This window comes from Paenibacillus ginsengarvi, from assembly GCF_003626695.1.
Lineage (GTDB): Bacteria > Bacillota > Bacilli > Paenibacillales > NBRC-103111 > Paenibacillus_AB > Paenibacillus_AB ginsengarvi.
The window spans coordinates 57,672-115,342 of sequence record NZ_RBAH01000028.1 but is presented as its reverse complement, the minus strand read 5'-3'; the positions used below and the strand labels follow the sequence as shown (position 1 = coordinate 115,342).

General features: G+C 55.0%; 54 protein-coding genes (2 of these 54 cut by a window edge). 38 read left to right on the top strand and 16 right to left on the bottom strand.

All coding sequences use genetic code 11. From position 1 onward, the window contains the following. Positions 1–872 carry the 3' portion of a GTP-binding protein gene (locus tag D7M11_RS29210; RefSeq protein WP_120750806.1) on the top strand. 331 nt of this gene lie to the left of the window's left edge, so the window shows 872 of its 1,203 coding nt (coding positions 332–1,203); its start codon lies beyond the left edge, outside the window; its stop codon occupies positions 870–872. 480 nt (positions 873–1,352) lie between these two features. Here the strand turns inward: D7M11_RS29210 and D7M11_RS29205 are convergent, their stop codons facing one another. Beyond that, positions 1,353–1,967 carry a TVP38/TMEM64 family protein gene (locus D7M11_RS29205; protein ID WP_120750805.1) on the bottom strand — a complete coding sequence of 205 codons (615 nt, stop codon included), beginning with the start codon at positions 1,965–1,967 and terminating at the stop codon, positions 1,353–1,355. Positions 1,968–2,175: 208 nt separating this feature from the next. On the opposite strand from D7M11_RS29205, the gene D7M11_RS29200 reads away from it, so the two are divergent. The 8 genes from D7M11_RS29200 (at position 2,176) to D7M11_RS29165 (ending at position 7,941) form a co-directional block, all read left to right on the top strand. After that, entirely contained in the window at positions 2,176–3,258 is a 1,083-nt protein-coding gene (locus tag D7M11_RS29200; RefSeq protein ID WP_120750804.1) for a hypothetical protein, read from the top strand. A 146-nt stretch (positions 3,259–3,404) separates the two neighbouring features. Then, positions 3,405–3,815 (top strand): VOC family protein, encoded by a 411-nt coding sequence (locus D7M11_RS29195; RefSeq protein ID WP_120750803.1) that lies wholly within the window; start codon positions 3,405–3,407, stop codon positions 3,813–3,815. A 47-nt stretch (positions 3,816–3,862) separates the two neighbouring features. Next, positions 3,863–4,300, top strand: coding sequence for a VOC family protein (locus D7M11_RS29190; protein ID WP_120750802.1), 438 nt, complete (start codon positions 3,863–3,865; stop codon positions 4,298–4,300). A 4-nt stretch (positions 4,301–4,304) separates the two neighbouring features. After that, on the top strand, positions 4,305–5,498 hold the full coding sequence (locus D7M11_RS29185; protein ID WP_120750801.1) for a VOC family protein: 1,194 nt from the start codon (positions 4,305–4,307) through the stop codon (positions 5,496–5,498). Between the two features lie 16 nt (positions 5,499–5,514). Next, entirely contained in the window at positions 5,515–6,312 is a 798-nt protein-coding gene (locus D7M11_RS29180) for a VOC family protein (protein ID WP_120750800.1), read from the top strand. Between the two features lie 18 nt (positions 6,313–6,330). Beyond that, positions 6,331–6,657, top strand: a complete 327-nt coding sequence (locus tag D7M11_RS29175; RefSeq protein WP_120750799.1) for a hypothetical protein — start codon at positions 6,331–6,333, stop codon at positions 6,655–6,657. Next, positions 6,654–6,845: a hypothetical protein gene (locus D7M11_RS29170; protein ID WP_120750798.1), complete on the top strand. Its 192-nt coding sequence runs from the start codon at positions 6,654–6,656 to the stop codon at positions 6,843–6,845. Before D7M11_RS29175 ends, D7M11_RS29170 begins: the two co-directional genes overlap by 4 nt. Before the next feature lie 199 nt (positions 6,846–7,044). Then, on the top strand, positions 7,045–7,941 hold the full coding sequence (locus D7M11_RS29165) for a hypothetical protein (RefSeq protein ID WP_120750817.1): 897 nt from the start codon (positions 7,045–7,047) through the stop codon (positions 7,939–7,941). 59 nt (positions 7,942–8,000) lie between these two features. Here the strand turns inward: D7M11_RS29165 and D7M11_RS29160 are convergent, their stop codons facing one another. Further along, positions 8,001–8,894 carry an AraC family transcriptional regulator gene (locus tag D7M11_RS29160; RefSeq protein ID WP_120750797.1) on the bottom strand — a complete coding sequence of 298 codons (894 nt, stop codon included), beginning with the start codon at positions 8,892–8,894 and terminating at the stop codon, positions 8,001–8,003. Between the two features lie 189 nt (positions 8,895–9,083). On the opposite strand from D7M11_RS29160, the gene D7M11_RS29155 reads away from it, so the two are divergent. Then, positions 9,084–10,427, top strand: a complete 1,344-nt coding sequence (locus D7M11_RS29155; protein WP_120750796.1) for an ABC transporter substrate-binding protein — start codon at positions 9,084–9,086, stop codon at positions 10,425–10,427. 181 nt (positions 10,428–10,608) lie between these two features. Continuing rightward, positions 10,609–11,325, top strand: coding sequence for an HAD family hydrolase (locus D7M11_RS29150; protein ID WP_120750795.1), 717 nt, complete (start codon positions 10,609–10,611; stop codon positions 11,323–11,325). On the opposite strand, the gene D7M11_RS29145 is transcribed toward D7M11_RS29150, so the two are convergent. The 3 genes from D7M11_RS29145 to D7M11_RS29135 all read right to left on the bottom strand — a co-directional run bounded on the left by D7M11_RS29145 (position 11,312) and on the right by D7M11_RS29135 (position 13,656). Further along, a complete protein-coding gene (locus D7M11_RS29145; RefSeq protein ID WP_120750794.1) occupies positions 11,312–11,971 on the bottom strand; it encodes a DedA family protein in 660 nt (219 codons plus the stop codon). The genes D7M11_RS29150 and D7M11_RS29145 overlap by 14 nt on opposite strands. Continuing rightward, positions 11,961–12,608 (bottom strand): class I SAM-dependent methyltransferase, encoded by a 648-nt coding sequence (locus D7M11_RS29140; protein WP_120750793.1) that lies wholly within the window; start codon positions 12,606–12,608, stop codon positions 11,961–11,963. Before D7M11_RS29140 ends, D7M11_RS29145 begins: the two co-directional genes overlap by 11 nt. A gap of 115 nt (positions 12,609–12,723) precedes the next feature. Next, a complete protein-coding gene (locus D7M11_RS29135) occupies positions 12,724–13,656 on the bottom strand; it encodes an RluA family pseudouridine synthase (RefSeq protein ID WP_120750792.1) in 933 nt (310 codons plus the stop codon). A gap of 189 nt (positions 13,657–13,845) precedes the next feature. Here D7M11_RS29135 and D7M11_RS29130 point away from each other — a divergent pair, with 189 nt between their 5' ends. Then, positions 13,846–14,841: an ABC transporter ATP-binding protein gene (locus tag D7M11_RS29130; RefSeq protein ID WP_120750791.1), complete on the top strand. Its 996-nt coding sequence runs from the start codon at positions 13,846–13,848 to the stop codon at positions 14,839–14,841. Beyond that, complete coding sequence (locus tag D7M11_RS29125; protein ID WP_120750790.1) at positions 14,838–15,971, top strand: ABC transporter permease; 1,134 nt, start codon at positions 14,838–14,840, stop codon at positions 15,969–15,971. The genes D7M11_RS29130 and D7M11_RS29125 overlap by 4 nt, the downstream gene beginning before the upstream one ends. Positions 15,972–16,075: 104 nt before the next feature. Here the strand turns inward: D7M11_RS29125 and D7M11_RS29120 are convergent, their stop codons facing one another. Next, complete coding sequence (locus D7M11_RS29120; RefSeq protein ID WP_420818449.1) at positions 16,076–17,146, bottom strand: glucuronyl esterase domain-containing protein; 1,071 nt, start codon at positions 17,144–17,146, stop codon at positions 16,076–16,078. A 356-nt stretch (positions 17,147–17,502) separates the two neighbouring features. Here D7M11_RS29120 and D7M11_RS29115 point away from each other — a divergent pair, with 356 nt between their 5' ends. Together D7M11_RS29115 and D7M11_RS29110 are read left to right on the top strand one after the other, a co-directional pair. Then, positions 17,503–18,549 (top strand): LacI family DNA-binding transcriptional regulator, encoded by a 1,047-nt coding sequence (locus D7M11_RS29115; RefSeq protein WP_158606889.1) that lies wholly within the window; start codon positions 17,503–17,505, stop codon positions 18,547–18,549. Positions 18,550–18,727: 178 nt separating this feature from the next. After that, positions 18,728–19,144, top strand: a complete 417-nt coding sequence (locus D7M11_RS29110; RefSeq protein WP_120750787.1) for a hypothetical protein — start codon at positions 18,728–18,730, stop codon at positions 19,142–19,144. A 57-nt stretch (positions 19,145–19,201) separates the two neighbouring features. On the opposite strand, the gene D7M11_RS29105 is transcribed toward D7M11_RS29110, so the two are convergent. Further along, positions 19,202–19,969: a sugar phosphate isomerase/epimerase family protein gene (locus tag D7M11_RS29105; RefSeq protein WP_120750786.1), complete on the bottom strand. Its 768-nt coding sequence runs from the start codon at positions 19,967–19,969 to the stop codon at positions 19,202–19,204. A gap of 191 nt (positions 19,970–20,160) precedes the next feature. Next, entirely contained in the window at positions 20,161–21,399 is a 1,239-nt protein-coding gene (locus D7M11_RS29100) for an aminopeptidase (RefSeq protein WP_120750785.1), read from the bottom strand. Between the two features lie 178 nt (positions 21,400–21,577). Between D7M11_RS29100 and D7M11_RS29095 the strand changes: the two genes are divergently transcribed. The 7 genes from D7M11_RS29095 to D7M11_RS29065 all read left to right on the top strand — a co-directional run bounded on the left by D7M11_RS29095 (position 21,578) and on the right by D7M11_RS29065 (position 35,259). Continuing rightward, complete coding sequence (locus tag D7M11_RS29095; RefSeq protein ID WP_120750784.1) at positions 21,578–22,651, top strand: substrate-binding domain-containing protein; 1,074 nt, start codon at positions 21,578–21,580, stop codon at positions 22,649–22,651. Positions 22,652–22,759: 108 nt separating this feature from the next. After that, entirely contained in the window at positions 22,760–27,208 is a 4,449-nt protein-coding gene (locus D7M11_RS29090) for a family 16 glycoside hydrolase (protein ID WP_120750783.1), read from the top strand. A gap of 343 nt (positions 27,209–27,551) precedes the next feature. Beyond that, complete coding sequence (locus D7M11_RS29085) at positions 27,552–29,579, top strand: hypothetical protein (RefSeq protein ID WP_120750782.1); 2,028 nt, start codon at positions 27,552–27,554, stop codon at positions 29,577–29,579. A 56-nt stretch (positions 29,580–29,635) separates the two neighbouring features. Further along, positions 29,636–30,958 (top strand): ABC transporter substrate-binding protein, encoded by a 1,323-nt coding sequence (locus D7M11_RS29080; RefSeq protein ID WP_120750781.1) that lies wholly within the window; start codon positions 29,636–29,638, stop codon positions 30,956–30,958. 158 nt (positions 30,959–31,116) lie between these two features. Next, on the top strand, positions 31,117–32,883 hold the full coding sequence (locus tag D7M11_RS29075) for a B12-binding domain-containing radical SAM protein (RefSeq protein ID WP_120750780.1): 1,767 nt from the start codon (positions 31,117–31,119) through the stop codon (positions 32,881–32,883). Between the two features lie 53 nt (positions 32,884–32,936). Further along, the gene (locus tag D7M11_RS29070) at positions 32,937–33,563 is read left to right on the top strand and encodes an NUDIX hydrolase (protein ID WP_120750779.1); all 627 of its coding nucleotides are present in this window, start codon (positions 32,937–32,939) and stop codon (positions 33,561–33,563) included. 34 nt (positions 33,564–33,597) lie between these two features. After that, entirely contained in the window at positions 33,598–35,259 is a 1,662-nt protein-coding gene (locus tag D7M11_RS29065) for a sensor domain-containing diguanylate cyclase (RefSeq protein ID WP_120750778.1), read from the top strand. Positions 35,260–35,261: 2 nt separating this feature from the next. On the opposite strand, the gene hxlB is transcribed toward D7M11_RS29065, so the two are convergent. The 3 genes from hxlB to D7M11_RS29050 form a co-directional block, all read right to left on the bottom strand. Continuing rightward, entirely contained in the window at positions 35,262–35,819 is a 558-nt protein-coding gene (gene hxlB, locus D7M11_RS29060; RefSeq protein WP_120750777.1) for a 6-phospho-3-hexuloisomerase, read from the bottom strand. Beyond that, the gene (gene hxlA, locus D7M11_RS29055; protein WP_120750776.1) at positions 35,816–36,460 is read right to left on the bottom strand and encodes a 3-hexulose-6-phosphate synthase; all 645 of its coding nucleotides are present in this window, start codon (positions 36,458–36,460) and stop codon (positions 35,816–35,818) included. The genes hxlB and hxlA overlap by 4 nt, the downstream gene beginning before the upstream one ends. A 169-nt stretch (positions 36,461–36,629) precedes the next feature. Beyond that, positions 36,630–36,956 (bottom strand): winged helix-turn-helix transcriptional regulator, encoded by a 327-nt coding sequence (locus D7M11_RS29050; protein ID WP_120750816.1) that lies wholly within the window; start codon positions 36,954–36,956, stop codon positions 36,630–36,632. Between D7M11_RS29050 and hisC the strand changes: the two genes are divergently transcribed. The 4 genes from hisC (at position 36,945) to D7M11_RS29030 (ending at position 41,619) form a co-directional block, all read left to right on the top strand. Further along, the gene (gene hisC, locus D7M11_RS29045) at positions 36,945–38,039 is read left to right on the top strand and encodes a histidinol-phosphate transaminase (protein ID WP_240041354.1); all 1,095 of its coding nucleotides are present in this window, start codon (positions 36,945–36,947) and stop codon (positions 38,037–38,039) included. The two genes, D7M11_RS29050 and hisC, sit on opposite strands and share 12 nt — an antisense overlap. Positions 38,040–38,557: 518 nt before the next feature. Continuing rightward, entirely contained in the window at positions 38,558–39,943 is a 1,386-nt protein-coding gene (locus tag D7M11_RS29040; RefSeq protein WP_120750775.1) for a protoporphyrinogen oxidase, read from the top strand. A gap of 49 nt (positions 39,944–39,992) precedes the next feature. After that, positions 39,993–40,934: a phosphotransferase gene (locus tag D7M11_RS29035; RefSeq protein ID WP_240041353.1), complete on the top strand. Its 942-nt coding sequence runs from the start codon at positions 39,993–39,995 to the stop codon at positions 40,932–40,934. Then, entirely contained in the window at positions 40,927–41,619 is a 693-nt protein-coding gene (locus tag D7M11_RS29030) for an NAD(P)H-binding protein (protein ID WP_120750774.1), read from the top strand. The genes D7M11_RS29035 and D7M11_RS29030 overlap by 8 nt, the downstream gene beginning before the upstream one ends. A 140-nt stretch (positions 41,620–41,759) precedes the next feature. Here D7M11_RS29030 and D7M11_RS29025 read toward each other — a convergent pair whose 3' ends face one another. After that, the gene (locus D7M11_RS29025) at positions 41,760–42,086 is read right to left on the bottom strand and encodes a dehydrogenase (RefSeq protein ID WP_120750773.1); all 327 of its coding nucleotides are present in this window, start codon (positions 42,084–42,086) and stop codon (positions 41,760–41,762) included. A 98-nt stretch (positions 42,087–42,184) separates the two neighbouring features. Next, the gene (locus D7M11_RS37540) at positions 42,185–42,559 is read right to left on the bottom strand and encodes a cupredoxin domain-containing protein (protein WP_240041355.1); all 375 of its coding nucleotides are present in this window, start codon (positions 42,557–42,559) and stop codon (positions 42,185–42,187) included. Between the two features lie 404 nt (positions 42,560–42,963). Here D7M11_RS37540 and uptA point away from each other — a divergent pair, with 404 nt between their 5' ends. From uptA to D7M11_RS28995, 5 genes are all read left to right on the top strand, one after another. Then, positions 42,964–43,584 carry an undecaprenyl phosphate transporter UptA gene (gene uptA / locus D7M11_RS29015; protein WP_120750771.1) on the top strand — a complete coding sequence of 207 codons (621 nt, stop codon included), beginning with the start codon at positions 42,964–42,966 and terminating at the stop codon, positions 43,582–43,584. 178 nt (positions 43,585–43,762) lie between these two features. Then, complete coding sequence (locus tag D7M11_RS29010) at positions 43,763–44,329, top strand: thioredoxin family protein (protein ID WP_120750770.1); 567 nt, start codon at positions 43,763–43,765, stop codon at positions 44,327–44,329. Positions 44,330–44,353: 24 nt separating this feature from the next. Beyond that, positions 44,354–44,980, top strand: a complete 627-nt coding sequence (locus tag D7M11_RS29005; RefSeq protein ID WP_120750769.1) for an MBL fold metallo-hydrolase — start codon at positions 44,354–44,356, stop codon at positions 44,978–44,980. A gap of 125 nt (positions 44,981–45,105) precedes the next feature. Beyond that, entirely contained in the window at positions 45,106–45,339 is a 234-nt protein-coding gene (locus D7M11_RS29000; RefSeq protein ID WP_193556312.1) for a hypothetical protein, read from the top strand. 65 nt (positions 45,340–45,404) lie between these two features. After that, positions 45,405–46,472, top strand: coding sequence for a sialidase family protein (locus D7M11_RS28995; protein ID WP_158606888.1), 1,068 nt, complete (start codon positions 45,405–45,407; stop codon positions 46,470–46,472). A gap of 118 nt (positions 46,473–46,590) precedes the next feature. Here the strand turns inward: D7M11_RS28995 and D7M11_RS28990 are convergent, their stop codons facing one another. Continuing rightward, complete coding sequence (locus D7M11_RS28990; protein WP_120750766.1) at positions 46,591–47,376, bottom strand: helix-turn-helix domain-containing protein; 786 nt, start codon at positions 47,374–47,376, stop codon at positions 46,591–46,593. A gap of 140 nt (positions 47,377–47,516) precedes the next feature. On the opposite strand from D7M11_RS28990, the gene pyk reads away from it, so the two are divergent. Then, entirely contained in the window at positions 47,517–48,938 is a 1,422-nt protein-coding gene (gene pyk, locus D7M11_RS28985; protein WP_120750765.1) for a pyruvate kinase, read from the top strand. 4 nt (positions 48,939–48,942) lie between these two features. Here the strand turns inward: pyk and D7M11_RS28980 are convergent, their stop codons facing one another. Beyond that, positions 48,943–49,677 (bottom strand): helix-turn-helix transcriptional regulator, encoded by a 735-nt coding sequence (locus D7M11_RS28980; RefSeq protein ID WP_158606887.1) that lies wholly within the window; start codon positions 49,675–49,677, stop codon positions 48,943–48,945. Next, positions 49,668–49,892 carry a hypothetical protein gene (locus tag D7M11_RS36575; protein ID WP_193556310.1) on the bottom strand — a complete coding sequence of 75 codons (225 nt, stop codon included), beginning with the start codon at positions 49,890–49,892 and terminating at the stop codon, positions 49,668–49,670. The genes D7M11_RS28980 and D7M11_RS36575 overlap by 10 nt, the downstream gene beginning before the upstream one ends. A 187-nt stretch (positions 49,893–50,079) precedes the next feature. On the opposite strand from D7M11_RS36575, the gene D7M11_RS28975 reads away from it, so the two are divergent. The 6 genes from D7M11_RS28975 to D7M11_RS28950 form a co-directional block, all read left to right on the top strand. Beyond that, positions 50,080–51,387, top strand: coding sequence for an ABC transporter substrate-binding protein (locus D7M11_RS28975; RefSeq protein ID WP_120750763.1), 1,308 nt, complete (start codon positions 50,080–50,082; stop codon positions 51,385–51,387). A gap of 49 nt (positions 51,388–51,436) precedes the next feature. Next, positions 51,437–53,053, top strand: a complete 1,617-nt coding sequence (locus tag D7M11_RS28970; RefSeq protein WP_193556309.1) for a right-handed parallel beta-helix repeat-containing protein — start codon at positions 51,437–51,439, stop codon at positions 53,051–53,053. An 88-nt stretch (positions 53,054–53,141) separates the two neighbouring features. Continuing rightward, positions 53,142–53,660, top strand: a complete 519-nt coding sequence (locus tag D7M11_RS28965; protein ID WP_158606885.1) for an NUDIX domain-containing protein — start codon at positions 53,142–53,144, stop codon at positions 53,658–53,660. A gap of 45 nt (positions 53,661–53,705) precedes the next feature. Then, on the top strand, positions 53,706–54,233 hold the full coding sequence (locus D7M11_RS28960) for an MFS transporter (protein ID WP_120750760.1): 528 nt from the start codon (positions 53,706–53,708) through the stop codon (positions 54,231–54,233). Between the two features lie 40 nt (positions 54,234–54,273). After that, the gene (locus D7M11_RS37170; protein ID WP_205127128.1) at positions 54,274–55,446 is read left to right on the top strand and encodes a GGDEF domain-containing protein; all 1,173 of its coding nucleotides are present in this window, start codon (positions 54,274–54,276) and stop codon (positions 55,444–55,446) included. Between the two features lie 368 nt (positions 55,447–55,814). Next, a protein-coding gene (locus D7M11_RS28950) for a DNRLRE domain-containing protein (RefSeq protein ID WP_158606884.1) crosses the window boundary here: on the top strand, positions 55,815–57,671 show its 5' portion. The gene runs 981 nt beyond the window's last position; the window shows 1,857 of its 2,838 coding nt (coding positions 1–1,857); the start codon lies at positions 55,815–55,817; its stop codon lies beyond the right edge, outside the window.

The following is a 57,671-nucleotide window of genomic DNA, read 5'->3' as shown; positions in this document are numbered from 1 at the left end:
CGCAGACGTTTACGTACGTCGACGAAGAGCTCGGAATCGATTTGTCCCGCTTTTGCCGGCTCGACTGCATGGTTACGGTTGTCGACGCCTACCGGTTTTGGCACGACTTCGCATCCGGCGAAACGCTGCTGGATCGCGGCGAGGCCGCAGGGGAGGACGATACGAGAGATGTCGTCGATCTGCTGGTCGATCAAATCGAATTTTGCGATGTGCTTATTATGAACAAGTGCGATCTGGTTGACGAGCCGGACCTGCAAAGGCTGGAGGCGGTGCTCCGCAAGCTTCAGCCCCGGGCGAAGCTGATCCGTGCGTCGCACGGGAAGGTGGACCCGGCGGCGATACTCGAAACCGGCTTGTTCGACTTCGACGAGGCGAGCGTGTCCGCCGGATGGATCAAGGAGCTGGAGAAGCCGGCCCATACGCCGGAGACGGAGGAATACGGCATATCCTCCTTCGTGTACGAAAGGAAAAGGCCGTTTCATCCCGGGCGACTGATGGCGTGGATGGCCGATTGGCCGGAGGAGATCGTTCGGGCGAAAGGCATCGTTTGGCTCGCAACCCGGAATGAGATGGCGCAAAGCCTCAGTCAGGCGGGCCCTTCGGTCCAGTTCGGTCCGGCCGGTTACTGGATTGCCGCGCTTCCGGCCGAGGAGAAAGCCGGGCTCAAGGAAGAAGCCGCCGTAGGTTGGGACCCCGTATACGGCGACCGGATCAACAAATTCGTGCTTATCGGGATCGGCATAGACCGCGCGAAGCTGACTGCGGAGCTTGACGATTGCCTGCTGACCGTTGATGAGATGGGGCACGACTGGACGCGGTTTGCCGATCCGTTTCCGGCGGCGATGGCGGAGGAAGGGGCGGCTGCGTTTTGAGGAGAATGTCCTCGCTCAAGCGGCAGAGAAGATGGCAAGAGACAGATTGAGGCTGTAGTGTAGGCCGCTTGAAGAGTATGCGAAGGTCGCCGCTGGCGGCCTTTTTGGTTTAAACCAGGTAAAGCAATAAGCGTAACAAGCAGGACATGCAACCCGAGAAGGCTTCGATTGGGCGAGCAGTTTGAGGCAGCGTTACTGGAAAAAGTCCCGTTAAATATCGGTTATATGCCGGTTACGCGGGTGTAAAAGGAAAATCCCCAGTTAATTTCCTGCTGATCTGGAAAATTCGGTATTTCTGCAACGTTTAGCTGGAGAAAATCCAGTTATAGAACCTCATTCCGCAAAAAGGCACTAAACAACAAGATTTTTTCCATTTGTCTGCTCCTGAAGGAAGGTTGTAAATCTGCGAGTGTATAAAGAAAAACTCACACTGGCTTTGAGATTCCCACAAGTTGTTTTGCTCCACGGAGTTTCGTTTAATTACGGAGCGCTGCGCGTCCAAATCCGATAGCCGATAGCGGCGCACGCCAGAAGCAGGCCATAAACGGAGGCGACGATCAGGGCATTTCGGGCGTTTGCGAACAGTTCGTTGCCCAAATAGGCGAACAACAGCATACTCGGTATTTTTCCGAGGGCCGAAGCCGTTACGTACGTAGATAGCCGTATCGATAAGAAGGCCGGATAAATGTTGACGAGCGTTTGCGGCAAAACCGGAATCAGGCGCGCGACCAGGATGGCGGCAAACGGCTTCCGTTCCATGAACCGGGCCAGCTTCTCCATTCTTTCGAACCGGGCAATATACGCCCGGCCTTTAGCCTGAAGCGAAGATCGCACAAGCAGATAGAGGATCGCGGAGGCGATCGTGGCCGCCGACCAACTGACCAGAAAGCCGAGGAGCGGACCGTAGAGGAAGCCGAGCATGCCGATGATAATTTTATAAGGAAGCACGGGAAACAACACGAAGATGAGGGCAATGCCGAACGCGGCGATCAGCGGCGGCTCATAATGCTGCATCCATCCGGCCAGCTCGTCCTTGTACAGAAATACGATAACGATGGCCGCCGCATAGACAAGGCCGAAGTGCCAAATTTTCATAGCAGACTCCTGAGCGACTGATTTCTTTTCCTATAGCATAATCGTTTGGCGGTCGGCAAGCAAAGTAAAACCGGCTCCGGTTCGATAGATCCGAAGCGAATTCGTGAAAAAAGACATATTGACAATAGAACGTATGTTCTGTATGGTAATAGATGTAAATGATGTTAGTACTCGGATTGATTCAAATCATTTGGAGAGTGGTGCCCCTTTGTCCGCAACCGTCTGGAGCTTGACCACCGACTTGCATGAGTTCGAATTGAACGAATCCGGAGCGATCTGCAGCGAATGGCACGGCCGTGAAGCGCTCTATATGGAGAACAGACTCGGGCATCCCGTTCTGCTTAAGAATGGCCCGAGCTGCGACCGTTTCCGCTTAAAGGCGGAAATCGCTTGCCCGAGTGCGCCGGGTTTTATCGGCCTTGTCTTCGGCGCCCGCGACTCGCGCAATTATGAACTCATCTATGTGTCGCCGGCCTCGGACGACTATCCGGGCGAGATTCAGTACGACCCTATTATGAACGGCTCGTCGACATGGCAAATCTACAATGGCCCGAAATATCAGGCTCCGGCCCCTTTTCAGGCTGGAAAATGGACCAAGCTGTGCCTGGATGTGGGGCCTCGCGAAGTGTCTGTAAAGGTCGGTGACGTTGCGGAACCGCAGCTCGTCATCTCCAAACTCCAGCTTGGCCGGTGTGAGGGCACGATCGGAGTATGGTCCTACTTGCCCGGCTACATCCGCTACCTTTCGTTGGAGCCACTCGATTCGGATGGTGGCGAAGACGGCGACGGAGGCGAAAGCGGGGATGAGAGACTCCGGTGTCTTGCGGCGGAGACGTTTATTACGGAATGGAATGTATCTGCCCCGTATGCCGCAGGGAGCGAGTCTGCCGCTGACAAGGGAATGCCAACCCGCGCTTCCGTCGAGGAGAACGGTACGCTTAATCTGAACCGGCTGTTCGCCTCCGCTCAAGGGATGGCTGTGGAGGCTTCATGCACATTCGCCATCGCCGAGGAGCGGGTAACCGTGCTGACTTGCGGCTTCAGCGACCGTTTGCGGCTGTGGGTGAACGGGGAAGAAATATACGGTGGAGAGTGGAAGTGGGCTCCTCCGGGGAGCGATGGGCGGATTCGGTCCGATTTCGCTGAAGCAAGGATTCGCTGGCAAGCCGGCCTGAATACGATCCAGGCCGAGATCGTGAGCACGGAAGTCATTTTTGGATGGGGACTGGCCGTGAAAACGGGTCTTGTCGATATGAAGCTTGTTGCAGGTGCGCAGGATTCCGTAAGATAGGCGGATAAGCGTTACGGATTAACCTGCGTCCGCAGTTATTCCGGATGAGACTCAAGTATGCAGCTTTAACGGAATTGCAGCCCTAACTGACGACAGAGACACATTACGTCGTTAAAGCTCTTATGCAGACATGGAGGTCCGATGATATGGCGATTAAAAGGCTTGGGAGCATCTTTATTCCGGTCGGCCGTTTGGAGGCGTCGATCGAATTTTACGCAGGCAGCTTGGGACTAACATGCAGGGGGATTGAGGATTGGGGCGAAGGCCAGCGGGGCGCGACACTGTTCGTGAGCAACCCGCAGGAGGGTGCCGCCCTGATTACGCTGGTCGAGTCAGCCGAGCCTGTTGTCGTGCCCGGTCGGCCCTGGTTCAATTTTGCTTGCAGCGATGTGGAGGAGATGCATCGGTCGCTGCTCGCGCAAGGATGCCGCGTAACGGAGCTGGTGTCGTGGGACAGCCCGTGGAATCGCCATCTGATGTTCGATGTTTTCGATCCGGACGGGCATTCGGTCAACCTGATCGAAATGATCCCGATCACCGCTCCGGCTGAATCCTGATCCGCTGCGGAGCAACCGTGTAAATCCTTGAGAGGTGAGTGAACCGAATGAGCGTTACGTCAACGAAGAAAGCGCTTTTACGAGAAATTAACTGCGCCTACGTCCCCGTGACCGATCCCGCTGTATCCGCAGAGTGGTACGAGCGGGTGCTAGGCTTACAACTGCGTTCTCCCGTTAAGCCGGGCCGGGGCGCGATCATGATTATGGGCGGCGGACAATGGCTGTTCCTGCTGCCGAGTCCGGGCATGACGCCGCTGACGTTTGATACGACCGGCTGGGCCGAGGATGATGAGCTGTTCGAGATGTTCCCGCTATGCTTCCAGACGGATGATATCCAAGCGCTCCACGCTTCGCTCATCGCCTCGGGAGCCTGGACGGAAGCGGCGATCCGCGACGAAGGCGGCTGCGGCTTTCAGCTCGACTTTAAAGATCCGGACGGCAACAAATTCCAAGCATGGCAGCCGCCCGCGGGACAAGGAGACTGAGCCGATGGACACAGCCCCTATAACGGTCTCGCTGCAGACGGGAGCGGCCAGCCTGTTTGTTCACGTATCCGATTTGCGCAGATCTGCGGAATGGTACAGCGATTTGCTAGGTTTGCCCGTTCGGGAGGAGCGGCTCGGCGGCGGGCCTGTGTATTGGTTCGATCTTCCCGGGACCGATCTCATTCTCGACGACAATTCCGCTAACCGCCAAAATCCCGACTGGCGCGAAGACCAGAAGCCTTTCATTATGTTCGCATGCGAGCATATCGATGAGGCATACGACTATGTAAAATCGAAGGCGGACACGCTGGCCGAACCGGAGTGCTACCCGGATGTCGCCCATTTCAGCTTTCGCGCGCCGGACGGCCGGGTGTATATGGCGTGCTGGGCGAAGGACGGTAACATTCGGCGGGAGCTTCCGACCAGCTTCAGCCCGATCCGGCCGCGCATAGGAGGCGTGTTCATTAACGTCCGCGATATGCGATCCGGGGCCGTCTGGCTTTGCGATCTGCTTGGCGTCCCGTTCAGGGAGGACGAAGCGTCCGACTCGATCTATGTCATACCCGCTTCCCGTGGCGCCGATCTGCTGCTGGACGACAATCGCGCACGAAACGGAGACTCATTCGAAATTCCGTTTATGCTCGATACGAACGATATCGAAGGGGCCTATGCCTATGTCGTCGAGCGGGGGCTGCCTGTCTTTCACGACATCATGCGCCATGGCAGTGTGGCGTACTTTACGATCGCCGACCCGGATGACAATCTGGTCATGATATGCAGCGATGAGGAAAATCGTGCCGGCGATATCGACGGCTATACGCTTATCCAGCTGCCGGTTCGGGACTTGCAGCGATCCGTCGCCTTTTACATCGATATGCTCGGCTATGTGCTCGAGCATCCCGAGCGGCCGATCGCGGAGCATACGTTTCTGCGCACAAAGTCCGGGGAAGGTCCAGGTTTGCATCTGCTGGAGGTAGCGGATGAAGAGTTCAAAGCCGATCACTGGCTGCGCGGAGGCGAGCCGGTTCACGGGCTGGAGCTGCACAGCCGGAACGTAAGGACGCTGTACCGGCGGCTTGTCCGCTCCGGTGTACGAATCGAGGCCGAGCCTTACTTCGTGGAGCCTTGCGGCGGTTACGTGAAATTTTACGATCCGGAAGGGCATCTGCTGTGCGTCAATCAGAGTACGATTTCATGAGAACAGGAGGCATAGTATGGCAAAACCAAAAACGATAGGGTCTTCGCTTACCGTACTGCTTGCCCACGATCTGGCCAAGTCGCAGGCCTATTACCGCGATGTGCTCGGATTCGATGTCACGGACTGGTGGGCGGAGCGGGACGGCTTGAGCGGTCTTGCGCTTAAGCTGCTTCAAGCAGCGTCGCCCGAGGATGTGCGACCGAAGGCGCCCGCAAGAGGACAGACGATCGGCGTAGACATTTATGCATATGTGGACACATGGGCGCAACTGGAGGCTTTACTCGCGGAATTTCGGGAAAAGGGTGCCATTATTGCGCAGGACATCGTCACGTACCCCGAAGGAGGGCCATGGAAGGAATTTATCGTGCGCGATCCCGACGGTTACTCCATGGCCTTCGGCGGCGTGGACGGCCGTCCCGGCGGCAGGCGCAGCCCGGTCCGTCCGCATATCGGCGCAGTATGGTTGACGGTTCGCGATCTGGACCGTGCGGTCCGTCGTTATGCGGCTCTGCTGGATTTGAACGTTAACCCTAAGGACCGGCAAGAGGGCGGGTGGCATCTGTTCAAGCTGGAAAACGGCACCGATCTGCTGCTGCAGGCGGAGGCGGGCAGGGGCGATGCATCCGATGTTTCCCGTGAGGAGCGTCTTCTCCAGTCATTTACGGTGTATACGGATAACATCGATGCGGCTTATGATTTCGCATTGTCCGCCGGATTCGAAGCGGACGGCGGCATCGTCCGAACGCCCGGCGAAGTGTCGTTCCGCATTCGCGATGAGGATAACCACACCGTTATCGTCGTCCAGTCTGAATAACTCAGAGGAGTTGGGACTATGAACGATACGTTATCAGTCGAAGTCGTGACTGTGCCGCCGATGCGCCTGTTGACCGTCCAGGCACCGACTGTGCCGGACAAAAGCGGTACCCGCGCAGCATGGCGCAAGCTGACGGAGGTGCTCCCGCAAGGCGATCCGCGCCTTGCCGACCCGGACACCGGTTATGTGTGCATTCCTCAGGAGCAATGGGCCCCAGGTGTGGAAACTTTATATGTCGGCTTGCGCGTCGGCGAAGCCGAAGTCGTACCGGACGGGACAGAGCCTCTGGACACGCCCGAATGTTGTGCGCCAGGTTGCGCGTTCATGGCAACGAGGCTCATATGAACGAAGCGTACGGAGTGCTGTTCAACTGGCTGAGAACAAACGGGGAGTATGAGCTTGACACCAGACCCGGCGTGTATGGGCTGGAAGCGAACCGGCTAGGCCCGGTCAATCCGTTTACGATTCCATACGAATCGGTTACGGTATTCGACTTCGAGATGCTGTACCCGATCCGCAGGCGCGGTGAATAACAGATGCCGGTATAAGCCCGAATACGCCCGTATGGCCACGGCTTTGCGCACCTTCTCCTTCTGCGTTCTGTGGTGAGCGAGAGTTTCCTTTTTTGCTTGCGGCGGGCGTCTTTCCCGTACAGGGAAATTTTAATCATTCCGCCTCCCCCCTTAACCTGCCGGTTGCGTACGAACTAACATGGAGAAGGGGATGAGCGATATGGACACGAAACGATGCGTCTTTTGCGACAAAATCGTGCCGGTCAAGCAGAAGGCGGACTATTACAGCTTTATCGGCTGCCTCTGCGCGCCGGGCGAATCTTATAAGCTGCGGGCGGACAGCTACGAGTTGTACGCCTCGCTTTCCCACCAAACGAAGCACCTGCTGTTTCCGATCGTATCGGCTTACATACGGGAGCTGATCGATTGCGAAGAGCCCGTTTCTCTCACGTTCGAGGACCTGGAGACGATCCGAAGCTCGCCGCGGGTGCCGGTTACGATCGAGGCGAAGGCGGACAAGCTGCTGCAATATTTCCGCAGGCAGGCGAAGGGCCCGAACGAAACGGTCGTCATCCGGCAGCTCGGCGATCATTATAATCTGACTTATTCTCCGAATTTGCAGGAGCTTGTCCATATTATCGAGAAGCTGAGAGACGAACAGCTGCTGGAGCGGACGGGCGCGTCTTTCAAGCTGACGGAGAAGGGCTGGCAGGAGGCGGAAGCGAAGGCCGAAGGCAAACGTCTGATGCCGTGCGCTGTCATCGTCCCCGGACTGGAAGAGAAACGCAAGGAATGGTCGATGACGATTTTTCCCAAGCTCCAGCAGTGCGGATATATTCCAAGCATGATCGAATATTCGAAGCTGAACAAAGTGGGCGACAGCGCGTTTCAAACGATTGCGGAGAGCAAGCTGCTCGTCGCCGACTTGTCCGGCGATTGCGCCGATATTTATTTTGCCGCCGGTTATGCGCTGGGCCAGGAAGTTCCGGTACTCATTTCCGTACAGCGCAGCGAGGCCGAACGGCTTGCCATCAAGTCCAGCCAGATGCGTCCGATCGTTTGGGAGCAGACGGAGGAGCTGGCGGATAAGCTGCAGCAGCGCCTTCTAAATGTGTAGCGGACAAATACAGAAGCTCTTGCCGTTCCCGGCAAGAGCTTCTGTATTTGGGTCCCGCTTTATACATATTCCGAGGCGGCATTGCGAAAACGAGCCCGATACATCTTCGGCGTTGTTCCTTTCACGTCCTTGAACGCCCGGGTAAACGTGCGCGTCTGGTCGAAGCCGACGTCGATCGCTATTTCAGTCACGCTCATCGATGTCGTCGCAAGCAAGCTGGCTGCGCGTCCGACCCGAAGCGAATGCAAATATTCGGTAAACGTTTGTCCGGCGAACTGTTTGAAAATCCGGCTCAAGTACGAAGCGTTCGTATTGAACCGGCTCGCCAGCCCGCCAAGCGTAATCTCGTCCTGATAATGTACGTGCAAATATTGCACAATATTCTCCACCATGCTGCTGCGGGTCTCTGACCGGGCGACCGCCGGCTTCATGCTGTCCAGAGAACGGGGGATCCGCAGCAGAAACACGAACGCCTCCAGCAGCTTGGAGCGGAGCACGGAGTCTTTGCCGAACCCTTCGTTCTCGTATTCCTGCCGCATTGCCTGGAAGATCGAGGTCATATGGGCGCGCTGCTCCTCGTTTAGATCGTAATGGGTCGGGTAGTCCAAGCCCGTTTTGAGCAGGGCGTTCGCCAGCTCCCGGTCGGATGGGCTCAGGAACAGCATATTGAGGTCGAACATAATATTGTATTTAAGCGCTTTCGGACTGCTCAAACGAATTTCGTGTATGTGGTGCGGCAGTAAAAAAGTGACGGTTCCTTCGCGGAAAACATGGGGGGTGCCGCCCACGATCTCCGTGCCGGTTCCTTCGATCACCATGCTGAGCTCGGCGAAGTTGTGGTAATGCAGCGGGTAGCTGCGCTCCAGGTTGCTGAGAACGACAAAGAGGGGCAGCTTGCTTTTTCCGTAATGTTCGTGAGACAGCGAGTCCTGATACCGAGGATAAGCTCCCAATGACGGTCACCTGCCGTATCGTTTTGACTCTATTGTAACACATATATTTATACATGTAATGTACAGGAACGTAAAATTTTGGGTAGTTGAGGTAAAATGATGTCTGCTGTCGGTTTCCAGTTTCTGAGATAATTAAAAAGACTCAATTTTGAAAGCGTTGTCAATTAAAGACGGGGGAGATGTGTGGGTATGCGCAAGTCCAAAGTTATTTCGTTTTGCCTTCCACTCAGCATGGTACTGGCCCTGATGACAGCTTGCGGAACGGGAAACAATACGGGAAACGATTCGGGAAACGGTAAAACGGCGGAGGAGAAGCCGAAGGCGGAAGCGAAAAAAGATCCGTATTCGATGCTGATTTTTGCGGCCGGTGTCAGCAAGGAGGAGTTCGACAAACGGTTTCGGGGGGTACTGGAAAAGAAGTTCCCGCACATTACGTTTAATTACCAGACGAGCGGCACCGGGAACAACATTACCGATCTGGTCACGCGCGGCGAAATTCCGGACCTGATCCGCACCGATATTCCGACGCTTCGAACCGGCTATTTGGATTTGAATCTGGGCGTAGATCTGACCCCTTACGTGACAAAGTACAAATACGATTTGAACCGGTTCAATCCAGTGTTCATTCAGGAAATCAAGGACTATACGCGTGACGGCAAGCTGTTCGGACTGCCGGTGCCGCCGTTTTTCCCGAATGTGCTGTACTACAACAAAGATTTGTTCGATAAATTCGGCGTACCTTATCCGAAGGACGGCATGACGTGGGACGAAGCATACGATCTGTCCAAGAAGATGACCCGGACGGACGGCGGCAAGCAAATTCGCGGCTTTAGCGCCAACTTGACGGGGATGCTGCGGGACAATCCGTTCTCCCAGGCGATCCTCGATCCGGAGAAGGACGGCTTGACCGATCAGGACAAGTGGACGAAAGTATTCAGCAACCTGAAACGGTTCTACGACGTTCAAGGTAACGAATATCCGAAAACGGCTGCGGACGACATGAATATGTTTGGCAAAGGCGAAGCTGCCCTGTCCGCCAACCTGCACAGCGTTTATCTGGTCATTCCGCCGGAAATCAACTGGGATATCGTGTCGCTGCCGACGATGGAGGGCGCTCCGAAACGGGTCAGCCAGCGGGGACCGGCCTACTGGTCGATTTCGGAAACGAGCAAGCATAAGGACGAGGCGTTCGAGGTCATTATGGAAATGCTGAAGGATGAAATTCAGATGGAGGACTCGAAGCAAGGCATTCCGACGACGCTGAACAACAAAGATATCCAGAACGCTCTCGGAAGCGAGCATGCGATCTACAAAACGAAAAATATGAAGGCGGTTTCGTTTTACCCGCCGACCGATCCGACGCCCAAGCGGAAGCCGGGGCTCGTCGATGTCCCTCTCGCCTCGCAGCAATCGGCGGTCAGCACGGCATTCGTCGATTATGTGAGCGGCAAGACGGATTTGAACACGGCGCTCCGGCAGCTCGACGAGAAGTTGAAGCAGCTTGTCGAGGAAGAGAAAGCGAAGAAAAAATAACGGCGCTCCTGCACAGCCAAGCGCTCTCCGTATTCGTGCGAACGAATGGCGGGGGGCGCTCTTTTTTCAGGCAGAACAGGACAAGCACTCCGCAGTGGTGAAAAGAATCGACAAGGGAGGCCGGACATGAAATAATAGGCGAAAAGAACCGGAGAAGCCGGTATAAACGGAGGGACCTTCCATGTATAAAGCGATCATCTTCGATCTGGATCATACGCTGCTTGACTACGACAGAAGCGAGACCGACGCCATGCAACTGACGATTCGCCAGCACGGGCTGGAGCAGGAGGAACGATGGACGTGGGGGCGATTCCGGGAAACGTTCGGACCGATCAACTGGATGTACTGGAGCGAGAGGAACGAACGCAGGCTGACGATTCATCAGGTTCTCGAGTATTCGTTTCGCGATACGTTCATCCGGCTGGGGCATAGTGACGCCGATCCGTCGGCCCTGGCCCGCACGTACTGGGACCATTTCTGCTCCCTATGCCATTTTGAGGACGGGGCCAGAGAACTGCTTGGCGACTTGCACGGAAACCGCAAGCTGGCAGTGATCTCGAACGGAATCGGAGAAGGCCAGCGGAGGCGAACGGCTAGCGGAGACATTTTGAAGCTGTTCGATGCGTTTATCGTATCCGACGAGGTCGGGTACTGGAAGCCTGATCGGAACATTTTTGAAATCGCCCTGAGCGAGCTTGGCGCTAACCGTTCAGAAGTGCTATATGTCGGCGACTCGCTCAAGGACGATTATGCCGGCGCTCGTGCCGCAGACATCGACTTTTGCTTGTACAATCGAAGCGGGGCGTCGCTGGAGGAGCATGTGAGCCCGCGTTATGTCGTTCGGCGAATCGGCGACATCCGCTCCATCGCTCTTGGGGGTGCGATTACTGGTCCTTGACGCTGCTTACGTTATTGACGCTATTGACGCATTGGATGCTGCGTCCTTGCTGACTCCGTCTAGCGCGTCTGAAGCGGACAATGGCAACAACCGCAATAGCCGCCACTGGAATCCAGATCAGCTTGAGACCGTAGCTGTGCAGGAAATAGCCGATTTCTTTGGCGTGATCGCCAACCAGCCGTCCGAGCGTGAAGAAGATCAGCGTCCAGACGAACCCGGTCGTGTACGAGAAGAGCGCATACCGCTTGAACGACATTTTGCCTAGACCGACCAAGTACGGGACCACGTGGCGGACGACGGGAAAAAAATAGCCGATACACAAGGCAAAGCTGCCGTATTTGGTGACAAGCCTTTCCGATTGGGCCAAATATTTGTCCATCTTTTTTTTGCGTTTCAGCCGCTCCAGCATCGGAGTGCCGAGCCATCTGCCAAGAAAGTAGCCGAGCGACAAGCCCGAAACGACGCCCAAATAAGTGAGGATAAATGCGGGAACGACATGCAGCAGCCCGCTTGCGGTTACGGCTCCGCCGGTCATGACGATCACTTCATCAGGGATCGGCATGCCGACGATCCCAAGCCAGAGGGCGAAGAACAGGGCGGCATAGCCGAACTGCTGGATGAGCGCCAGCAAACCATCATAGCTCATAGGCAGGACGCTCCTTTCCGGTAGGATGCAGGCTGTATGGTTCCGTTTCCGTTACCGGAACGGTTTCTTCTCTTTTGCGGCAAACATATACGAATGCCGGAGGCATATTGAGAGGTACGAAGCGGACATGCTCCAGCTCGAATTGGCGGTCCAGCTGTTTTTTCATTTGCTGCGAGTATTGGAAGGCGATGAACAATCCGCCCGGCTTCAGCGAGCGGGCGATTTGCTCCATCAGCTTATCGCGCAGCTGCTGCGGGAAATTGAAGAAAGGCAAGCCGCTCAGGATGCAGTCCAGCTGCCCTTCTCCGAGCCCTTCCTTCTTCAGCGCCATGTCGATACTGCTTGCATCGGCGTAACAGCCGAACTCCGGATATGCGGCGGACAAAGCTTCGCGCAGGCTCGCGTCTTTTTCGAACAGAAGCACTTTGGTCGGCTTCTGCCTGGCCGCCGCGATAAACTTCGTGATGGCGCCGGTGCCGGCCCCCAGCTCGGCGACAGCGTTTACGCGATGCCAGGGCACTTGCCCGACCATCGTTTTGGCGAGAAAGGGGGAGCTTGGCGTAATGCTGCCGACTTGTTTGGGCGAACGGATGAATTTGTATAAAAATAGAAATTTTTCTCGAATATGGGTCGGCATGGGCGGTGTTCCCTCCATTAATGGGCTGATTCTATCATACTCGATAATGTTTGGATAGAATGAAGGGAAATTCTTAAAGCTTTCTGAAGGAAATGTTAAGAATCGATTATTATCCTTATTGTTCCCGGAATACGCGCAAAAACGAAGAAGGCATCGGGCTTTCAAACCGCATCGTCTCCCCGCTGGCCGGATGACGGAATGAAAGAACATGGGCGTGCAGGCCGAGTCGGCCGATCGGGGAGCCGCCGCGCGAGCCGTATTTTTTGTCTCCGACGACCGGGTGGCCGATGTCCATCATATGGACGCGGATCTGATTTTTGCGCCCGGTTTCCAGCTCGACTTGCAGCAGCGAGGCGCGGTTGTTCGTCTTCAGCACCTTGTAGCGGGTAATCGCGAGCTGCCCGTCGTCCGGCTTGCTGCTGGAATACATGACCATCGCTTTGTTTTCCTTCAGCCACGACTTGACGGTTCCTTCCTTCTCGCGCACCTCGCCTTCCACCAGCGCGACGTACGTACGCTCGAGCACGGCATCCTTCCACTCGTTCTGCAACAATTGCTGCACCCGCTCGCTTTTGGCAAACATCATGACGCCGGATGTGTCGCGATCGAGCCGATGCACGATAAAGATGCGCGCCGACGGATTGGAGCGGCGTACGTAGTCGGACAGCTGCCGGTAGGCGGTTTGTTCCTTCTCCTGGGCCGTTGCGATCGAGAGAAGGCCGGCTTCCTTATGAACGACGATCAAATCGTTATCTTCATGCATAAGGGACAGCCCGTTCAGTTTCACTTCGCTGCGCTCCGCCACCTTTGCCCAACTGACGATGACGCGGTGCCCGGGCTGCAGCGGGAAGTCGTACTTCGTCGTCGGACGGCCGTTCACCGAAACCTGGCCGCGGGCGAGTATCGATTTGACCGAGTTGCGGCTGCGGCCGGACAGCGCCGCCAGCAGGAAGTCGAGCAGCATCGCCGGCTGCTCAGCTAGCAGCTCGGTCGCCGCGGATTTTGGCGCGGATGGGGCGGGGGACTTGACGTGTTTCTTCTTATTCATGGGATCTCCTTGTCTTTGGCTGACACATTTTGCTACAAAATGGTTCGCGGTCGGAATTGTGATTCTACTATAGCGCATCCGGCGCGAAAATGCACCAGCCCTCTTCACCCGAAATTACGCCCGATAACGCTGTTTTCGCAAGCGTTCCCAATCGGTGGTATAATAGGATCGATTGCTAGGAGGGAATTTATGAACGATGCGCTGAGCGGGAACGAGCGCCGGCAAAACGATCAGGCAGCGGTTATCCGCGTAGAAGGGCTCGTGAAACGATACGGTGCGTTTACGGCGGCGAGCGGCATCAGCTTCGAGGTGCGCCGCGGCGAAGTATTCGGCCTGCTCGGTCCGAACGGCGCAGGAAAAACGACGACACTGGAAATGATCGAAGGCTTGCGCAGGCCCGATAGCGGGACGGTTATCGTGGCCGGCTACGATACGCAGACGGAGCTGAAGAAGGTGAAGATGGTCATCGGGGTCCAATTGCAATCGACCTCGCTGTTCGATCAGCTCAAGGTTCAGGAAATTATCCGGATGTACGCCAGCTTTTATCCGAACTCGGTCCCGATCCGGCCGCTGCTGCAAGATATGATATTGGAAGAAAAGAAAAACGACCGCGTCAAGCATTTATCCGGAGGTCAGCGTCAGCGTCTCGCGATCGCCCTTGCGCTCGTCAACGATCCGCAAATCATTTTCCTTGACGAGCCTACGACCGGGCTTGATCCGGGGGCGCGCCGAACGCTGTGGGACATTATAGCCAAGCTGAAGGCTCGAGGCAAAACGATTATGCTGTCGACGCATTATATGGACGAGGCGCATTATCTGTGCGACCGGGTCTGCCTGATGGACCGCGGGCGCGTCATTGCGCTCGATACGCCGGATCATCTGGTGCGGAATATGCGGTCCGACAGCGCCGTTGAATTCCGGCTGCCTTCGCTTGAGGGCGCTCCGGAAAACAGTCCGGAGAAAGAGCAGGCTCTCCGGCTGCTTCAGTCCGTAAGCGGGGTCAAGCAGCTCGAGGTGCGCGGCGAATGGTACGTGCTGTACACGGACCGGATGCAGGAGACGCTAACGAATTGGATCGAGACAGCGAGAGAGAACAGTCTGGCGTTCGCCGATTTGCGCACGCGATCGGCTACGCTGGAGGATGTATTCCTCCATATGACGGGAAGGAGCCTCAGGGAAGGATGAAAGCATATATACACCTGACGCTCGCCCAGCTTCTCATGTTTGCTCGCAATCGCCAAGTGTTGTTCTGGTCGCTGCTGTTTCCGGTGTTTTTCGTGGCGATGATCGGCTTTTTTCTCGGAAACGGAAGCGGCATCTCGCTTAGCGGCGCGCTGATCGACGAAGACAACAGCCCGGGGTCGCGGGAGCTGATCCGTTCGCTGCAGCAGATGAACACGGTCATCGAGCTGAATGAGCAGTACGACAAGGAAGCGGCGCTGAAGGAGCTTAAGCAGGGAGACCGCCACATCGTCGTAGTTGTGCCGAAAGGGTATCAGGAGCTGCTGTCGATGCACGAATCGAGCGAGTACGTAGACCCTGTGTTTATGACGACGCCCGAGGTAGCTACGGTTAAGGCGTACTACGACGAGACGAATATGACAACGTCGCAAATCGCCCTGTCGATATTGTCCCAGGTCGTCGACGGCGTGAGCAAGCAGCTTGCCAACTATTCGCCTGTCGTCATCGTCGACGCGTCGGCGGTGCAGTCGCTGCATTTGAAATATATCGACTTTCTCGTGCCCGGCATTCTCGCGATGATGATTATGTCGAATAACTTGAACGGGGTAGCGGGGCAGATCGCCTCGTGGCGCGAGCGCGGCATTTTGCGGCGGATGCAGAGCACGACGCTGACCGCGGCTACGTTTATCGCGGCGCAAATTACCGCGAGGCTCGTCATGAACGGCCTTCAGGTGCTGATCGTCGTTGTGGTCGGCTCGACCTTCTTCGATACGCAGGTGAACGGCTCCTGGCTGCTGCTTGGTCTGTTCGTAGCACTGGGGACGCTGACGTTTATGTCGTTTGGCTTCATTATCGCTTCTTTGGCGAAAACGCCGGAAAGCGCCGGACCGATCGCCGGCTTCGTGTCGTATCCGATGCTGTTTTTGGGCGGGGTGTTTTTCCCGATCAAGGAAATGCCGCAGTTTTTGCAGCCTGTCGTCAAGCTGCTGCCGATCTCTCATCTTACGGCTGCGATGCGGCAGGTCATGAACGTCGGAGCCGACCTATCCGCGCTATGGCCGGAGGTGGCGCTTCTCGCCGGGTGGATGGTTGCCGCTTTTGCCTTGTCGAGTTATTTGTTCAAATGGGAGTAATCAAGTCCTCTGAAGTGGAAAAAAGCAAGCATGAGCCGCGATCGGCCGGGGAATGGACGCCATTCCCCGTTGATTGCAGGCAGTCATGTGACGCAGCCCGCCACCTATGCCTTTTGTTGTAAATAATGAATAAAATGCAGCCAATCCTCACGACTTAAATAATGCCCCCCGCTTCTTAAATGATAGCCAATATGTCCTGCATGAAATACGTCTCCTGCTTGGGGAAGACGATCCGGGTGCACGAATCCGGGAAGTCCCAACTTTTCATAAACCTCGCTCGCAGCAACGCACGATAAGTATTCCGACTCGGGGTCCGCCCACAAATCTTGGACCGCACTTGCGACATAAACCTTTCGCGGCGCAATGGCAGCCAAAAGAAAATGCTGATCGAAGGGCAGCTTACCTTCGTTATTTTTATATTTTTCATAATTGTCGCAAAACCAATAGGGGAATTTATTATAAATGTTTTCGATGGTTTCGCCGTTTTTATTTCTCGAAATAGCAGCACCGCTGCAGCCCGAATTGTTCGAAATGACGCATGTAAATCGCTCGTCCAACGCCCCTGCCAGCAATGCCGTTTTCCCTAATCTGGAATGTCCGATTACAGCGGCATTGGAAACATCCAGATTGGATTGCGTGTACGCATAATCCAGTACACGAGAGGCCGCCCAGGCCCACATCGCTATTTTGCCGCAGTTTGCCTTGCATCGTTCATGGTTATTATAAATCGTTCCTGCCAGGCCGTTGCTCCAGTCATTATTGTCCGAGCTAACATCTTTATAACAAAAAGAGAGAACTCCAAAGCCGTGATCTCCTACTTCTTCGCTAGGTAAGTATTGATCGGGGACATGATCCCTAAAATTGGCTAAGACAAAAAAAGGATGCTTACCTGCCTTTTGCGGAATTGCAGCATAGAAGGGAAAGGAAAAGTTCCCATGTTCAAATTTCGCCGTCGCCATCACTTTTTTTAAAGCTACCTTTCCGGCACAAAAGCTATTGCTCTCCTCCACAACCTCGAAAGATAAATCAACAGCTTGAAGAGGAAAAAAACCATACTCCTCCTCACAAAGCATATGGATAATCTCTTTTTTTCGACCTATCCATTCTACATGGTTATTCCATATCGGCATTATATTTCTGTTATTTAATAATTCCTTCAACACCACGATCACCATCCGCAATATGACATAGATATAAGCTAACTCTCAAAAAATGGTTACTTCACCCGGGTGATGGGTTTAATATTAATTTCTAAAGCAAGCCATGTCAACAAGAACACGTATGGGAACAGGCACATTCTCCGAATTAGCGGAGGCATCCACAAACTGGTAGGATCCAAGACTGCCAGAGGCATGTGGTGTTTCAACGAGGACAATAGGGAGTGTACTTGGTTGTTCATCACCATGTTCGGCGGGATTATTCTTCGTGGAGGTATATGATACAATGTAGTACAATGAAGGCTTCCTTGAGTGAAAAGGCCAATGTGGAGAGCATAGGAGAGACTATGGACACAAAACAAGTTGGAAATCGTATGGAACCCAAAAAGAAAGTAACGATGAAAGATATCGCAAAATATTTGAATGTGGACCGGACGACGGTGTCCAAAGCATTGGCGTCCATTCCTGGCGTATCGGAGCAAATGAAGGAAAGAGTCAATAAAGCGGCCGAGGAGCTCGGATATCGCAAGGATAACTTTGCCAGCGGACTGACAACCGGCAAAAACTCGTTGCTGGGCATTGTGCTGGCCGATATTGTCCGCGGAGTATTTGCCCCGCTTATCACCAATTTTCAACAAACCGCAAAATCGTACAATTACGGCGTCATCCTGCAATATGTCAATCCCCATTCGGATGATCTCGTCCAGGCCATCGATTTATTAAAGCAGCAGCGAGTCGCCGGAGTGACTTTCGTCGGTGGGGCCACCGAAAAAAAGCATGACGGCTTGTTAATCGATTTGGCGGAATCAGGCGTTGCGGTTAATACAACCAGACGAGATTTTATCCACAACCGTATCGACTCCATTCGTTTTGACAATAAAGGGGCCGGCCGCGCTGCGACCCAGTATTTGCTCGGGCTGGGACACCGCAACATCGCCTATCTGTCCAAAAAGGCGGAAAGCGGCACGGAGTACGAGCGTAGGGAAGGGTACCTGCAAGCGATGTACGAAGCGGAGCTACAGCCGACGCTTGTAGAGATAAAGGATCATCCCGTCATCACTCCCGGCGAGGAGGTGACAGTCTCTTACCGCCGAATGAAGGAGGCATGGCTAGAAGGGTTAAGACCAAGCGCAGTGATCGGGGCAAACGATAACTACGCGCTCGGGGCAATGCATGCTCTGAAGGAGGAGGACGTCCCGATTCCCGATGAAGTATCCGTTGTCGGCTTCGACGATTTGCATGCCGTATTGGCCGTACCGCAGATGACGTCTTTGAGGATGCCAACCGGACCGTCCGGTGCTGTGGCGGTTAGGCTGCTGATGGAACGTTTGAAGCAGCCGGAGAGGCTGCATAGCAGGGAAGTGCTGGAGTACGATCTTATCGAGAGGGAATCGACCGGAAAAGCGCGATCGGCGGACTAAAGCAACATTCGTGTTCGGATTGAAAAATTCATTTCGAGGCATACTGAATAACAAATGAGCAGGTTCCCATCTTAGGCCGCGATTGTTACAAGATTGTCACATTAAATTAACGGTGCGCTAATGTTGGCTTAATGTTTCCACCTTACAATGAAAACGAATACCGAAAGGAGTGGAACAGATGATCTTGTACCGTCTGGCCAAATGGATGGAGGAGCGCAAACGCCTGAAGCGGCTCATCGCCGAAGCCGAAGGGGACTGCGCCATATATAGAGAACAAAAAGCGAAAGTGGAACGGCAAATGCTGCACGAAGCGTATTTGTGGCTCGATCCCGGCAAACCGGAGGCTGTACCGGCAGCGGCATTACATATGCTGGATGAACGGGGCGTACGCAGTCCGGTAGCCCAAGCCTATGCCGAAGAAACCGTCCGGCAAGAGGATGGGGATCTGCTGGACTGGCTCGATAGCGCCCGCAAAAGTGCAGCATGGTCCTGGGAGCTGGAGCGTCCCTTGGCGGGCGAGCCGATTCGCGCGGAGGATCTGATCCCGGGCAAACAACTCGCGGGCGAAGCGCTTCAACCGCAGCATACACGATAAAAAAATAAAACAGGAAGGCCGCCTAAAGCGGACCTTCCTGTTTGCTTATTATGCGGTTTAGAACGAAGCGCCGAGCGCCTTCAGATTGCGCGCGCTGACCGCGAGACATTCGAAGGGATCGCGCCCGTAGCAATTGTCCTGCTCGACGGCACCAAACTCTACGCCCGTTTCCTCGCAAGCCTGCAAAATGCCGCGGAAATTCATATTGCCTTCGCCGATTTCGGCAAACAACCGCTCGCTGTTCGGCGTTACGACGAAGTCTTTCAGATGGACGACTTGCATGCGTCCGTTTACTTTGCGAATCCATTCGATTGGGTCGGCGCCGCCGGCTTGTACCCAGTGCACGTCCAGCTCGAAGCCGAAAGCGCTTGCGTCGGACTCGTCAAACAGGATCTCCATGCCGGATTTGCCTTCGAATTTGGCGAATTCGAACGCATGGTTATGATAAATGAATTGCAGGCCGGCTTCCTTCAGCTTGCGCGAAATATCGGAGGCGAGCTTCGCAAACGTGGCGTATCCTTCCGCGCTGCTCCGGTATTCGCCCGGCAATCCGCCGATGCCGACATATTTGCAATCCCACAGCTTGTGCTTGGCAATAACGGCGTCCAGATCGTTCACCATGTCCGCGAACGGGATGTGCGTCGCGCAAATATGAAGACCTACGCGATCCACGATCGTTTTCAGCGCTTCGTCGCCGATCGGCCCGAGACCCGAAACTTGCACCTCGTTATAGCCGATTTCTTTCACCTTTTGCAGTGTAGCGGCGATATCTTCTTCCGTCTTCAAAAACTCGCGGAGCGTGTACAGCTGTGCAGCAATTTTCATCTGTTCTCCCACTTCCCGGTTCCGGATTGCGGCCTACCGCTTTGGATGTCTGGCTTGTTCGCTTTTTCGTCGCTATTATACCTTAATCCGCCGCCGCTAACCATACATTTTCTGTTTTTCACCGTTTACGGTGAGAATAAAAGGCAGCAAACCGCACCTTTTCAGGTGCGGTTTGTAGTCGCGGATGCGGATTAGCCCAGCTCGATCGCCCAGTTGCCGTCGCGGAATATCGGCTCGGTCCGGCCGTCCTGCGTAATGCCGTCGATGCTTAAGTCGGGTCCGCCCATCATGAAATCGACGTGCACGAGACTGTCGTTCGCTCCGTGTTCGGTAAGCTGCTCTTTCGTCATCTCCGTGCCGCCTTCGATCGTTGTCGGATAAGCGCGGCCGAGCGCGAAGTGGCAAGAAGCGTTCTCGTCGAACAGCGTGTTGTAGAACACGAGCTTCGTATCGGAGATCGGCGAACGGTTCGGCACGAGCGCAAGCTCGCCGAGTCTGCGCGCGCCTTCGTCGGAATCGAGCAGCAGCTTCAGCGTGTCGTAGCCTTTCTCGGCGGTGAAGTCGACCACTTTACCATTTTCGAAGCGGAGCGTGAAATTGTCGATCAGGTTGCCGCCGTAGTTGAGCGGGCGCGTGCTGCGGACGACGCCGTTCGCGCCGTCCTTATGCGGCATCGTAAACACTTCCTCCGTCGGCATGTTCGGGTTAAACGTGACGCCTTTCTCGTTTTCGGTGGAGCCTCCGTGCCAGACGTGACGGTCCGGCATATCGACGGTGAGATCGGTTCCTTCGGCGTGGTAGACGAGCTGCTTGTACTGCTTGGCGTTCAAGTAGTCGACCGTTTTCGCGAGACGGGCGTTGTGCTCCTTCCAGGCGGCGACCGGATCATCCCGATCGACGCGAACCGCCTGCAGAATCATCTCCCACAGCCGGCTTTCGGCTTCGCCTTCCGGGAGATCCGGGAATATTTTGCTCGCCCATTCGGGCGTAGGCGTCGATATAAGCGACCATGCGACGCGGTGCGCCATCGTGTAATTGCGCCAGCCCTGGAGCGCGATTCCCGCCGTTTTGGTCGCCGTAGCGATGCGCTGCGGATCGATGCCTTCAAGCAGATCGGGATTCGGGGAATAGATGCTGAGGAAGCCGGCGCCATTTTCCGCGAACTCCTCCCAGCCCTTCGCCCGAAACATCGGGTATTCGGTGAACGCTTCTTCCGGGGCAAGCTTGTACTTGATCCGGGTTAATTGTTCGTCGTTATACTCCACGTGAACGTTTTTGGCGCCCGCTTCGTACGCTTTCTCGGCGATCAAGCGAACAAGCTCCGCAGCGGACAGCGGGGCGGTTACGACGAGCGTTTGCCCCGGCTGGACGTTGATGCCTACGCGGACGGCCAGCTCCGCATATTTTTCCAAATCGCGTTGTGATGGCATATGGTTTCCTCCAAACGATATGTATAGATTCTGCAATGTCTTAACTATACCATTACCGGTTTGTCCGCTCCAAATCCGACAACCTCTTTTTGCGGCAAGGAACTTGACGCTTTTCTACGCGGGCACTATAATCAATCATAGTGGATGGTCCACGCGCCAATAGCTGGGAGATGGAAACATGAAGTTCGACAACAGCTTTTTATATCATAAAATCAAACAGTTTATACGCGATGAGATCGGTAAAAGAGCTGAAAACGGCAAAGAGTTGCGATTGGAATCGGAACGCGATATGGCCGAAGATTTGAATGTGAGCCGATTCAGCGTCAATAAAGCGATATCGGAACTGGTGGCGGAAGGGTATTTGATTAAACGTCGGGGGAAGGGCGTTTATATTCCGCCCAAGGAGCAGATCGACTCGCTCGAAAATTCCTCGCAGTCGATCGTCCTGATTATTCCCGACACGTCGGTTTATTTTTACGGAGAGCTTTCCCGGGAAGTCGAAACCATCGCTTATGAGCGGAGATTCAAGCTGGTGCTTTGCTTGATCGGCAACGATCCGGAGAAAGAAAGGAATATTTTGGCCGGCATCCAGAACCAATCCGTGAAGGGCATTATCGCGGCGCCTCACCTTAGCGGGCAAAATACCGACCTTTATGAGAAAATATTCGCATCAGGCGTTCCCGTCATCCTGATTAATCGGATCCATTACAGTATGGAAGGGCTGCCCCATATCATCTTTGATCAGGGCGAAGGCAGTTACCTTGGGGCTCTCCATATGATGGAGCATGGACGTCGTCATATTATGTATATCGACGACTATCCGGACAGCTATTTATCCCAGCTCCGTCATAAGGGGCTTGAGAAGGCCGTCCAGGAACGGGGGCTCGATCTCGGCAGAATGTCTGCAATCGATGAAGACTTCGATACCCAATTGATCGAGCGAGCGAGAGACGGTCGGATGGACGGCATTATCGCATACAACGATCTGATTGCGATTCGGGCGATGAATGTGCTCATCAAGAGCGGCTTCCACATTCCCGCGGAAGTGGCCGTCATGGGCTATGACAACTCCTACAACACGGAAATCGCGCTCGTACCGCTCACTTCGGTAAAATTCCCGAAACAAAAAGTGGCGCGACAAGCGTTCGATGCACTTATGGCTCAAATGGAAAGGAGAGGGATTGAGATGAAGCAAGTTATTGCTACCGAACTGATTGTCAGGGAATCGACGTTACCGAACGAAGTGGAATAGCAAGGGAGGCGGGGATCGCGAAGCTTTCCTTGCACGAATTGTGGATGGTCCACATGCCAGATGTCAAGATGTCTACCTGCTTTTCATTTTGAAGGGAGGATACTTGAGATGGTTAAGCGCTTTAGAAATGCTAGAGCTGTGCTCGTCTCCATTATTGGGGCGATGTTGGTTTCCTTGTTCTCGAGCAGCTGCTTCGCCGATATTCCAAACGTCGGTGCGGCCGAACGCCAGACCGTTTCGTTGAACGGAGTCTGGAAGTTCAGCTTGTCGGACGATCCGGCTTATTCTGCACCCTCGTTCGACGATTCGGCATGGACGACCCGGTCGATCCCGGACGACGGCTCCGTCTCGAACTTATATGGCAGTTATCCGCAAAGTATTGAAGGCGGTTACGTGTTCTGGTATCGCAAAAGTTTTACGATCCACGCGGCCGATCGCGTCAAATATTTGAAGTTCGACCGTGTACTCGATGAAGCGGAAATATGGGTGAACGGCACGAAGCTGACCAATCCCGGGCTGCACGGGGCGCTTTCCGAGAAGCAGTTCGGCTCGTATTGGGGATATAACAAGCAATCGACGGACTACTACAATCTGCATTCCTTCGACTGGAACGACGTTTACGATGTCAGCAGTCTGCTCGTAGAAGGGACAAATACGATCGCGGTCCGGATCAACGACGATCCGAGGAAGGAGTTTTGGATTATCCGGCAAAGACCTGACGATACGTATGCGGGCAAGGCAGGCATTCTCGGCGACGTCAAGCTGATCCGTGTCCCAGGCGTTTACATAGCGGGCATCAACCGGGCGCATCCGGCTACTGTCGATACGGCAACTTACACGGCCGAGCATTTATTCGACATCCCCGTCCGCAACGATACGGCGTCTGCGATGAACGCTACCGTCAAACTGACCATCCGGGATCGGGACAATACGGTCGTATTCGATCAGACGGTAGGCGGCCAGTCGATACCGGCCGGAGGAGTGAAGTCCGTCTCGTTCTCTTGGTCGCCGCGAGCCCGCTTCATGTCCTATACGGCTACCGCGGAAATATGGAACGGCGCGTCGAAAGTCGATGCAGCGTCGATTTCTTTTCACGGGACTGTCATCGAAACAAAGGCGGGCCGCAAACTGTATGTGAACGGCGAACCGTTCCTCGTAAAAGGGCTGAACGGAGGAGCCACCATGTACAATGAGGAGAAAGGCCGTTCGTTCCTTGAGCTTGCCAAGCTCGCGGGAGCGAACGCGATACGCGGGGACGCGCCGAGTCCGGGTCTGCTCGCTGCAGCAGAGCAGTATGGGCTGCTCATTCTGCCGTCCGCGACGGACAGTGTAATCGATTTTAGCGAGCTGCTGACGAAGGTGTACGATAACGACCTGGATAGCGACAAAAGCCTGATGCAGACCGAGCTGCTCGTCAAAGCGCTGCGGGAGTCGCCGAATGTACTCGCCTTCGGGATCGGCAACGAGTTTACGGGAACGAGATATGCGGACATCGAGCAGATGCTCGGCAACCGGACGGAAGCGGTTCGGGGTACCGATCCGTATCGACGGCCGAGCTTGTACAGCAATCATAACGGCCCTTATGTGAATGACGGAGCGGATGTGATGGCATTCAATTTATACAACCATTCTGCGAACGGGTATAAGGAGCGTATCGACAGCCTCGGCAGCTCGCAGCCGGCGATTTTGACCGAATGGGGACTTTACAAGGCGAACGCCTACAACGAGAAAGATTATGAAGCGAATATCGATCATCTGACCAAACGCTGGTACGACTCGGTACTAGCGCAAGGCTGGAGCGGAGTTATGTATTATTCCGGGTTAACGGACTATAAGCCCCGGCATCCCGGGCTGTCGACAGACAATGGATCGCTAGAGCTTCATCCTGAAATGGTGGAAGGGCTGAAACAACTATTCGACGACGTTGCGGTCATATATCGCAAGCCGGATGGCGAACACCTCAAGCTTCTCCTGATCAACAGAAGGGAATACCGGCTCGAGAACGTACAGCTTACATTCGTAACTCCGCAAGGCGGTACGGTTGCCTATACGGTAGGCGACATGGCGCCGGGGCAACAGGTTGAGACGGCAGACGTGGCGATCGGTATAGACGGTGCCGTCAATCTATACGTGGATTACACGACGCATGGCGGGCTTGGAGGAATCGGCCCGGAAGCAAGCTTCTTCTTCGATACGGGCGCTGCGGCAGCGGAAAGCCTAGCGGTGGACCATTTTGCCGATGTTTCCGGCTGGGCGCTCGGCGCCCACTCGATGAACGGAACCGATAATTTCGGATTTACCGCCAATAACGGATCGGCGACCATGTGGTATAGGGAAAACTCGAGTTCTTCTGACGGCGTCACCAACATCAAAGACACTTTGTATTACGACAAGAATAACATCGGCCTGAACATTGCAGGCTACCGGTATTTGTCCGTCGATGCTGCGGTTCCGGCAAATGCGCATCTGACCGTGGAAGCCTGGATCGATGGGGTGGCCAAACGATTGGTCGGTTATTACAAAGGGAACGGAAGCAATGAGAAGCTGTATTTCAACATTTCCGGCAACGTGCTGGAAAAGCTGCGGATAAGCATCGGAGAACCGGACGGAGATATCGGCGGGAGCAGCGGTCAGCCGGTAAGCGTAACCTTAAACGATATTAGCGTTCATAAATCCGGCGACCGGAAGCAACGGCTCGACGATTTTACAAGTCTAAGCAATTGGAAGCTGGGCGCCGCGCCCGCCAATACGTCCTACCAATTCGCTTCCCATAACGGCGAAGCCGAGATGTCGTACGCGAATACGTCCGGACGCGACATTCTTCATTACAATCGGGACTTCAACGTCGATATTAGTCTCTACAGCAGGCTCATGCTTGACATGAAACTTGCGCCGGGCACCTTCGTCACGGTGGACGTCATCGTGGACGGTCAGAGCCATCGGGTGGAGGAATATACGACCGAGGATTCGGACTATTTCCAAAAACGGTATTACGACATCCGCGGCTGGGGCACGAAGCTGAACCGGATCGTTCTTGGCATATCGGAGCCTCCCGGTCTGGAGAATGAGATTGTCGGGGAACGGAGAAGCGCTTCTTTCCGCGAGCTGGCGCTCTACATGGATCGTACCCGGGCGAACCGCGATGTTGCCGACCTGTACAATGTTGGCGATTGGAGCGTTAGCGGGCCGAGCATGGCCGCTTCCGATTACGGCTTCGCCAGCAACGACGGAATTGCGGAAATGTGGTATAACGGCACAAGCGGGCGCGATTCGTTAGCTTATTATAAGAACCAACTGAACATGGATATAAGCCGGACTCCTTATTTGATGGTGGAAGCGAAAGTCGCGAGCGGCAGCTTCTTGACGGTGGAAGCTACCATCGACGGTGTGACGAAGCGTCTCGAAGAGTATTATCCGGGGAACGGGAGCGGCAGTTTCGAGAAGCGCTACTATAAAATCGCCGGAAGCAGGCTGGAGAAGCTGCTTGTCAGCATAGGAGAACCGACTGCCGGCGGGGCGAACGGGCAGCGGGCGAGCGTCTGGCTGAAAACGATGCAGCTTCAGGAATATCTCGATACCGACAGTATCGAAACGTTCGATAACATCGACAAATGGACAATTGCGCAAGCGGGTACGCCGGCAGCATCCGGCATAAGCGCCGCGTCCGGCGCCATGAAGCTGTGGACCAGTGGCGGAAACGATGACGTTCTTACAGTGGGGCGCGACGTTTACCGCTGGATCGACGGGAATGCGGTGCTCTCCCTTCGCGTTAAACCAGGCGGCGGAGATGCGGTAATGACGGTCGAGGTGCTGACGGACGGGACGTGGAGAACGGTCGGAACCTACAACACAGGAACGGGGACGGGCGATTATGAGCGCAAATTTTATCCGCTGGGCGGCGTTGTGCTGGAGAAGGTCCGGTTATCGCTCGCGAAGCCTGCGTACGACAATGGAGCAACAGTGGTAAGAAGCGTATACGTGGACGATCTGCTCATCGAGCCGGGTTTGCCGAACGCGAGGCATATCGTATATAAAGACAACTTCGATAATGGTTTCGTCGGTTCATTTCCTATTCGCTGGAAAAATGAGACGGGGAACGGCACATGGAGCATACAGCAGGACGGAACGAATCAAGTCCTCGTTCAATCCGCCGCCGCAGGACTGGAAAGCATGATCACTACCGGGAACGACGCATGGGATAGCTATATCGTGCGCGCGGACGTGAAGCCGGGCAGCGCAAGCGCGGGGCAAGGACTGCTGTTCCGTTATAAAGATATGGGCAATTACTATGAAGCAAGGCTGGAATCGGGCAAAGCTGCACTATATCGAAAAGTTGGCGGAGCCTTAACCAAGCTTTGGGAAGCGCCGTATTCGTATGATACGAATACGTATTATCAACTGGCCGTTGAGCTGCGCGGGCGAGACATTGCGCTTTCGGTAAATGGCGTCCAAATCGGCAGTACGGTTAACGATACTTCGATTGCGGCTGGCAAGGTCGGGTTCCGGACGTATGGCACTAGCGCCTCATTCGACAATCTGATCATCGAAAGACGGTAATGCATACTGGCCCGTACCTCCGGCGAAGCCGCCGGAGGTATGGTAAGAATATTAATAAAACGCTTTCCTAGTATTGACAGAAGCGCTTTCACGGGGTACTATTTTGTCATTATTGTGGTTGGTCCACGCGCCAAGCCTAATCCCTTTCTAGTAAAAATACTGCCGCTTCTTACGCACAACTTACTGGGTAAGCGTTTTTTCATATATAGTGAATGGTCCACTGTCCACAGTGAACATATGAAGGGGGAATGAACCAAATGAAGGTCAAACATGCTGCTGCGGAGGGCTGAGGAAGAGACTGACAAAAAATCACTGAGGAAATGAAAAAATAGGAGCGATCACAATGCGGGAGCTGGCATTTTTGCGTAATCGGGCTTTAGAGACTTTTCTCGACGAGAGCTGGGATGAACAGACTGGCATGTACAGGCAGAGCGACGGTCAGCCTGCCGTGTGCAGCTTTGCGTCGATGGCGATGGTACACCATATGTATTTGTATTTATGGACGAAGGAGGAGACGCATCGGTATCGCTTCAACCGGTTGCTGGAGCGAATCGTCGGTCTCGTAACGGAGAACGGCCTTGTATACGAGACGGTGGAGTGCAAAGCGGTTAACGATCATCCGGGTTTCGCGTTCACGATTTGCCGGTCGCTCGGCCTTGCCTATGGGCATTTGAAGGAGGCCGGCATGGAGCATCTGGAGCAGCCGGTGCGCGATGCGGTCGTCCGCATCGCGCGGTATCACCCGGAGGCCGGGGAGAAAGGAACCGCGGGGGCCGACCAATCTCTCCGGTTTGAAATACTCAGCTATTATTTCGCTTATTTGGTTACAGATGAACCTTATTATCTCAATCAGTACAAGACGCTGTTCGATAACGGCATCTACGCGTACACGCATTCGACCGTTAATGGAAAGTATCGCCATCTTTCCGTCCGTCCGGGCATTCAGGAAGCTGTACTGCACCCTGACTTTACGTTCAACTATGGCTGCGGGACGGGAGCGGTGAACGAATTGCCGGTCAATACCCATACGCCCGCCTATTATTTAACCGAGTTGGACGGCTTTATGTTCACGTACGCGCATGGACTGAAAAACGGATTGCTCGAGAGGACGGCGCACTGGGACGATTTTTGCGTCAAATACGCCGAAGGGCTCTACAAAGATTTGTCGCGGGCCGGACGCATGTCCTGCGACGTGGACGGGTACGGCTTGTACCGGGCCTGGTACGGCAAAGTGATCTTTGAAAGTGCTCCGCTTGCCTGCCTTGCCGATCCGGGACCGCTCGCCGAACGGAAGGAGATGCAAAGCCATTTCAAATGGTTTGCCGACCGGTTTCTGGATCATTTCGCATCGTCCGACCATTTCCGGGAAACGGGTGTGCCGCCGCATCAGCCTTACGGGCACCGCTTGACTGTAGAGAAGCAGTTCGACAAGTTTAATTGCATCGAGATTTACGCCAAGGTTGCGACGTACGCTTACGAATTCGGGATCCCCGCCATTGAAGCCGCGGAGCCGGAGCCTTACTATGCCTATTCATGGTGGCATCGCTGGGTCAGGGTCAGCACGCCGGTGTACGAAACGTCTTTCGCCGCCTGCACAAGCGGGTGCAATACGCCGACAGCCCCGCATTTCGGAGGCGAATTCATCGGTACGATCGTTGGCGGCGCCGCGATTACGACTTTGTTCGCGGGTGACGGGCTGGTATACGCCCCGCCAAACGATCCCGACTATTTGTTCGGGATGGAGGTGCAGGATCGGAACGGAAAAGTCGCGCGGTCGGGGGCCACCCTATTCGGAGAATCATTCGATTTCTCCGTTACCGCACCGGATGGTCGAACGCTTGATCCATCGGAATTCGTTCCGTACGGACATCCGCATGTGAAGAAGCTGGGGGCTGGCATCGAACCCCGGTTCCGCAAACAAAGTGAGTTGCCATGCGTAACGTTCGACGTGCATAACCGGTTCGAGGAAGCTTCGATTCGTATAACCCAATGCTTTTCCGCTCCGCCGGGGCTTTTCGTCCGAAAAGGCTGGTTCAACATCCCGGTGCCGAAGCTGTCACCGCTGCGGATCAGGTTGAAGGACGGCCGGGAGAACGTTTACAATTTTGATGCGTCGACCTATATAGACATCCGTTCCGTTCGGGCATTCATTTTTGAAGCGGGAGGAAAGTGCTGCCAGATCGAGATCGAGAAGGCGGAGAATTATTCGAACGAGGACAATACGGAGCTATGCGTCGGAAGCCGTGGCAGAGCCGGCGAACCGGGCGGGATAAACAGCTTTTGCCCTTATCCGTTAGGTCTCATTCGTATTGGCTCAGGAGCCCGTCAACCTCATAAAGCGGAATTGATCGTAACTATTACATTCATATAAAAAACGCAAGGCGATCCTGTTGGAAAATTATTAAAAAGAAAAAGGGAGGAAACCCGATGTTACAAAAAGCAAGCATGAGGACAGCGATAGCCGTCCTGATCGTGTCCCTGCTCGCGGCATGCAGCGGCAATGGAGGCGGCAAGGAGGAGGGCGGCCCGAGCGGAGTGACGACACCGCCCAAAGCGATGAAGGAGCCGGTAACGCTTGGTTTTGTTTTCGGTTCGGTCAACCAGCAGGAGTTCGACAAATTTTATGTGGAGCCATTGAGAGAGAAGTTTCCGCATATTACATTCAAGGGGTACCCGCCCGGCCCGGGAGCGAATATTAACGATCTGGTAACGGCCGGAACGATTCCGGAAATATTCATCGGCAGCAAAGGAGCGATTACGAATCAGCTGAACCCCCTCGGTTTGGTGAACGATATAAGTCCGCTGATCAAAAGCAACGGCTATGACTTGGGACGTCTCGACCCTGCAACCGTGGACATTATGCAGAAAGTCGCCAATGGCAAAATTGTCGGTTTGCCGCTGAATCTGGATGCCAACGCCTTATATTACAACAAAGATTTGTTCGATAAATTCGGGGTGGCTTATCCGAAGGACGGCATGACCTGGGATGACATTTACGGCATCGCAGCCAAGCTTACCCGCGTCGATCAAGGCGTACAGTACCGCGGGTTCAGCGATCGCTGGGGCGACACGTTTTTCTTGAGAAACCCGTTTAATTTGCCGTACTTAGATCCGAAGGAAGAGAAGACCACGTTTCTGAACGAAGATTGGAAAAAAGTGATCGACAATTGGCTTCGCTTCTACACGCTGCCCGGCTTGAAATTCGATGCGAAAACGGCGAACAAGGAAGAAGACCGCAAAGTTTTCACTTCCGGACTATCCGCGATGACCGTCATGACTTTAGACATCCCGTCTTGGAAGTTCAATTGGGACGTCGTTTCGATTCCGGCTTACAAGGAAAAACCGGGCATTGGACTGCAAGCGAACGCGCTGTATAACTATATTTTAAAAGGGAGCAAAAATCAGCAAGCAGCCTTCGAGGTCGCCGCTTATATGACATCGGACGAATACCAGACGAGAATGTCGAAGGACGGAAGATTCCCCGTCTTGACGAACGACAAAATCAAAAAAGCATTCATGGAAAACGAGCCGCTCTATAAAGGCAAAAATATCGCCGCGTTTTCTTATAACAAATTTGCGCCGGAGCCTCAGGGCCGCTCGCCCGGGCTTGTGAATAACGTCAACGTGCAGGACAAATTTTTGCTGCCCGAAATGATTAACCTGCTTCTGGGAACGAAAGACGTCAATACCGCCTTGCGCAGTGCCGACGAAGCTTCCGTGAAAGCACTTGCCGAAGAAAAAGCCAAGTAAAGCTGCGCTACCAAAGCGTATTTCTAGTAAAAAGCAGTCTGTTCCCGAGCGGGGCGGACTGCTTTTACTTGTGCAGCGGGCAGAGGAGCTTGGGGGGGATTTTGTTGCGACCCCTATTTCGTGTACAATGAGAGGATGAGAACGAAAGGACGGTTTCCATGAAAGTCGTCGTATCCAGCTTAAACGCCAAATACATTCATACTTGTCTCGCGCTGCGTTATTTGAAAGCGTTCTGCCGGGACGAGTTCGATGTCGATATGGCCGAATATACCATTAAAGATCCCGTTATGAATATTGTAAGCGATCTGTTCCGCCGCGATCCGGACGTGATCGGCTTTTCGTGTTACATCTGGAACATCGAGGAAACGATCCGCGTCATCAGCGTGCTGAAGAAGATCAAGCCGGAGCTTACGATCGTGCTCGGCGGTCCCGAGGTATCGTACGATACGGAATACTGGATGAACCGGATTCCCGAGGTGGATTGCATCGTCATGGGCGAAGGGGAGGAGACGTTTCTCCATTTGCTGCGGGAGCTGTCCGCCTCGCGTAAGTTTCACTTCGTGTTCGGCATCGCCTACCGCAACAAGGCGGGCGAGGTGTGTGTCAATCCGGGCCGGCCGAAGCTGAACCTGGATGACATTCCGTCGCCGCACCGCTTTGCCGAGGACGAGCCTGCGCTGGCCAGCCGCGTCGTTTATTTCGAGACGAGCCGGGGCTGCCCGTTCAGCTGCCAGTTCTGCTTATCCAGCATCGAGGTTGGCGTTCGTTACTTCGACATCGAGCGGACGAAGGCCGATTTGCTGCATCTGATCGACTCCGGGGCGAAGCTGATCAAGTTCGTCGACCGCACATTTAACATCAAACGGGAATATGCGATGGACATTTTCCAGTTTCTGATCGACAACCATCGTGGCTGCGTATTCCAGTTCGAGATTACCGCGGACATCATGCGTCCCGAGGTGCTCGACTTTTTGGCCGAGCATGCGCCTCCCGGGGTGTTCCGGTTCGAGATCGGCGTACAGTCGACGAACGATGCCACGAACGAGCTAGTCAAACGGCGGCAAAATTTCGCCAAGCTGACGCGAACGGTCAGCATGGTGAAGGCGAGCGGCAAAATCGATCAGCATCTCGACTTGATCGCCGGCTTGCCCGAGGAGGATTACGCCTCGTTCCGCAAAACGTTTAACGACGTGTTCGCTCTCGGTCCCGAGGAGCTTCAGCTCGGGTTTTTGAAAATGCTGCGCGGAACCGGTCTTCGTCACGACGCGGACAAATACGGCTACGTTTATATGGATCACTCCCCTTACGAGATACTGGGCAACGCCATCCTGCCGTTTTCCGACCTGATGCGGATCAAGCGTGTGGAGGATGTGCTCGAAAAGTATTGGAACGCGCACAGGATGGACCGGACCGTCCGGTATTTAATCGACCGTGAGTTCGACTCGGCGTTCGACTTCTTCCAGCTGTTCGGCGATTATTGGGAGGAGCGGGGCTGGCAGAAGATCGGCCATCAGCTCGAGGATTTGTTCGAACGGCTGAAGGCGTTCCTGCTGGACCGCGGCACGGCCGACTTCGAGGTCATCGAAGGGCTGATGAAGCTCGACTATTTCCTGAATCACAAATACAAGCCGCGCAAAATATGGTGGGACTTCACGCTCGACAAAACAGCGCAGCTCCGCGGCATGCGGATGCTGGCGGAACAGCCGCAGCGGGTGTCTCCGGCGTTTGCCGCGCTCGGCCTTACGGAGAAGGAGCTGCACAAGCACGCCGTCATCGAGACGCTTCCGTTCGATTTGCAGCGCTACGAGCTGGACGGTACGATCGACCGGAGCGGCCGTTCGCTGCTGACCGTCGTCTTCGAGCCTGACGGCAGCGGCACGCGCCATTTCTCCATGAGACTGGAGAGCGCCGCAGCGATCGGATAAGCTTGCCGGGCCGCTTCGACATACGGACAGGGACGAGGAAGGAGGCTTTGCGGATGAACGAAAATCGCTGGCTGGAGTGGACGCAGCGCATTCAAGCGATTGCTCAGACGGGGCTAACTTACGCCAAAGACGGATACGACCTCGAACGCTACGAGGAGCTGCGGGAGATCAGCATCGCGATGATGCGCGAACAGACCGGACTGCCGTACGCGGTGGTCAAGGAGCTGTTCGCTTCCGAGACGGGTTATCCGACGCCGAAGGTCGACGTGCGCGGCGTCGTGTTCCAGGACGGCAAGCTGCTGCTCGTCCGCGAAAAATCCGACGGCAAATGGACGCTGCCCGGAGGATGGGCCGACATCGGCTATACGCCGAAGGAGGTCGCCGTCAAGGAAATCCGCGAGGAGTCGGGGCTGCTCGTCCGCGCGGTGAAGCTGCTCGCGGTGCTGGACAAGAAATGCCACCCGCATCCGCCGGAGGCGTATTATATATACAAGCTATTCATCTTGTGCGAGCAGATCGGGGGCTCGCTCGAGGCCGGACTGGAAACGTCCGCCGCCGCTTTTTTTGCCGAAAGCGAGCTGGCGGGACTGGAGCTGTCGCTGAACCGGGCTACGGAATCGCAAATTCGGCTTATGTTCGAATATGGGCGGAATCCGGGCAAGGAAGTCGCGCTCGATTGACAGAAAAGTTGCAAACTGAGGTGGAGTTGACCGGATGCGGGGCGGGGTCTTGTTCGGCAAGTTTCGGGTTTATTCGTTAAAAGGCCGTCTGCGGCTTTTGGTAGCTTTAATGATCCTGTCGATGTGTTTGCTTGTGCTGGCGTTCATGTCTTTTTTCGGCAAAGTCATTAAAGAAAGAGAAATTCATGCCACGCTCCAGGAAGCGATCGATTTGCAGAAGCTATATGTCGACAAGTGGAAAAGCCAACGGCTGTCCGATATCGGCTATTTGGCTGAAACGCAGGCTGCCCGTTCCTTGAATATGCAGGAGATGGGCAGCCAGTTCCGTTTATTCAAAAAATCGCATAGCGATTTCGATTCCTTTGCTTTTGCGGACAAGGACGGCAAGTTTTTGCTGCAAATGGACGAGACCCCCGCCGAGACGAGCATTGGCGACAGAAGTTATTTTCTCGCGGCGCGCAGCCTGCAAGCGAACGTATCCGATGTGATCTCCGGCCGCTTGAGCGGAAAACCGATGCTTGTATTTATCGCTCCGGTGCTGAACAAGGACGGTGCGTTTGCAGGAGCGGTGCTGGGCTCGGTGAAAGTGTCCATGCTCGACTCGATCGTGAACGAGTTCAAGTTCGGCGATAATGGCGAAACCTTTTTGCTGAACAAGTCCGGGTACCGGCTGACGAAGCTGAAGGGCGAGGCGGAAGACGAGTGGACACGCGAGCAATACACGACCGACATTTATGAGAGAGCGCTGGCGGGCGTGCAGAGCCGGGAAGCGTATTTAAACCGCAGCGGGGAGCGGGTGTTCGGCGCTTACGCCTGGACGGCGGACGGCGAATGGCTCATTATAGGCGAGACGCGCGTGCGGGATGTGTACAAGCCGTATTACCGGCTGCTTGTCGCGCTCGCGCTGTCGTGCGCTCTGATCCTGCTGCTCACCTATTTCGCGGCAACGCTGTTTACCCGCAAAATCAGCCGGGTGCTGGCCCATCTGCTGTACGGGACGAAGCGGATTCGCAGCGGTGAATTCGGCTACCGGATCGATCCGGCCGTCATTCGGAACGCGCCTTCGGAGCTTAAAGAGCTTTCCGACAACTTCAATATAATGTCGGACAAGCTGCAGACGACTGTTCAACTACTCGAGGAATCTGCGGTAGTGGATCATTTGACGGATGTGTACAACCGGCGTTTTCTGATGAACGAGGGGGCCAAAATCGAGGAGGCGTCTGCGCGTGCCGGCAATTCGTCGAGCATTCTGCTGATCGATGTCGACTATTTCAAGAAAATCAACGATACGTACGGTCATCTGATCGGCGACCGGGTGCTGAAGCATGCTGCTTCTCTGCTTGTCGACTGCGTGCGCCGCTCCGATGTGGTGGCCCGCTACGGCGGAGAGGAGTTTGTCGTACTGGCTACCAACTGCCCCATACATTGCGGCCGCGAGCTGGCCGAACGGATCCGGGCCTCGTTCGTCCGCACGCCGTACCGCGACGAGGAGCGGGAGATCGCGATTACGATCAGCATCGGCGTCTCCCAGTCCAAGCCGGAGCGCAAGTACGGCACGAACACGCTGGAGGATATGATCGAGCGGGCGGACAAGGCGCTTTACCGGGCGAAAAACGGCGGCCGCAATCGCGTGGAATGCGATGATTGCGGGAGCGCGGCCCCGTCGGGGTCGCGCTCCGACTCCGACTCTGGCTGAGCCTATTCCAGATTGGCATGCCGGCCGAACATGGCAGCCGAGTCATGGCCGCAACGCTTCATCAGCCGCAGAATCATTCCGTCGAAGAAAAGCAGGAGGGTTTGCTCGAACAGCGAGCCCATCGGTTGGACTGTTGCAGCTTGGCTGCCCGCTTGTTCTTTCGGCGAGCCGGGGAGCCTGACGATGAGGTCCGCCAGCCGTCCGATCGTCGACTCGGGCCGTATCGTTACGGCCGCGACGGCGGCTTGCACGCTTTTCGCTTTTTCCGCCATGGAAACGAGACTGCGCGTTTCGCCGGAGCCCGTTGCGAGAATAAGCAAATCGCCTTCTCCGATGGGAGGCGTAACCGACTCGCCCACCACATAAGCGTTCAAGCCCAGATGCGCCAGACGCATGGCAAAAGCTTTGGCCATCAGGCCGGAACGCCCAGCCCCGGCTACGAACAGCTTTCTCGCTTCCCCTATTCGCGAAGCGAGCAGCTCGGCTTGCCCGTCATCGAGTTGCTCGGCTGCCTGCTTCAGTTCGCCGAGTATTTCGGCTACGTACGGATTGGCGCTCATCGGCCCGCAGATCCTTGCGCGATCAGGCTGCGCATCTCGGCTGCAGCGGCCTGCTTGTCCGCTTGTCCGGTAATGCCTCCGCCGACGATGACCAGATCGGGGTTCGCCTTGATCACTTCCGGCAGCGTGCTTAATTTAATTCCGCCGGCTATGGCCGTCTTCGCCTGTTTGACTACGCGTTTGATCGTCCGCAGATCGTCCAGCGAATTTTTGCCGACCGCTTGCAGATCGTAGCCGGTATGGACGCAAATATAGTCCACGCCGAGCGCGTCGATTTCTTGCGCGCGCTGCTCGAGATTTTTAACGGCGATCATATCGACGAGAATTTGTTTGCCTTGCTTTTTCGCTTCCTCTACCGCCCCCCGGATCGACATATCCTCCGAAGCTCCTAGAACGGTTACGATATCGGCTCCTGCCTCGGATGCCTTCATGACCTCGTAGCCGGCCGCGTCCATAATTTTCAAATCGGCCAAAACGCGCAGACCCGGAAAAGCGTCCTTGATCGCCTTGACGGCATGAAGCCCTTCGTTAATGACGACAGGGGTGCCGATCTCGACTATATCTATATAAGCTTCCACTTCTTGTACCAGTTGTTTGGCTTGCGGAATGTCGACCAGATCAAGAGCCAATTGAAGTTCCATGAATGAATCACTCCTCGGGATAGTTGGTGTGGACCACGGGACTTATTGTACGAACATGGGATTTAAAATGGAAGTACGCACTATTTAGTGACGTAGTACCCATATGGATACTATGGACGACAAAAAGACCGTTGCCGCAAGGGCTGACGGTCTAAGTCTGGTTAAAAATTCATACGAGTTCGGATCGCTCCTGATGCTTCTGCCCCCAGTCGGCCATAACGCCGAGCACGCGATGGATCGTTTCGCCGTAGTCGGTCAACGAATATTCGACCTTCGGCGGCACCTGGCTGAATACTTCCCGATGAATGATGCCGTCCAGCTCCAGCTCCCGCAGCTGCTGGGTCAGCATCTTTTGCGTAATGTCGGGCATCGCCCGCTTCAATTCCCCGAATCGTTTAACGCCGTCGGTCAAATGACAGAGAATGACCATCTTCCATTTCCCGCCGATAACTTTCAGCGTCGTTTCAACCGAATCTTTGAACAATTGGTTTCCCATTGTCATGTCCTCCTTTACATTCGTTACGATCATTGCCGGACGCCCCAGGCAGCCCTGAGTCCTTATGTTGCCGGAGAGCGTCCGGAAGACGGAGTCCGAGCGATCAAGCTGAACCAGAACGAAAGTCCTTATCCCGCTTCGCCCAGCGTTTCGGATGCGCTGCGCGGAATCGGCCCCGAGCTGTTCCGCGAGTATCCCGACGCCTTGTGCGACAAGCTTCGCCGCAAGCTGTCCGCCGTACACGGCATTCCGGCTTCCCGGATCATTTGCGGCAACGGCTCGAGCGAGCTCATTACGCTGCTATACAAGACGCTGCTGCGCGAAGGGGACGCCGTAGCGATTCCCGACCCGACATTCGGGTTGTACGAAACCGTGGCCCGTACGTTCGGAGTCGAGCCGGTCGTTGTGCCTACGGACGATGAGTACCGTATCGATACGCGGCGCCTCGCCGAGACGAATGCCGCGGCGATCATTATCGCCAACCCGAACGCGCCGACCGGCATTCCTCTGCAGGCGCCGGAGATCGAACGTCTGCTGCAAACGTACAACGGGCTTGTCGTTGTTGACGAAGCATATATCGATTTTGCCCCGGAGAGCATCTCCGTGATGAATCTGATCGAGACATACGAGCATCTGATCGTGCTGCGGACGTTCTCCAAAGCTTACGCGTTGTGCGGAGCGCGAATCGGCTTCGCGGTCGCAAGCGAGCGGCTGATCCGGGCGATGCAGAAGGCGAGAGAGACGTTCAGCGTCGGAGCGGTCGCGCAGCTTGCGGCAGAAGCTTCGCTTGCGGATATGGACTACGTAAAATTCACCGTATCGCGGATCTCGCAAACGCGCGACCGGTTTGCGGCTGAGCTGACCCGCCGCGGCTGGCGCGTCATTCCTTCCGTCACAAATTTCGTGCTCGCCGCGCCGCCGTCAGATGGGGTTTCGGCGAAGGAGCTGTACGCCCGCCTGCTGCAGGAGCATATTTATGTCCGTTATTTCGATCTCCCCCGTCTGTCCGACAAGCTGCGCATCAGCATCGGTACGGATGAGGATATGGATGCGCTGCTGGCGGCGCTGACGCGGATCGGCTAGCTTGAACAGTCTTCGTAGGGTGCTCGTTTTGAGCATTCGTCGGAGACTGTTTTTTGTGTGACGGCATGTTGGCGTACCGCTGCCATGGCCTCATGCCAGCCACTTAGCAAGTAACAGCCTTTTGAGCCTCTTATTCTTCTTGAAAATCGCAGATTTGGAAAAATAACGGTCTTTTGAGCCGCTTATGCTCCGGTGCACTTGGTCCCCGAACGGTTTTAGCCCGAAATAAGAGGCCCAAAAGACTGCTATGCCTAAGAAGCACGCAAATAAAATGAATTAAGACGCTCCAGAGGCTCTTATTTAGCAAGCTCGTGGCAGGCGAGGGGCAGCCAGGTCGGTATGTATAGTCGCCCGCTGCCTGCAGAGAGGGGAATTCGAAGATCTGCCCGGTAAGCTCCGTCGCAGCCGAACCAGCAATCACGCGGATGATGTTCATCAAATCGACTTTTCGATGTTGTCTGGGCCGTGTGTTATACTGAAGAGGATCGGCTATTACACAAAGCTTAGAGGTGTCGACATTGAAAACAGTCGTTGTTATCGGCGGAGGCGTTACCGGACTATATGCCGCGTATCGGCTGAACCAAGCGATTCAAACGAACAAGCTGCAAGCTTCCGTCGTCCTGATCGAAGCTAATGATAAATTAGGCGGTAAAATTAACACGGTTCACGACGGGCCGTTCCTGATGGAGACGGGTGCGGATTCGATCGTCACCCGCAAGCCGAATGTGGCGCCCATCCTGGACGACTTGCAACTGCAAGAGGACGTCGTCTACAACGGAACCGGCGTCTCGTTCATCCATATCGATGGCGAGCTGAAGCGGATACCGGAGGATGCGGTGTTCGGCATTCCGCTCAGTGTGGAGTCGCTTGCGAAGAGCGAGCTCATTTCTGCCGAAGGTAAGTTAGAGGCGCTGAAGGACTTTTATACGACAAACGAAACGTTTACGAAGAACGACTCGATCGGACTGTTTCTGGAAACGTTTCTCGGCAAGGAGATCGTCGAACGGCAGATCGGGCCTGTGCTCTCCGGCGTTTATTCCGGCAAGCTGCAAGACTTGACGATCGCTTCGACGCTTCCTTATCTGCTAGATTACAAAAACGAATACGGCAGCATCATCCAAGGCTTGTCCGCCAACAAGATGAAGTTCAAAGGGACGGGCGACAAAAAGTTTTTATCGTTCGGGAGCGGGCTTTCATCGCTGATCGATAGGCTGGAGGAGCGGTTATCCGGCGTCGACGTAATCAAAGGGGTGCGAGCGGCGAGCGTTCGGAAGCAGGAGGGGCGATACCGGGTCGAGCTGGCAGACGGCCGGACGATCGAGGCGGATTTCGTCGTGCTGAGCACGCCGCATACGGTCGCAGCGGCGCTGCTGGAGTCGGAGGAGTTGAATGAGGATTTCCATCAGCTCAAGGATAGCTCCCTAATCAGCATCTATATCGGCTTTGACGTGCCGGACGACCGGCTGCCGCAGGACGGCACCGGGTTCATCGCAGCCGCGAACAGCGAGCTGAGCTGCGATGCCTGCACGTGGACGAGCCGGAAGTGGGAGCATACGTCGGCGAGGGGGCAACTGCTCGTTCGTTTGTTTTACAAAAGCTCCAATCCGGTTTATGAGACGCTTCGCAAGCTTTCGGAAGATGAGCTGCTGAAGGTGGCGCTCGCCGATATCGAGAGCAGTCTCGGCATAACGGCCAAGCCGGTTACGTACCAGGTGACCGGGTGGCACGAGTCGATGCCGACCTACCATATCCGGCACCACGAAATCGTGAAGTCGCTCGAAGCGAAGATGGAGCGATACTTTCCAAATGTGCTGCTCGCCGGCTGCTCGTATTACGGCGTAGGCATTCCGGATTGCATGGACAACGGGGACAAAATGGCTGAGCGGATCGTGAAGCAGTTGTAAGGGGCAGGACTTTTGGGCGTGTGAAAAAGCGAAAGGCAGGCGGGTGCGGATGATGCGCGAGCAGGAGCAAGGGCAGGAGCATGAACAAGGGCTGTTTCGTCAGTTGCTGGGGGAGCCGATCGAAGACGTGTTGGTGCTGGACCCCGGCTACTCGGGGCACGCCAGCGATGTATGGCTGGTCAAGACGCCGTCCCGGGAAGTGGTCGTTCGTTCCTCCCGGATGAGCGGCGAGCCTGAAGGTGAGTTTTGGCTCGGCTGCAAGCTGCTGTTCGGCATCGACCCGCGGCGAATGGAGTTTATGGAGAGTTCGGCCAAGCTGCTGAACGGGATCGCGACGATCCCTGCGCCGAAGACGCTGGCGAAACGGACGATAGGGGATAAGCAATACCTCGTAGTCGAAAAGATGGAGGGGGTGCCGCTGCGGCGGTTTGCGGATCTGCCCGATGAGGCGCTGTATACGTTCGGCTGCTGGCTTGCCGAAGTGCACAGCCACAGCTTCGAGGTATTCGGCAATTTGGCGGATGCTCCAAATGAGCCCAAAGCCCGGTTCCACGAACGAATGCTAGCGACGATGGAGCATCTCGTGCAGAGCGAGCATGGCGACTCCCCCGAAATGAACGAAACGCTTGCCGCGGTCAAGGCGGAAATGGCGCATCTGCGGGAACCGGAAACGTGTGCTCCCGTCCTTGTCGATATGGACCCTTCGCAGTTTCTCGCTTTAGGCGGCCGGATTACCTCGATCGTCGACACGGAAGCTTATGTGCTTGCGCCGCCCGAGCTGGACTTTATCGGATTGGAGTACGTGCTGGACGCCCGGTCGGCACGGCCGGTTCTCGCAGGTTATGCGTCGGTGCGGAACGTTCCGGACTTATCCGTTGTTCGCAGGCCGTACCGGTTTCTGTACAGGCTGCTTGGCGTGCAAGGCTCGGTGCCGCTCGCGGATTGGTTTGCGCATCCCGAATGGCTGGAAGGGGCCCAAAACGATGGGTGAATCGGAAAAAGGCAAAACGGCTCTCATAGCGGGTGCCACCGGCCTAGTGGGCGGCGAACTGGTCAAGCTGCTGCTTGCTGACGAGGCCTATGCGGAGGTCGTCGCCCTCGTTCGCAAGCCGGCGGCATTACCGGCAGGCGGGAAGCTGACGCAGGTTGTGACCGACTGGAGCGATGAGCAGGTGACGGAAGTGATGCGCGGGAAGGGACGCGGAGCCGACGTCTTTTGCGCGCTGGGCACGACGATGAAGCAGACCGGAACGAAGGAGCGGTTCCGCAAGGTCGACTTCGATTATCCGCTGCTGCTTGGACGGCTGGCCGAGCGTTACGGCGCTTCCGCCTACGTTAGCGTTACGGCCGTGGGCTCCGATCCGCGCTCCGTCTTTTTCTACAGCCGGGTGAAAGGGGAGCTGGAGACAGAGCTTCAGAGGTTGTCTATTCCCGCTCTGCACATCTTCAGACCGTCGCTCCTGCTGGGAAACCGCAGCGAGGTCCGGCCCGGCGAGAGACTCGGAGAACGGCTAAGCGGGTTGTTCGCTTCTGCGATGATCGGCTCCTGGCGTAAATACAGGCCGATTCAGGCGGAGACGGTAGCCCGGGGCATGGCGGCCGCGGTCAAGCATGGAGGCGTAGGCGCCGCCAAGTACGAATACGAGCAAATCACCGCGCTGTCCGGGCGAGGCTGATCCGCTTTCGCTTGCGATGGTGCAAAACGTGCCAAAAAAGGGCTTTCCAATGGTCTGTCGAGACCGTGGATTGCCCTTTTTCTCTGCGAATGGCTTCGCTCCGCCAATGTAGGCGATCCCGCTCCGCGCGGTGCTTAGACTCAACCGCCGAACGCTTCCCGGAACGCTTTGGCCAAATCAGCCGGCTCGACGTTCCACAGCTTCGCAATGTCTTCGCATACGTTTTGCTCCCACCAGTCGGACAGCAGCTTGCGGTTGCTGCTATTCTCGGCGATGAATGGCAAATTCAGCACGACTTTTTTCAGATAAAGCTCCTCGGCTTCGTCAAGCTGGGCCGGAGGGACCCATATTTTCAGCCGCTTCATCGTCCGGTACAGCTCTTTGTTGCAGGCCCGGCGAATTTTGCGCAGCGTCGGCAAATTGGCATTGTGCTTTTCGGTATGTTTTTCGCCCGCAGGCTTGGTCATAGACGCATCACCGCTCCTCTCTGCTTCTACCATATGCAGAGGGCGGGCGCCGGGCTACTGTTTTGCGTCCTGCGGGGTGCTTGCAAACACGCCTTGAATCAGTTCACGACGATATAGCCGATCATGGGGCCGCTGTGCGCGAAGTCGGGATGGGTTAGGCAAATGAGCCGGTATACGCCGGGCTTATCCGCCTGAAACGAGACGACCGTTTCTTCGCCCTTTTTGACCTCGCCTTTAATGCCGAGCCCTTCGATCATAAACGGATGGCTTGCGCCGTTCACGCCGGTAATGCTCAGCTTGACTTTCTCTCCTTTGCGGACGACGATCGTGCCGGGGTCCCAGCGGTAGGCCTCGATTTCTTTGCCGTCCGGCAGCGTAGATTTGAATTCTCCGGTCACCATATGAATCGTGCGCTCGCCGGCGGCAGCCGTACCGGTTACCGAAGCGGCCTGTTCCTGACGGACATACAGCAGGTATGCCGCAGCCAGCAGGAAAATTCCGACTGCTAGCAGCAGCTTGTTTCTGCCGAGCACGACTACCTGCACCCGTTTTTGCGGATCGCGACGCCATGTTTCGTTCCTCAACCGTTTCTCCTCCCCTTGGGAGCTTAAAGCTCCTGGCTCATGCAAAGCTTGGCGCAAGCAGGGAGCGGGCTTGCCGCCTCCCCGATGCTTGTCACGTACTTCTTCTTTACTAGCGTATGAACGGGCTTGTTTCCTCATGACTGGGGATAGACGGTCGCGAAGGCAGGATGAAATGAAATCGGCGCCCCGTCTATAGTCTGGATGCGTGATCCGCCTTCATATGATAGAATAGGGGACGAGCAGACAAGCCGGCATGGCGGAGTGCTCTATTACAGGTGGAGAGTTGGGTACGGATGAGCGAATGGCTTCATGGTATTATCGATACGGCGACTGCATGGTTGACCGACCTTGGCTATTGGGGCATCATGATCGGCTTGATGATCGAGATCATACCGAGCGAAATTGTACTGGCGTTCGGCGGGTATATGGTCTACTTGGGAGAAATCAACTATTGGCTCGCCGTCTTGTTCGGTACGATCGGCGGCGTCATCGCGCAAATATTCGTCTACTGGATCGGCCGGTACGGCGGCAGACCGATCTTGGAGAAGTTCGGCAAATACATATTCATCAACAAGCACCATATCGACGTGTCGGAGCAGTGGTTCAACAAATACGGCACTGGCGTCATCTTTACGGCCCGGTTCATTCCGGTCGTCCGTCACGCGATATCCGTTCCCGCCGGGATGGCGCGGATGCCGCTCTCCAAGTTTACGCTGCTGACGACGCTTGCGGTTATTCCGTGGTCGATGCTATTCATCTACTTGGGGAAAACGCTCGGGGAGAATTGGAAAAATATCGACGAGACGGCCGCCAATTATATGAGCGAGCTTATGTGGGGCGCCGTCGGTCTTACGGTGCTGTACGCCGGTTACTTGATTTACAAACGTTCGAAGAAAAAGAAAAGCCACAAATAAAGCGCAGCAAAAGAAAAACCTTTCTGAAACCGCGAAGCGGAATCGGAAAGGTTTTTGCTTTTTGTATGAGGGAACGGCTTGGTTTGCTGCAGCGCCTGATGCCGAAGCCTACGAATGGACACGCCCCTGCCTGATCGGCTAATATAAAAGCAGTGTCACTAATGAGGGAGGAATACGCATGAGCCAAAATGTGGCCGACAAGCTCGGCAAAGGATTAGCCCCGCAGCAGTTTATCGATGCGATGACGAAAAACAAAGATACATTTGTGGACTGGTACAACCGTTTCGAATGGAGCTCGGACGATGACCGCGACTTTTTCGTATCGCTGTCCAACCGTGACGATCTGCGCTGCCTGATTCTCGCGGCCGACTGGTGCGGCGACGTCGTTCGCAACGTTCCGGTTGTTTTTCGTGTGCTCGAAAACTCGGGAATGCCGGTCGAGGTGCTCATCATGGAGGAAAATCTCGATACGATGGACCAGTTTCTGACGATGGGCGGCCGTTCGATTCCGATCGTGATTTTCGCCGATACGGGCGGCTTCGTGCTCGGACAATGGGGCCCTCGTCCGCAGAAGGTGCAGGAAGCGATGGTTCAGTTCAAGCAGGCCAATCCCGACCGGAATGCGGCGGATTACGACGACAACCTCAAGGCGACGCGGGCGGAGATCATGGCCCGGTACGGCGAAGGCACTGGCTATCATGCGGTCATCGCCAAGGAACTGCGCGACTTGATTTCGACTTTTTGACGATTGCCGAACGGAGATGTATTCATGACGCTGAATGTAGAAAGCTTCGAGCTCGGACCGCTGCAAACGAACGCTTACTTGCTATCGAATGCGGATCGGACGAAAGGGATCGTGATCGATCCGGGGATGAATCCGAAATCGCTGTTTAAGCGTATCGAAACGATGGAGATCGAGGCGATCGTGCTGACCCATACGCATTTCGACCATATTGGCGGCGTAGACGAGCTGCGCAAATGGAAAAAATGCCCCGTCTACGTACACGACGCCGAGGCCGATTGGTTGTCTGATCCGAAGAAAAACGGCTCCGCCAGATGGCCGGAGCTTGGCGGACCGATCGTCACGGACCCTGCGGAATATGCGCTGGATGGCGGCATGACGCTGGAGCTGCTCGGGGAGAAGTTCCGCGTGTTCCATACACCGGGCCATTCCCCCGGCAGCGTCAGTCTGCTGCTCGGAAACAGGCTGTTCTGCGGCGATGTGTTGTTCCGCTTGTCCGTCGGACGGACGGATTTGCCGGGCGGCAGCGAACGGCAGCTGCTCGAGTCGATTCACGGCACGTTGTTCGATTTGCCGGACGAGACCAAGGTGTATCCGGGTCACGGGAAATCGACGATGATCGGGTTCGAGAAGCAAAACAATCCTTATGTTTGAGGTGGTCCTCCGCCTGCGTGGGGAAAGCCTTATTGCGCCGGAAGGGCAATAAGGCTTTTTTTGGCATGCCCGTAGAGGGACGGTATGGGATGCCGATGTTAGTAATTAACTTATTGATTAAAAAAATGTTGACAAATGGAACGACGTCCCATTATGATGGCTTTGTCAATTATTTTGGAACATTGTTCCATTATCTGTTCAACTATACCGGCAAAGTCATCGGGGCGATTAGCTGCGCGGGACCGACGGAAAGAATGAGGCCGATTCGCAAGACGATCGTAGACAATATCACGGCAAGCAGCCAGTACATCTCGAAACGACTAGGCTACGTGGCCGGGCTAAGGATGCAGCAACTGTAAGAATAATGCAAGCGTATACAAGAAATAATCCGGCGTATGCTTCTAAGCTGAAGGAGGAGCGGGAGTTGACGGAAGACAAAGATTTGGCGCTGCGCCCCACGCGGGTGACCGCAGCTGTGGGAGAGATGTATTTGTCCCGCCATTGGCAAGGAATCCCGGGCATCGAATGCGCGGGGAACGGAAGGCTGTGGGCTGCGTTTTATAGCGGGGGCGAGGAGGAGGGGCCGGACAATTACGTCGCGCTCGTTACCAGCGGGGACGAGGGCCGGACATGGTCGGACGTGTTGTATGCGGTTGACCCGCCCGGGCTCGTCCGGGCTTACGATCCATGCCTATGGCATGATCCGTCCGGCCGCCTGTGGCTGTTCTGGGCGCAAAGCTACGGCTGGTACGATGGACGATGCGGCGTGTTTGCCGCCACCTGCGACAGCTCCGGCGACGCAAGCCTGGTCTGGTCAGAGCCGAGAAGGATTGCCGACGGGATTATGATGAATAAGCCGACGGTGCTTGTGAACGGAGATTGGCTGCTGCCGATCGCCGTCTGGGCCTGCGAGAGCTCGGGGCTGAACGATTTGCCGGAGGAGCGCTTCTCAAACGTGTGGCATTCCGCCGATCAGGGCAAGACGTTTCGCAAGCTCGGCCATGCCGACATCCCGAATCGGAGCTTTGACGAGCATATGATCGTGGAGCGCAAGGACGGGAGCCTGTGGATGCTCGTCCGCGCCTTCTACGGCATCGGCGAAAGTGTGTCGCAGGACGGCGGGAAAACGTGGACGCCCGGCCGACAGTCTCCGCTTGGAGGGCCCGACTCCCGTTTTTATATCGGTCGTCTTCGCTCGGGCCGTTTGTTGCTGGTCAATCATTACCAGTACAGGCGCCGAAGCCATCTGACGGCGATGCTCTCCGAGGACGAGGGCCGCAGCTGGACCGGGCATCTGCTGCTGGACGAGCGTTCCCACGTAAGTTATCCGGACGTCGTGCAGGCCGAGGACGGGCGTATATTCATTATCTACGATCACGAGCGGAGCAAGGCCAAAGAAATATTGCTGGCTATCGTTACCGAAGCGGATATTTTGAACGGCAGTCTCGTTTCGGAGCAGTCCGTACTCAAACAGTTGGTGAACAAGGCGTAACGTTCTGTGGCGGGAACGCTTGGCCTATAGCAAGGGGGGTCGTCGGCGGCTTGTCGCAAGCCCGGCCTGGCGGGCACCCCTTTTTGCACGGCGGGGCCGACCGCCGCGGAATGCGTCGTTAATTCGCAGACTCGTCCCGCTCTGCCAGCAGCGCGGAGGGCAACTGCCCGGTCGTTTTCTTGAAGATGCGGTAAAAGTAGGACGGATCGCTGTAGCCGACGTATTCGGCGATCTCGGCGACCGTCAGCAGCGAATGGCGCAGCATGTAGGACGCCGTTTTCATCCGGGCGGCGTGAACGCATTCGCTGATCGTTTGGCCGGTCACGGAGCTGAACACGGTGGCGGCGTAATTGGCGCTTTTGCCGATCGCCTCGCCGAGATGCTCCTTCGTCACCCGTTCGCGGTGATGGAGCTGAATGTAGCTGCGCATCGTCTCCGCCATCCGATACGTCTCGGCGGCCGGGCGGCCCCGGTCTAGCTCGCGGCTCGCAAGTACGAGCATTTCCAGCAGCAGTGCCGCAGCCATCGTTTCCCGGTAAGGGAGCCGCTCGTTCCATTGATCGGATGCGGTTTTGCAGCGGTCTGCGAACAGCTCGTACATGCCCGATTTCCACAAAACGTAAGGGGTTTGCTTAAGCACGGACAAGTCGGGGAGAAGGGACGCGAGGCGAAACGCGAACACATATTTTTCGTGGAGCACGGTTGGAATGCTTTTGCCGTAGTAGGAGGCCTGCTCGGATAGCAGCAGCATGTCGCCCTTCTCCAATACAACCTTGCTGCCGCCAATCCAATAGACGCAGGAGCCGTACGTGACAAATATGAAGGAGAGCAGCGGGGTAAAAGAGTCGTTCTCGGCGTACCATTTCGTTCCTTTGTCCTGACGAATATCTACGACTTGCAGCATGGCGGAATATCACCTTCGCGTCTGTTGTTTACGTACTATTGTACAGGATGCGTACTATGTTTCATAGCGGCCTTTCGGCGCCCGGGATTACAATGGGAGAAACATACCCACTTCATCCGCGAAAGGAACGAGACACAGCAATGCGCAAAACAAAAATCGTCTGCACGATGGGACCGGCCTGCGATTCGGTCGACGTGCTCAAACAAATGATCGCCGCCGGGATGAATGTAGCCCGCTTGAATATGGCGCACGGCAGCCTGGAGGAGCATGCGGCCCGCATCGAGCGGGTTCGTCAGGCAGCCAGAGAGACGGGGACGGTCGTCGCCATTTTGATGGATATTAAAGGACCGGAGGTGCGGATCGGCATGCTGGCCGAGCCTTCTTACGACTTGGCCGAAGGCGACCGGTTTATTTTGACGACGGAGCCTGTTACCGGTGACGGCAAGCGTGTGGCGGTTAACTATCCGGATCTGCCGAGGGATGTGGGGGCCGGCTCGAAAATATTGATCGACGACGGTCTGATCGAGCTGGAGGTTGAGCAGGCGGAAGGAACCGAGGTTGTGTGCCGCGTCGTGAGCGGCGGCAAGCTGAAGCCGCGCAAAGGCGTCAATCTGCCGGGCGTCCGCACCTCACTGCCGGGCGTTACCGAGCGCGACATTTTGCATATCGGCTTCGGCGTCGAGCAGAACGTCGATATTATCGCCGCCTCCTTCGTGCGCAAAGCGGCGGATATCGTACAAATCCGCGAGGTGCTGGAGCAGCATGGAGCGGGGCATGTGCGGATCATTTCCAAGATCGAGAACGAGGAAGGCGTAGACAATCTGAACGAAATCATCGAGGTGTCCGACGGTATTATGGTGGCGCGCGGCGATCTGGGCGTAGAAATTCCGGTCGAGGACGTACCGCTCGTGCAGAAACGGATGATCCGGGCCTGCAACGCAGCAGGCAAGCCGGTCATTACGGCGACGCATATGCTGGAATCGATGCAGATGAACCCGCGGCCTACCCGCGCCGAGGCAAGCGACATCTCCAACGCGGTGCTCGACGGCAGCGACGCGGTCATGCTGTCCGGGGAAACGGCGGCGGGCAAATATCCGGTCGAATCGGTCGCCACGATGGCGCGTATCGCCGAGAAGACGGAGACGATTTTGCCGTACCGGGAGTCGTTCGAGCAGAAGATCGCCCTGCATCCGACGAATGTAACCGAGGTCATCAGCCAATCAGTCGTAGGAGCTTCGCTCGATCTGGGACCGAAAGCGATCCTGACGCCGACGGAAACCGGGTTTACCGCCCGGATGGTATCCAAATACCGGCCGAATGTGCCGATCATTGCGGTGACGCCGAACGAAAAAGTGCTTGGCGGGCTTTGTCTCGTCTGGGGCGTTGTGCCGGTGAAGGGTGAAACTGCGCCGACCACGGACGAAATGCTCGCCTCGTCGCTGCAAAGCGCCGTCGGCAGCGGCGTACTGTCGCCTGGCGATACCGTGATCGTATCGGCCGGCGTACCGGTAGGACGGAGCGGAGCGACGAATCTGATGAAGATCGTGGAAGTCTCGCAGTAACTCGTTAGGGGCTTCCCGGCGCATGCTGCTGGTGGTTATGGACACCATTATCGCGATAATGCTGGGGAGCGACCCCCTCGATCTTTTTGAAGATACGGCTGAAATGAAACGGGTCGGGATAGCCGACTTCCTGGGCGATACTTTTCACACTTTTGCTCGTATGATGGAGCAAATATTTGGCGCGCTGCGTGCGCAGCTGGTGAACGTATTGCTGGATGTTCGTATTTGCATACTTTTTGAACACGTGACACAAATATTCGTACTTGCGGTCCATGAAGTGCTCCAAATTTTGTTTGGGGATGTCCTCCGTATAATAATCGTTCAAGTAGCTGATCATTCTGCGGTAGGTCCGATATGACGTAGGCGCAGCCGTATCCAGCTTTGTATGCTCGAGCCAATCGTCGGAGATGAGCCGGAGCGTCTCGGCAAGCAATATCGTCGCATGAAACCGAAAGTTGCCTTTCGGTTTTTTGCATGTCTCCAAAAGCTCTTCGAACAAACCGAGCATTTTATAAATCCGCTTGGGCCGGAACAATCGGGGGATGACTAACGGATCGTCGCTGCTTCGCTCGATCGTCCTCAGTTCCAACTGCGAGGCATGGATAATAGTAAGCTCGGACGCTTGATGCAATAAAAATTCGTCCATGACGGGATCGCACGAAAATTGCGCCCAGAAAAACCTCCCCTGCCGTTCCCCGGGTTTCCACCCTCCATGCGTCTCCCAAGGCTTCAGCAGCAAACAATGCCCGCCGACAACACCAGCCGCTCGCCCTCGACCTCCAAATGCACGTTCCCCTCGGCTACTGCAATCAACTCGTAGTTCGGATTGTGATGCTCCGCGAAAAACGTAGGATGATTCGCATCGCACAAATCGACATACTTGACGTCCAGCCTGGCTAATCGAGACATTTTGTACAGCATCGCATGGCATCCTCCGATCCATTTTCCGCTCAAATCGAAACCACGTTCATGGATACATGGCGTTTATCCATCTATAGTCAAGGTAGTTACGGATTATTATACCAAATGCCTTGGGGAGGTGGCGGGCTTCCGGAAAAAATAAAGCGCATTCATAAGGGGACGTTTACGGCATTTGTCATCACCGTGCAATTGAATCACACACTCGGGAGGAACGAAGAAAATGAACAAAAAAGTATGCCGCTTCTTGTGCGCACCTCTGCTGCTGGCCGTAGCCTCGGCTTGCGGTTCGAGTACCCCGGCAGCGGATCCGAATACGGTGACACCGTCGCCGTCCAAGCAGCCCGATCCTGTGGAGCTGACGTTCCTGTATACCGCTACCGGTTACCCGGACGCAGACTTCATGAGGGATTACGGCGATCCGATCAAGCGTAAGTATCCACACATCTCGATTAAATTCCTGCAAAGCACGAAAGGAAACACGCTCCAGGAACTGATCGTCGCCAAAGCGGACATCGACGTCATCTTTACTTCCATCGGCGCTTTGCCCGGCGTTATCGACAGCGGAATATCGCTCGATTTGGCGGAGTCGATCCAGGCGGGCAAGTTCGATTTGAACCGGTTCGAGCCTTCGACGATCGATATGGTGCGCAATATGTCGGGAGGCAAAGTGCTCGCTTTGCCGATAAAAGCCACCTCCATGGTGCTGTTCTACAATAAGGATCTGTTCGACAAATCCGGCGTCGCTTATCCGAAGGACGGCATGACGTGGGACGATGCTTATGAAATCGCCAAGAAAATGACCCGGAACGAGGGAGGGCAGCTTTATCGGGGATTTGTTTCCTCGCCGCAGCATTTGGCCATGACGAATCAATATTCGCTGGACTTTATCGACCCGAAGACGAAAAAAGCGGCGTTCGACAACGGACGGTGGAACCCGTTCATGGATAATTTCGTCCGTTTTTTTCAAGTGCCGGGGTACGAAGCGGATGCGAAGGTGCTCGCAGGCGGCGCGCAAAGCGATATGTTCTATAAAGATCGGACGGCCGCCATGTACGCCACTTTCTCTTCGAATTATCCGAGGGCGGGCGACGGGATGAATTGGGACGTCGTCACGTTCCCGACGTTTAAAGACCGGCCAGGTGTAAGCGCTCAGCCTTATCCCGCCTATTTCAGCATTTCCTCGACCAGCAAGCATAAGGAGGAGGCGTTTCAGGCGATCGCCCATCTGACTTCGGACGAAGTACAAATGGAGCAGGCGAGAATCGGCAATCCTCCCGTGCTCAAAAGCCAATCGGTCCGGGCCGTCTTCGGGCAAGATTCGCCCGACTTGAAGGGGAAAAATACGCTGGCCATGATGGCCGCCAAATTTGCCGACCCGCGCGTGTATACGAAATACGACGGGCACGCCCAAAGCGTGATCACAACGTCTTTTACGGACATCATTACGGGTGCGAAGGATACGAATACGTCGCTTAGCCAGGCTGCGGCCATTCTTAACGCTAAAATCGCGGAAATAGATGGGAAGTAGAAACGATAAACGAATGGAGGGATAGAAGACAATGGACGATCAGGTGAACATGAGCAGAAGGAAATTGCTCGCTTCGCTCGGAGTGGCGGCGGGGGCGACGGCTATGCTGTACACGGCCGCAGGGACGGCATTCGGGAAGGAACAGCATTCGGTGACGGAAGCGGTGTATGGCGACAAGCCTTGCCCGGCGTGCTGCAACATAGGGGCGAGCATTACCGAAATGCCGGATGCATCGGCCTTTTTGAATGAAAAAATTAATGAACTCAGCTCTTCCGGAGGCGGGGAGATTTGTCTTCCTCCCGGATTGATAACGGTCAAAAGCATGATCGTGCTAAAGTCAGGCGTGAAATTAAGAGGCCAGGGCGACTCGACTGTCATCAAAGGCGTATTCAATGTGCCAACGAATCGAATCATTACCTCTCCGTACGATTCGCTTCAAACCGCTATCGGTCTTTACGATTTTTGCGTGGACCGGTCCGGGGCGAACGCCCAGCACGGCATTATTTTGGGCGGCATCCATCATCTGAGAATCAGCCGTGTGACGGTCAGGGGCAAAAGCTCTGCCGAAAGCGGAGCTCTTGGGGTTTCCGTCTTTAACGCCTATGCGACGATACAAAGCCAGGATGTGATCGTGGAGGGCTGCCGGATCGAGCAAAGCAACAATTTCGGCATCGCCTTCGGCAACGTCAAGGACGGGATGATCTCGAACAATGTGTTCATCGATTGTTACCGCAAATGCATCGGGCTGGAAGCTTGGGGCGACGGCACTCCCGCCTACTTGAATACGCACGGCATCGTCGAAAATGTCACGGTCGTCGGCAATACGGTACACGCTTCGGAAAATCCGGCCAATCATATCGGCGGGTCGATCGGGCCGGCTGTTTATGTCGGGGGCGCTTCGGGAGGAACGGTCCGAAACTGCGTCGTTACCGGCAATACGATACGGGTAACAGATCATGTCTGCGCGAATTATTACGGCATTACGGTAACCGGCGCGCCGACGCTGCCATGCGAAGGGATTACGATCAGCGACAACTCGGTCTACAATGCATCCGGTGCGGGTATTTATGCGGGAGTCCTCGGCTGCATGACCAGACAGCTCAAAATTTCCGGCAATATGATTATGAATCCGAGCGTCTCCGGCTCCAAGGCGGCCATTTTGCTGCGAAATGTGACGGACAGCGTCGTATCGGACAACAAAGTGATCGGAACGACGCACTCCTATGCATTTGAAGAACAAGTCGGCTGCGACCGGAATATGGTGACCACGAATCATTTTGCGCCGGGTACGCTCGGGGTCGTCAACCTTGCGGGAGCGAATAGCTCATACTTCTCGTCGTCGCACTTCACAACCTATGGCGGCAAAAAGTTTATGGAATCGTACGTCGTAGCGGACGACGCGTCGGTCGTACTAAAATCGCGAGGCAATCCGCAGAGGGGCATTTTCATGATCGCCAGCGATTATGGCGGAAACTATGCGATTCTTGTTGTCAATGGAGCGGGAGCTCCCATCGTTATCTCTAAAAGCGCGGACACCCAAGTTGGCGCTACGAATCCGGATGTGGACGGGGCCCTTAATATTTACCCGAACAACGGCACCGAGCTTGTTATCAAAAACAGGCTGGGCTCGGCCCGTACGATTACGATCGATAGCCTTACGAAATAATTTACATGAAAAAAAAGGAAATGGACCGCGGACGTAGAATATCCGAATGTTGGGGATGAATACTGCTCAAACAGTCGGGGGGCTACCTATGTCTTCGGTCCGTGTTCAAGTTTCGTGCATCGCCGTGCGCGATGGACAAATCGCAATGATCCAAAAGCTGAATCCGGTTTATAAAACGTATATGAAATATATTCCGCCGGGCGGTCACGTGGAAACCTACGAGACGGCCGAGCAGGCCTGCATTCGCGAAATGCGCGAGGAGACGGGACTGGAAGTGGACGGGCTGGAGCTGGTCGGGGTCATTACGTTTCTGAACCGCGAGGCAGAGTATCACTCGGTTGCCTTCTTGTTTGTCGCCTCCGAGGTGGAAGGAACGCTTGCTTCGCTGGAGCCGGACAAACAAACCTCCCACTGGGTCAAACTTGACGGTATTGAAGGCAACGAAAGGGTACCGGGCTATCACCGGGACTTTCTGGACCATATTTTGAACCGGCGCGGATTTCTGAACGCCCGAGTCGAGTGGCTGACTCCGGGTCATGAAGTATCCTGGATGATTGTACAGCCGCCCGCAGGCCGAATGATGACCGCCACCGGCGGGCAACCATAGTAGTAATGCAAGGAAGCTGGGACCGCTCAAACCGATGCGGTCCTGATGTCATGTACGGAAGAAAACGAATACGAATACGGTGTCTTTCATACAACCTCGTTTTGGGTCAACATGACGGTGTCGCTGTATACGCTATGTTTGGCTTTGATGCAGATGGTTTATGGGCCGTTGACCGATTCGATCGGCCGAAGAAAGGTGCTGCTTTTCGGCAACTTTATTTATTTGGCCGCTACTCTGGGCTGTTACATCACGGCCGTGTCGGTCTTGCTGTTTATCGCGACGGCGTCGCATTCCTTGCTGCTGCTGCTCGCGTCGGACATGCTGTTCGGTTTTTTTGTCGGCGTATCGCTGCCGGTACAAACCGTCTTGCTGACATCGGCGTTTCTTCAAAAGCGGGCTACCGCTGTAGGCGTGTATAACTTTTTAAGATATATGGGCATGACGCTCGGGCCGATGGCCGGTTCCTTGCTGCTGCATCTGGCCGGGCTGCCGGCGGCGTTCGGTTTCGCGGCACTGCTGCTGGTCGGGTGCGGCTGGCGGCTCGGGAGAGCGGAGACATCCGCCAGCCGGTAACAGCGGCGGTCGATACTATGTTGACGGGGTGAAGATCAGGTTGAATAGCTGGATGTACGGATTGAAAAAAAGACTCAACCTTCACCCGGGGGCCGAATCGGAGGAAGAGTTCGGACACTATTTTGTCGGCAAACATCTCTCCATTCTCCGTTTCGGCATCATGGTCTCGATCTTTCTGTTCGCGCTGCTTGGTATCGACGACATCTGGGCCGCACCCGTGTCTAAGCACGAGACGTGGGGCATTCGCTACGGGCTGATGGTGCCGTTCTTGCTGCTAAGCTATGGTGTCACGTATACAGCCATGTTCCGAAGGCATCAGCAAACGGTTATGGTTATCGTCCAGCTTGTTTCCGGAAGCGGCAGCATCGCCATCATCGCCGTGCTGCATCCGGAGGAGCCGGCGAGCTATTTTTATTTTGCCGGTCTGATGCTGATCCTGTTCGCCAACTTTACAATGTTCGGACTGCGTTGGATTCAAGCGACGGCCGTTTCAGCCCTGCTCGCGGCCGGTCATGCGGCAGCCGTCTTTTTCGCCCATAATTCGTCGCACTTCGATGTGACGCATGTCTTGTACTTGTCTCACATTAACGGCAATCTGTATGTACTCTCGACCTTGTTCGGTTCCGCCGTAGTCGGTTATGTGATGGAGCGGTACAAAATCGTGGAGTTCGTCCAGCGCAAAGAGCTGGAGCGTAAAAACGAAGTGATGGAACGGCTGTCGTACAAAGATGGCCTCACCGGAGTTTCCAACCGGAGAGCCTTCGATGCCCGTATTGCCGAGGAATGGAGCCTGGCGCTGAAAAATGGCCGCAGCCTCTCGCTGATTATGATCGATATCGATCTGTTCAAGCCTTACAATGACGCTTACGGCCATCTGAAGGGAGACGATTGCCTGATCGCGGTCGCCTCCGCCCTGCAAAGCGGGCTCAAGCGGTCCCGCGATTTCGTGGCCCGTTACGGCGGCGAGGAATTCGCCGTCATTTTGCCGGGCGTGGATGAGGACGGGGTACGAGGCTATTGCGCTGCCCTGCATGAAGCGGTGAACCGGCTGGGGCTCGAACATCCCGCTTCCCGCGTTGGCCACGTCACGATCAGCGCCGGAGTCGCCACCGCCAGGCCGCAAAACGATCAGTACCGGCCTTGGCTCGAAGCCGCCGACCGCGCCTTGTACGAGTCGAAGTCGAAGGGCGGCAATTGTACGATGGTGGGGTGAGTTGTGGAGACCGAATAGGTGCGGAATGGTGAATTGACACATTGGACAAAAATAGCCTCCTCTTAGTGAGATCATTATACTGGTGCTAGGGAAGCGCAAGTAATTCTTTGAAACAGGTCAGCCGAATTGGCTGGCTTTTTTCTTTTTAGTAAATCGGAAGGGGAAGGGAGGGTAAAAAAGATTGCTGATTTATGATTGATCGCTGAATCGAAATGCTTAGTTCATGGCCGAAAATTGCTACTTTGGATGGAGTTCTCTACACAATGAAAAATGTTGGTAGTTGTAAAATGGTGTAAATACCCGTTTGTATCATGTTGAAAAAATGTAAAATGTTGTTTGAATTGCATATCATTCGAGGAGGAATATGTTTGCGAAAAAAATGGACTGGCTTTGCTTCACTCCTGCTGGTCGTAACACTGATTAGTCAGACCTATTCGGTCTATGCATCGACTTATCAGGCGACAGCTGGTATGGAAACGTTATCAAGTATAAGTCACGACGTCTATGCGCAGATACAGACCGATGTGGTCACACATCAGGTGTATCAACCGACATCCGAGAAAACGAGGAAACTGCTTCAAGAAGATCCGGAATTACTAGGTGAAGTAGTTGAAAAAAGAACGCCAACCAGTAAGCATTTTTTACGAAAAGACGGGACATACAAAGCCATAATAACGATGCAAGATCAGCATTATGAAGCCGAAGACGGCAAACTGTATGATATCGACACATCGATCTACAAGGAGTCGGTATTGGACAGCGTATATGCACGGCTTTCCAAAGCGAGTGCCCAATCGATCAAAGAACTGGCAGCTACCAACAAAGCTATCCGTCTTAAAGGCGTTCTCCCTCAAGAGGAACATTATAAAGCACCGCAAGTTCCATTCGACGCCACTTTACCGAACCGGTTCGTACAGGGTTATTCAATTGCCAAAAATAACGAGCGCCTCTCGTTCGTTCCAGTGGGGGCTTCTAACGTGACGGGAACGGTGTACGAGCATTCGGGCATGCAGTATGAAAATGCATGGAATCAAACCGATGTTCTTCTTCAAGTAGTGGATAACGGCATTAAAGAAACTCTAATCCTGAAAAGTCCCGATGCTCCTCATACATTTAGCTATGAAGTGACGGGAGCCTTAAACGAATCGCTATCGAACGAATTTGCTCTGCAACCTGCTTGGCTGATTGATGCATCTGGAGTTTATCGCGATGTAAATCAATCTATAAGACGAGACGGGAACCGAGCATTCATCGATGTACTCTATGACTCCATTGACCTGGCTTATCCTATTATGATTGATCCGACGGTTACTATTGCTTCAAACAGCATCCAACAGTCGGCACAAGTATCCAACGACAATTACTATAATCCTACTAGAGGCAATACAAGTTCTTTTGTAGCTGGCAGGGAAATGCCTGGAGATGACGGGGAATTATACACGTACCGTGGGCTGGTTCAGTATAATATTTCATCGATACCTGCGGGGGCGGCAATAAGAAACGCAACTTTATACTTATATGGCAGGGAAAATTATTATGTTTACCCTATATATAAAACGCAAGTTTACCGAGTAGCCCAGCCGTGGAATCAAAACGCTATCACGTGGAATAATCAACCGCAATTTGACGGATCATGGTCCTCTTCGGCAACCGGGACTCCGCAGCTATTCGCGGAATCGTACTTTAGTTGGGATATTACGAATCCAGTGTCACAGTGGCATAACGGAATCTCTCCCAATTACGGATTAGCATTTATCAATGAGTTTCCTCATCATAATGGTCTTTATTCCTTTGGCTCCTATAGCCTTTATAACCTTAGTGGCTCTAACCTTGGATATATAACTGTGGATTACAATGATGCACCAAGCGTGCCCACAGTTCTTACTCCAACGAGCGGAAGTATCTTAGACGGGATCCAATCCATCAATTGGAGCGCAGCCTCGGATGTCGATACACCACCATACCAAATTAGGTATCACGTTCAATTATCGACGAACGGAGGAGCATCCTGGAACGATATCGTTTCTCTGACAAATCCGGGAGTTACAAGTTATAACTTCGATTTCACTAATCAGCCTGAAACGACCAATGCCTATGTTCGTGTACGGGCACTGGATACAGGCGTAGGGGCCATGTACGGAAACTGGGGGCAGTCGGCTCCTTTCACCATACGTCATAACCGAGCGCCCAATGCCCCAAGTGGAACGTATCCGGGCAGCGGAAAT

Coding starts and splice junctions, on each gene's coding strand:
- D7M11_RS29205 (WP_120750805.1), bottom strand. CDS start 1,967: ATGAAAATTTGGCACTTCGGCCTTGTCTATGCGGCGGCCATCGTTATC.
- D7M11_RS29195 (WP_120750803.1), top strand. CDS start 3,405: ATGGCGATTAAAAGGCTTGGGAGCATCTTTATTCCGGTCGGCCGTTTG.
- D7M11_RS29190 (WP_120750802.1), top strand. CDS start 3,863: ATGAGCGTTACGTCAACGAAGAAAGCGCTTTTACGAGAAATTAACTGC.
- D7M11_RS29185 (WP_120750801.1), top strand. CDS start 4,305: ATGGACACAGCCCCTATAACGGTCTCGCTGCAGACGGGAGCGGCCAGC.
- D7M11_RS29180 (WP_120750800.1), top strand. CDS start 5,515: ATGGCAAAACCAAAAACGATAGGGTCTTCGCTTACCGTACTGCTTGCC.
- D7M11_RS29175 (WP_120750799.1), top strand. CDS start 6,331: ATGAACGATACGTTATCAGTCGAAGTCGTGACTGTGCCGCCGATGCGC.
- D7M11_RS29170 (WP_120750798.1), top strand. CDS start 6,654: ATGAACGAAGCGTACGGAGTGCTGTTCAACTGGCTGAGAACAAACGGG.
- D7M11_RS29165 (WP_120750817.1), top strand. CDS start 7,045: ATGGACACGAAACGATGCGTCTTTTGCGACAAAATCGTGCCGGTCAAG.
- D7M11_RS29155 (WP_120750796.1), top strand. CDS start 9,084: ATGCGCAAGTCCAAAGTTATTTCGTTTTGCCTTCCACTCAGCATGGTA.
- D7M11_RS29150 (WP_120750795.1), top strand. CDS start 10,609: ATGTATAAAGCGATCATCTTCGATCTGGATCATACGCTGCTTGACTAC.
- D7M11_RS29145 (WP_120750794.1), bottom strand. CDS start 11,971: ATGAGCTATGATGGTTTGCTGGCGCTCATCCAGCAGTTCGGCTATGCC.
- D7M11_RS29140 (WP_120750793.1), bottom strand. CDS start 12,608: ATGCCGACCCATATTCGAGAAAAATTTCTATTTTTATACAAATTCATC.
- D7M11_RS29135 (WP_120750792.1), bottom strand. CDS start 13,656: ATGAATAAGAAGAAACACGTCAAGTCCCCCGCCCCATCCGCGCCAAAA.
- D7M11_RS29130 (WP_120750791.1), top strand. CDS start 13,846: ATGAACGATGCGCTGAGCGGGAACGAGCGCCGGCAAAACGATCAGGCA.
- D7M11_RS29125 (WP_120750790.1), top strand. CDS start 14,838: ATGAAAGCATATATACACCTGACGCTCGCCCAGCTTCTCATGTTTGCT.
- D7M11_RS29120 (WP_420818449.1), bottom strand. CDS start 17,146: ATGGTGATCGTGGTGTTGAAGGAATTATTAAATAACAGAAATATAATG.
- D7M11_RS29115 (WP_158606889.1), top strand. CDS start 17,503: ATGGAACCCAAAAAGAAAGTAACGATGAAAGATATCGCAAAATATTTG.
- D7M11_RS29110 (WP_120750787.1), top strand. CDS start 18,728: ATGATCTTGTACCGTCTGGCCAAATGGATGGAGGAGCGCAAACGCCTG.
- D7M11_RS29105 (WP_120750786.1), bottom strand. CDS start 19,969: ATGAAAATTGCTGCACAGCTGTACACGCTCCGCGAGTTTTTGAAGACG.
- D7M11_RS29100 (WP_120750785.1), bottom strand. CDS start 21,399: ATGCCATCACAACGCGATTTGGAAAAATATGCGGAGCTGGCCGTCCGC.
- D7M11_RS29095 (WP_120750784.1), top strand. CDS start 21,578: ATGAAGTTCGACAACAGCTTTTTATATCATAAAATCAAACAGTTTATA.
- D7M11_RS29090 (WP_120750783.1), top strand. CDS start 22,760: ATGGTTAAGCGCTTTAGAAATGCTAGAGCTGTGCTCGTCTCCATTATT.
- D7M11_RS29085 (WP_120750782.1), top strand. CDS start 27,552: ATGCGGGAGCTGGCATTTTTGCGTAATCGGGCTTTAGAGACTTTTCTC.
- D7M11_RS29080 (WP_120750781.1), top strand. CDS start 29,636: ATGTTACAAAAAGCAAGCATGAGGACAGCGATAGCCGTCCTGATCGTG.
- D7M11_RS29075 (WP_120750780.1), top strand. CDS start 31,117: ATGAAAGTCGTCGTATCCAGCTTAAACGCCAAATACATTCATACTTGT.
- D7M11_RS29070 (WP_120750779.1), top strand. CDS start 32,937: ATGAACGAAAATCGCTGGCTGGAGTGGACGCAGCGCATTCAAGCGATT.
- D7M11_RS29065 (WP_120750778.1), top strand. CDS start 33,598: ATGCGGGGCGGGGTCTTGTTCGGCAAGTTTCGGGTTTATTCGTTAAAA.
- hxlB (WP_120750777.1), bottom strand. CDS start 35,819: ATGAGCGCCAATCCGTACGTAGCCGAAATACTCGGCGAACTGAAGCAG.
- hxlA (WP_120750776.1), bottom strand. CDS start 36,460: ATGGAACTTCAATTGGCTCTTGATCTGGTCGACATTCCGCAAGCCAAA.
- D7M11_RS29050 (WP_120750816.1), bottom strand. CDS start 36,956: ATGGGAAACCAATTGTTCAAAGATTCGGTTGAAACGACGCTGAAAGTT.
- D7M11_RS29035 (WP_240041353.1), top strand. CDS start 39,993: ATGATGCGCGAGCAGGAGCAAGGGCAGGAGCATGAACAAGGGCTGTTT.
- D7M11_RS29030 (WP_120750774.1), top strand. CDS start 40,927: ATGGGTGAATCGGAAAAAGGCAAAACGGCTCTCATAGCGGGTGCCACC.
- D7M11_RS29025 (WP_120750773.1), bottom strand. CDS start 42,086: ATGACCAAGCCTGCGGGCGAAAAACATACCGAAAAGCACAATGCCAAT.
- uptA (WP_120750771.1), top strand. CDS start 42,964: ATGAGCGAATGGCTTCATGGTATTATCGATACGGCGACTGCATGGTTG.
- D7M11_RS29010 (WP_120750770.1), top strand. CDS start 43,763: ATGAGCCAAAATGTGGCCGACAAGCTCGGCAAAGGATTAGCCCCGCAG.
- D7M11_RS29005 (WP_120750769.1), top strand. CDS start 44,354: ATGACGCTGAATGTAGAAAGCTTCGAGCTCGGACCGCTGCAAACGAAC.
- D7M11_RS29000 (WP_193556312.1), top strand. CDS start 45,106: ATGTTGACAAATGGAACGACGTCCCATTATGATGGCTTTGTCAATTAT.
- D7M11_RS28990 (WP_120750766.1), bottom strand. CDS start 47,376: ATGCTGCAAGTCGTAGATATTCGTCAGGACAAAGGAACGAAATGGTAC.
- pyk (WP_120750765.1), top strand. CDS start 47,517: ATGCGCAAAACAAAAATCGTCTGCACGATGGGACCGGCCTGCGATTCG.
- D7M11_RS28975 (WP_120750763.1), top strand. CDS start 50,080: ATGAACAAAAAAGTATGCCGCTTCTTGTGCGCACCTCTGCTGCTGGCC.
- D7M11_RS28970 (WP_193556309.1), top strand. CDS start 51,437: ATGAGCAGAAGGAAATTGCTCGCTTCGCTCGGAGTGGCGGCGGGGGCG.
- D7M11_RS28965 (WP_158606885.1), top strand. CDS start 53,142: ATGTCTTCGGTCCGTGTTCAAGTTTCGTGCATCGCCGTGCGCGATGGA.
- D7M11_RS28960 (WP_120750760.1), top strand. CDS start 53,706: ATGTCATGTACGGAAGAAAACGAATACGAATACGGTGTCTTTCATACA.